Source organism: Microbacterium sp. NPDC057944, from assembly GCF_042887445.1.
Lineage (GTDB): Bacteria > Actinomycetota > Actinomycetes > Actinomycetales > Microbacteriaceae > Microbacterium > Microbacterium natoriense.
On record NZ_JBHVPJ010000001.1, the window covers coordinates 1,404,485 to 1,462,155 of the forward strand.

The 57,671-nt window shown below is 70.3% G+C and carries 38 protein-coding genes (2 of these 38 running past the window's edge); 32 read left to right on the forward strand and 6 right to left on the reverse strand.

Features of this window, described 5'->3' with window-relative positions:
• A protein-coding gene (locus ACFVRO_RS06410; RefSeq protein WP_386950493.1) for an aminoglycoside phosphotransferase family protein crosses the window boundary here: on the reverse strand, positions 1-28 show its 5' end (the start). Its footprint begins 908 nt before the window's first position; only the first 28 of its 936 coding nucleotides appear in the window; the start codon lies at positions 26-28; the stop codon falls past the left edge of the window.
• Positions 29-200: 172 nt separating this feature from the next.
• On the opposite strand from ACFVRO_RS06410, the gene ACFVRO_RS06415 reads away from it, so the two are divergent.
• On the forward strand, positions 201-617 hold the full coding sequence (locus ACFVRO_RS06415; RefSeq protein ID WP_386950496.1) for a VOC family protein: 417 nt from the start codon (positions 201-203) through the stop codon (positions 615-617).
• Between the two features lie 24 nt (positions 618-641).
• Here the strand turns inward: ACFVRO_RS06415 and ACFVRO_RS06420 are convergent, their stop codons facing one another.
• The 3 genes from ACFVRO_RS06420 to ACFVRO_RS06430 all read right to left on the reverse strand — a co-directional run bounded on the left by ACFVRO_RS06420 (position 642) and on the right by ACFVRO_RS06430 (position 7,979).
• Positions 642-1,973 (reverse strand): DUF3892 domain-containing protein, encoded by a 1,332-nt coding sequence (locus tag ACFVRO_RS06420; RefSeq protein ID WP_386950499.1) that lies wholly within the window; start codon positions 1,971-1,973, stop codon positions 642-644.
• A gap of 124 nt (positions 1,974-2,097) precedes the next feature.
• Complete coding sequence (locus ACFVRO_RS06425; RefSeq protein WP_386950502.1) at positions 2,098-5,004, reverse strand: immunoglobulin-like domain-containing protein; 2,907 nt, start codon at positions 5,002-5,004, stop codon at positions 2,098-2,100.
• A 14-nt stretch (positions 5,005-5,018) separates the two neighbouring features.
• Positions 5,019-7,979, reverse strand: a complete 2,961-nt coding sequence (locus ACFVRO_RS06430) for an immunoglobulin-like domain-containing protein (protein WP_386950505.1) — start codon at positions 7,977-7,979, stop codon at positions 5,019-5,021.
• A 358-nt stretch (positions 7,980-8,337) separates the two neighbouring features.
• Between ACFVRO_RS06430 and ACFVRO_RS06435 the strand changes: the two genes are divergently transcribed.
• The 14 genes from ACFVRO_RS06435 (at position 8,338) to ACFVRO_RS06500 (ending at position 29,493) form a co-directional block, all read left to right on the forward strand.
• Positions 8,338-8,967 (forward strand): hypothetical protein, encoded by a 630-nt coding sequence (locus ACFVRO_RS06435; RefSeq protein ID WP_105677078.1) that lies wholly within the window; start codon positions 8,338-8,340, stop codon positions 8,965-8,967.
• Positions 8,968-8,993: 26 nt separating this feature from the next.
• Entirely contained in the window at positions 8,994-10,064 is a 1,071-nt protein-coding gene (locus ACFVRO_RS06440; RefSeq protein ID WP_386950507.1) for a hypothetical protein, read from the forward strand.
• The gene (locus tag ACFVRO_RS06445; RefSeq protein WP_386950510.1) at positions 10,061-10,330 is read left to right on the forward strand and encodes a hypothetical protein; all 270 of its coding nucleotides are present in this window, start codon (positions 10,061-10,063) and stop codon (positions 10,328-10,330) included. The genes ACFVRO_RS06440 and ACFVRO_RS06445 overlap by 4 nt, the downstream gene beginning before the upstream one ends.
• A gap of 72 nt (positions 10,331-10,402) precedes the next feature.
• Entirely contained in the window at positions 10,403-14,737 is a 4,335-nt protein-coding gene (locus ACFVRO_RS06450) for a family 43 glycosylhydrolase (RefSeq protein ID WP_386950513.1), read from the forward strand.
• Positions 14,738-14,856: 119 nt separating this feature from the next.
• Positions 14,857-15,873 (forward strand): LacI family DNA-binding transcriptional regulator, encoded by a 1,017-nt coding sequence (locus ACFVRO_RS06455; protein ID WP_386950516.1) that lies wholly within the window; start codon positions 14,857-14,859, stop codon positions 15,871-15,873.
• Between the two features lie 167 nt (positions 15,874-16,040).
• Entirely contained in the window at positions 16,041-19,625 is a 3,585-nt protein-coding gene (locus ACFVRO_RS06460; protein ID WP_386950519.1) for a glycoside hydrolase, read from the forward strand.
• A 203-nt stretch (positions 19,626-19,828) separates the two neighbouring features.
• The gene (locus tag ACFVRO_RS06465) at positions 19,829-20,836 is read left to right on the forward strand and encodes an ABC transporter substrate-binding protein (RefSeq protein WP_386950522.1); all 1,008 of its coding nucleotides are present in this window, start codon (positions 19,829-19,831) and stop codon (positions 20,834-20,836) included.
• A gap of 77 nt (positions 20,837-20,913) precedes the next feature.
• A complete protein-coding gene (locus tag ACFVRO_RS06470) occupies positions 20,914-22,518 on the forward strand; it encodes a sugar ABC transporter ATP-binding protein (RefSeq protein ID WP_386950524.1) in 1,605 nt (534 codons plus the stop codon).
• A complete protein-coding gene (locus ACFVRO_RS06475) occupies positions 22,515-23,603 on the forward strand; it encodes an ABC transporter permease (protein WP_386950527.1) in 1,089 nt (362 codons plus the stop codon). The genes ACFVRO_RS06470 and ACFVRO_RS06475 overlap by 4 nt, the downstream gene beginning before the upstream one ends.
• Complete coding sequence (locus tag ACFVRO_RS06480) at positions 23,600-24,640, forward strand: ABC transporter permease (RefSeq protein WP_105676811.1); 1,041 nt, start codon at positions 23,600-23,602, stop codon at positions 24,638-24,640. Before ACFVRO_RS06475 ends, ACFVRO_RS06480 begins: the two co-directional genes overlap by 4 nt.
• 3 nt (positions 24,641-24,643) lie before the next feature.
• A complete protein-coding gene (locus tag ACFVRO_RS06485; RefSeq protein WP_341941176.1) occupies positions 24,644-25,351 on the forward strand; it encodes an L-ribulose-5-phosphate 4-epimerase in 708 nt (235 codons plus the stop codon).
• Complete coding sequence (locus tag ACFVRO_RS06490) at positions 25,348-26,943, forward strand: xylulokinase (RefSeq protein ID WP_386950530.1); 1,596 nt, start codon at positions 25,348-25,350, stop codon at positions 26,941-26,943. Before ACFVRO_RS06485 ends, ACFVRO_RS06490 begins: the two co-directional genes overlap by 4 nt.
• A gap of 98 nt (positions 26,944-27,041) precedes the next feature.
• Positions 27,042-28,559 (forward strand): L-arabinose isomerase, encoded by a 1,518-nt coding sequence (araA, locus tag ACFVRO_RS06495; protein ID WP_386950533.1) that lies wholly within the window; start codon positions 27,042-27,044, stop codon positions 28,557-28,559.
• Between the two features lie 13 nt (positions 28,560-28,572).
• Positions 28,573-29,493 carry an aldose 1-epimerase family protein gene (locus ACFVRO_RS06500; RefSeq protein ID WP_386950536.1) on the forward strand — a complete coding sequence of 307 codons (921 nt, stop codon included), beginning with the start codon at positions 28,573-28,575 and terminating at the stop codon, positions 29,491-29,493.
• A 23-nt stretch (positions 29,494-29,516) separates the two neighbouring features.
• Here the strand turns inward: ACFVRO_RS06500 and ACFVRO_RS06505 are convergent, their stop codons facing one another.
• Positions 29,517-30,182, reverse strand: a complete 666-nt coding sequence (locus tag ACFVRO_RS06505) for a type 1 glutamine amidotransferase domain-containing protein (RefSeq protein WP_386950538.1) — start codon at positions 30,180-30,182, stop codon at positions 29,517-29,519.
• Between the two features lie 83 nt (positions 30,183-30,265).
• Here ACFVRO_RS06505 and ACFVRO_RS06510 point away from each other — a divergent pair, with 83 nt between their 5' ends.
• Positions 30,266-31,165, forward strand: a complete 900-nt coding sequence (locus ACFVRO_RS06510; RefSeq protein ID WP_386950540.1) for a LysR family transcriptional regulator — start codon at positions 30,266-30,268, stop codon at positions 31,163-31,165.
• A gap of 3 nt (positions 31,166-31,168) precedes the next feature.
• On the opposite strand, the gene ACFVRO_RS06515 is transcribed toward ACFVRO_RS06510, so the two are convergent.
• Positions 31,169-31,756, reverse strand: a complete 588-nt coding sequence (locus ACFVRO_RS06515; RefSeq protein WP_105676822.1) for an antibiotic biosynthesis monooxygenase — start codon at positions 31,754-31,756, stop codon at positions 31,169-31,171.
• A gap of 437 nt (positions 31,757-32,193) precedes the next feature.
• On the opposite strand from ACFVRO_RS06515, the gene ACFVRO_RS06520 reads away from it, so the two are divergent.
• The 16 genes from ACFVRO_RS06520 to mmsB all read left to right on the forward strand — a co-directional run.
• Positions 32,194-33,138, forward strand: a complete 945-nt coding sequence (locus ACFVRO_RS06520) for a hypothetical protein (RefSeq protein WP_386950543.1) — start codon at positions 32,194-32,196, stop codon at positions 33,136-33,138.
• Between the two features lie 268 nt (positions 33,139-33,406).
• Entirely contained in the window at positions 33,407-34,066 is a 660-nt protein-coding gene (locus ACFVRO_RS06525) for a response regulator (protein ID WP_386950546.1), read from the forward strand.
• Between the two features lie 154 nt (positions 34,067-34,220).
• Positions 34,221-38,579 carry a SpaA isopeptide-forming pilin-related protein gene (locus ACFVRO_RS06530; RefSeq protein ID WP_386950549.1) on the forward strand — a complete coding sequence of 1,453 codons (4,359 nt, stop codon included), beginning with the start codon at positions 34,221-34,223 and terminating at the stop codon, positions 38,577-38,579.
• 89 nt (positions 38,580-38,668) lie between these two features.
• Positions 38,669-40,273 carry a SpaH/EbpB family LPXTG-anchored major pilin gene (locus tag ACFVRO_RS06535; RefSeq protein WP_386950551.1) on the forward strand — a complete coding sequence of 535 codons (1,605 nt, stop codon included), beginning with the start codon at positions 38,669-38,671 and terminating at the stop codon, positions 40,271-40,273.
• A gap of 176 nt (positions 40,274-40,449) precedes the next feature.
• Positions 40,450-41,418 carry a class C sortase gene (locus tag ACFVRO_RS06540; protein WP_386950553.1) on the forward strand — a complete coding sequence of 323 codons (969 nt, stop codon included), beginning with the start codon at positions 40,450-40,452 and terminating at the stop codon, positions 41,416-41,418.
• Between the two features lie 62 nt (positions 41,419-41,480).
• On the forward strand, positions 41,481-42,116 hold the full coding sequence (locus ACFVRO_RS06545; protein WP_386950556.1) for a response regulator: 636 nt from the start codon (positions 41,481-41,483) through the stop codon (positions 42,114-42,116).
• Positions 42,113-44,272, forward strand: coding sequence for a sensor histidine kinase (locus tag ACFVRO_RS06550; RefSeq protein ID WP_386950557.1), 2,160 nt, complete (start codon positions 42,113-42,115; stop codon positions 44,270-44,272). The genes ACFVRO_RS06545 and ACFVRO_RS06550 overlap by 4 nt, the downstream gene beginning before the upstream one ends.
• A gap of 258 nt (positions 44,273-44,530) precedes the next feature.
• Positions 44,531-45,148, forward strand: coding sequence for a DNA-binding response regulator (locus ACFVRO_RS06555; protein WP_386950560.1), 618 nt, complete (start codon positions 44,531-44,533; stop codon positions 45,146-45,148).
• Positions 45,149-45,187: 39 nt separating this feature from the next.
• The gene (locus ACFVRO_RS06560; protein ID WP_386950563.1) at positions 45,188-46,372 is read left to right on the forward strand and encodes a thiolase family protein; all 1,185 of its coding nucleotides are present in this window, start codon (positions 45,188-45,190) and stop codon (positions 46,370-46,372) included.
• Between the two features lie 398 nt (positions 46,373-46,770).
• Positions 46,771-52,782, forward strand: a complete 6,012-nt coding sequence (gene pulA / locus ACFVRO_RS06565) for a pullulanase-type alpha-1,6-glucosidase (RefSeq protein ID WP_386950566.1) — start codon at positions 46,771-46,773, stop codon at positions 52,780-52,782.
• A 217-nt stretch (positions 52,783-52,999) separates the two neighbouring features.
• Positions 53,000-53,446, forward strand: coding sequence for a hypothetical protein (locus ACFVRO_RS06570; RefSeq protein ID WP_386950568.1), 447 nt, complete (start codon positions 53,000-53,002; stop codon positions 53,444-53,446).
• A 31-nt stretch (positions 53,447-53,477) separates the two neighbouring features.
• On the forward strand, positions 53,478-53,765 hold the full coding sequence (locus ACFVRO_RS06575; protein ID WP_386950570.1) for a ribbon-helix-helix protein, CopG family: 288 nt from the start codon (positions 53,478-53,480) through the stop codon (positions 53,763-53,765).
• Positions 53,765-54,028, forward strand: a complete 264-nt coding sequence (locus ACFVRO_RS06580; RefSeq protein ID WP_386950573.1) for a type II toxin-antitoxin system RelE/ParE family toxin — start codon at positions 53,765-53,767, stop codon at positions 54,026-54,028. Before ACFVRO_RS06575 ends, ACFVRO_RS06580 begins: the two co-directional genes overlap by 1 nt.
• Before the next feature lie 87 nt (positions 54,029-54,115).
• Entirely contained in the window at positions 54,116-55,639 is a 1,524-nt protein-coding gene (locus ACFVRO_RS06585; protein ID WP_386950576.1) for a CoA-acylating methylmalonate-semialdehyde dehydrogenase, read from the forward strand.
• Between the two features lie 59 nt (positions 55,640-55,698).
• Complete coding sequence (locus ACFVRO_RS06590) at positions 55,699-56,904, forward strand: acyl-CoA dehydrogenase family protein (RefSeq protein ID WP_386950580.1); 1,206 nt, start codon at positions 55,699-55,701, stop codon at positions 56,902-56,904.
• Positions 56,901-57,671: the 5' portion of a 3-hydroxyisobutyrate dehydrogenase gene (gene mmsB / locus ACFVRO_RS06595; protein ID WP_105675082.1), read on the forward strand. Its footprint extends 117 nt past the window's final position; 771 of the gene's 888 nt are visible here — the first part of the coding sequence; its start codon is at positions 56,901-56,903; its stop codon lies off the right edge, out of view. Before ACFVRO_RS06590 ends, mmsB begins: the two co-directional genes overlap by 4 nt.

The window sequence follows — 57,671 nt, forward strand, 5'->3', positions numbered from 1 at the left end:
TGAGCAGCTCGTCGTCGTGCAGGGGCATGGGGCCATCCTGTCGCATGCCCGAGGTCTCCTCTCGGCCCGCACGGCAGGAAGGACCGTTTCGCGTCATGAATCGCGCGTCGAGGAGTCTCATCTGGTGAAGGCGCAGAAAGATCGCTGCCCTGCACCGCGCCTCGATCCTCGGTGCAGGCGACCCATCATCGGAGAATCACGTGACCACGCTCAACCCCTACATCTCCTTCCACCAGAACGCCCGCGAGGCGATGACCTTCTACCAGAGCGCTCTCGGCGGAGAGCTGCGCATCGACACGTTCGAGAACTACGACATGGGCCTGCCCCCGAACGAGAAGCACCTCGTCATGCACGCTCAGCTGGAGACGCCCGACGGCCTCACCCTGATGGGCGCCGACACCCCCAGCCACATGCCGTACGCCGCCCCGGCGGGCATCTCGGTGTCGGTCAGCGGCGATGACGAAGCGCGCCTGGAGAGCATCTGGAACGCGCTCGCCGCGACCGGCACGATCACGGTGCCGTTCGAGACGCCGCCGTGGGGCGGCCGTTTCGGCATGCTCACCGACGCGTTCGGCATCGGCTGGATGGTCGCGCTGAACGCGACCGCCACGGCGTAGCGAGAGCGGCGGGGCGGCTTCCGCTCAGGTGACCGCCCAGTCCAGGGTCGCCCCGTCGTCATCTCCGTCGAACTGCCTGGTCGGGCTGGCGTACACGCAGTCCACATCGGTCGGGTCGCCCGTGGAGCAGTACGGCATCTGCGGATCGATCGCTGCCACGGTGAAGAGATGGCCCTCCTCGAAGGAGACGGTCTCCGTCGCCTCGTAGTCGACGGTCGTCTCGTGCGACCACGCCCCGGTGGAATGGTCGAACAGCCAGATGTCGAGCGCCGCCTGCCGGTTGGACCGGTTCTCGATGCGCAGCTCCTTCACCCCCGTCGGCGCGGTGATCCGCTGCGTGGTCAGCACGACCCCGCTGCTGCGCCTGACCCTGCTCCCCGCCGCCGGGGACTGGGACTCGACCTGCAGATTCGTGTTCACGTCGACGGGCCCGATCAGCGTGACCTGCAGGGGCACGGCCCACAGCGCGGTGAGCGCGGCATCCAGGCGCTGTCCGATCACGCCGGGCACCGTCACCTGGTCGCTCGGCGGCTGCACAGGAGGAGACGTGGGCTCCACGAGCGTGAAGCCCACCGCCTGACCGCCCGTCTGCGTCCTCCCGCCCATCAGGCAGTTCACGTTGATCGACGTCGCCGTGACCGCGCACCCGTAGCGGCGCTTGCGCCATTCGGAGCGGGTGGGGCGCACGTGCATCCGTGCCTCCGTCATGCGGCTCGGCTTGGTCGGATCCGGTGTCCCGTCCGGATGCGTCAGCACGTAGTCGATCGAGCACCACCCCCGGCCCGCCTCCTCGATCGAACGCCGGGGCTCCGGCGCATCCGTCGTCACCACGGGGAGCACCACGGGATCGACCGCGCCGATCTGGGCGGGGAAAGGCACCAGCACGTCCAGACGGAACGTCGGCGGATTCCCGTCGTGGAACCCCTGCGGCACCGGGATCATGAGCGAGGAGCCCACGGCGTGATCGCCCGTGAACAGCGTCTCCCACCGCCGGTTGCGCAGCACCTGGATCGAGCGGACGCGGGTCTGCGCCATGGCAGACGCGCCGGGCAGGCTCAGCGGGAACCCGGGCATCAGACCCGCCAGCGGGGCGGGGTTCACGGGCAGCGAGTCGAGGTTGTTCGGCGTCCAGCTGTCGGGGATCGTCGTCAGGTGCCGCTGACCGCCGCTCCCGCGCACGACGACCATCGCGTACCGGTCTCCGACGTGGGTGAAGAAGTCCCAGAGGCGGGAGTCGATCGCGGCCACCGCCTCCCCGACCGTCAGCCCCCACGGCATCCCCGTCGCGGTCGCACCGCCGATGTGGGTGATGTGACCGTCGCGGTCCTTTCCGACCCAGAGCACGGGAACGCACATGATGACCTCCTCCGAGAGACTGTGTAGAGGAGGAGCCGCGACGCGCTGATCTGATACACGTCGGGCCGATGCGGAGCAGCTCCGCATCGGCCCGACGAGGCTCACGCCCGCGAGTGCGACGGCGTCAGCAGGTGCGCCCGGCGAACGAGGCGGATGCCGCAGCGATGCCGTCGACCGAGGCCTGCACCTGACCGGCCGCGATCGAGGCCGCCCTGGTCGTGTAGGTCACGGTCGTGCTCTTGCCTCCGGCGACGTCCACGATGCGCTCGCCGTAGGGCGAGGCCAGGGCGACCTCGGCGGCGGAGGCCGCCGCGTTCGACACCTTCGCGGTCACGACGACCTTGCCGGCGACGCAGCGGGACGACACGTCGAGACCGACGCCCGGCGTGACCGTGACGGTGGCCGTGACCGGCATCCGCGAATCGTCCTGCGCGATGCCGCGCACCGTGAAGGCGCCGGGGGACGCGTAGTCGGCCGGGTCCACTCCCGCCCAGGCGACGTCGACCGTGGAGGTCGCGCCGCTCGCGGTCGTCAGCACGGCCTTCGGCAGCGAGGGTGCGCGACCGGCGGTGGTGGATGCCGTGATCGGGGCGACCTCGGTCACCGCGATCTCCGGCGCGAAGCCCTCGAGCACCGTCTGGTACTCGGCGCGGGTGACCGGGATCACCGTGCCGTGGCGCGGCTTTCCTCCGTCGCTGTTCTGCGGCAGGTTCGCGCGCAGGATGGACCCGAGCGGCTGCCACGACGATCCGTTCGCGATGTCGTCCGACCCGAACGGGATGTAGTGGTTCGGCCCGCCGTGGTAGTTCGGCTGATCGATGAACAGGTACCACTCGAAGCCGTTCACGTCTCCCGGGTTGGAGGGGAAGATGCTCGGTCCCTCGCCGCTGGAGTACGTGCCTCCCGGCTCGCCGTTCGGCAGTCCGGTCGCGATCTGCTCCTTGACCAGCGTCCACTGGTCGGCGGCGCCGGAGGTTCCGGGCAGCGCACCGGAGATGGTCGCGAGGAGGTCGGTCGACTTCTCCTCGCGGAGGGTCATCGACGCCTCGTCCTTCGTGAAGCGGTAGTACACGCCGTCCTCCTTCGCGACCGTGGAGTCGATCAGGCCCTTGCCCGTGCCGCGCGGCACGTCCGACCACACCTGCGGCTCCGAGAAGGTCACGAAGTCGTCGGTGGTCGCGTACATCATGCGGTTGTAGGTCACCGCGGTGCGGCTCGCGGCGTCGGTCGTCGGGTACAGGTTCGACGCCCAGAAGACCACGTAGCGGCCGAGCTCGTCGTCCCAGTACGCCTCGGGCGCCCAGGTGTTGCCGGCGTAGGCGGAGGACACCTGCACGTGGCGCTGCGCCGACCAGTTCACGAGGTCGGTGGACTCCCACACCTCGATGAACAGCGACCCGGAGATCTGCGCGGTCGTGAAGCCGCCGGCGAGGCCGTCGATCTTCAGGTCGGTGGCGAGCATGTAGAACTTGTCGCCCTCGTGCGAGCGGATGATGAACGGATCGCGCAGGCCCTGCGTGCCCTGCGAGGACGCGAAGATCGGCTCCCCGTCGTTCAGGGTGTTCCAGCGCAGCGCGTCGTCGCCCTTCGAGGCGGCGAGGCTGACGCGCTCGGCGCCCGCCCCCTCACCCGTGAAGAACGCCCACACGTACGCCTCGGGGTCTCCCGCGTCCGCCGGCTGCGGGCGCACGGTCAGCGTGAACTGGCGGCTCGCGGTGGCTGCTCCGCTCGTCGCCGTCGCGGACAGCACGACGGTCGCGGCGGCGGCATCGACCGCGGGGCGCGTGATCGACACGGTCGCGACGCCGGCCTTGACGCCCTCGCGGAGGGTCGCCGCGGCGCCACCGGAGACGACGGTCCAGTTCAGGGTCGAGCCGTGGGCCCCGCTCGTCGGAACCGAGAACGACGTGCGGACGTCGTCCTGAGCGGCGATCGAGATGGCGGCGATGTCGGCATCCGCCTTCGCCTGCGCCGACAGCTCGGCCGGGATCGTCACGGAGAACGTCCGGGTCGTCGTGGCCCCACCCAGCGTGAAGGTCGCGGTGAGGGTGACGACGGCATCGGCGGAGCCGGGAGCCGGTCGCGTCACGGTGGCGGCTCCGCCCGACACCTGCACGGCGGCGGCGTCGGACGCCCACGAGATCGCCACACCGCTGCTGCTGGTCGGCAGGGTGAAGGACGCGGTCGCCGAGCCAGGCACCGAGACCGCTGCGACGGCCCGGTCGAGCGCCTGGTCGGAGAAGACCTGCTGCACCTGCGCCGCGCTGAGAGCGGTGGAGTAGACGGCGAAGTCGTCGACGTCGCCCGCCCATCCGTTGTCGTTGTAGGTCGAGCGGCCGAGGTACGACACGAGCGACGAGCCGAACGACGCCACGGAGCGCGCGATCGGCACGGACGAGATCTGCGCGCCGTTGACGTACGTCGTGAGCGTGCCGGCGACGCCGTCGATCACGGTCGTGTACAGCGCAGGGCCCGAGGGTGTGCGGATGCCGCTGCTCGCCGCGTTCGTGGCGCCGGCTCCGACCTCGGTGCCCCAGGGCGCCGAGGCGTTCGTCGCGTTCGTCACGACCGACTTCACGTAGCCGTTCGGATTCGTCGGGTTCAACAGCCAGTATCCGCTGGAGTAGTTCGCACCGGAGGCGACGGGGGCGCCGATGAAGGCGGCCGCCGTGTTGGCGGCCCCCGACCTGCCGGTGAGCCAGGTCGACACGGTCAGCTGCTGCGCCCCGACGAGCCCGGCCGTCGGGATCTCGAGGTAGCCCGCGGTGGCCTTGGCACCTCCGGGCAGCGTGAGCTGCCCGTTCTGCACGGTGGCGCCGGTCTGCTTGATCACGCCGTCGTAGCCGTTGCCCGATGCGTCGCCGACGGTGCCGCCGGCGGCGGAGTCGAACGTGTAGTGGATGAGCGGTGCGGGGCCGCTCGCGGCGACCGAGGCGGTGTGCGTGGACACCGCTCCGATCGCCACGATGGTCGCCGTGGCGGCGACGATGGCCGCCGTCTTCCTGATGCTCCTGGAGAGCAGGGTCGTCATGTTCTCTTCTCCGATCAGCCGCAGGCGCCGGCGGGGATGGGGGTGGTGGCTCCGTAGGTCTGCCCGTCCGCGCCCGTGGCGGTCACGGCGACCGTTCCGGCGGGGACCGTGGCCAGGCGGCTCGCGAACGACGCCGACGTCGAGGCGCCAGCCGCGAGCGAGACCGTCTTCGAGCCGTACGGGGTCGCGACGGTCACGTCGGCGCGGACCGCCGAGGCGTTGTGCACGGCGACGACGACCTGCGCCTTGCCGGCGACGCAGCGGAGCGTGGCGTTCGCGGTGATCGTCAGGCCGTCCACGGGGGCGGCGGCCGAGGCGGAGGTCGAGACGAGTCCGTCGCGGTAGCCGTCGTACGTCGCGGTGACGCTGGTCACCCCGGCGGGCACGGTGACCGTCGCCGTACCGGCGCTCAGCGCGACCGTGGTGCTCCAGGAGCCGCCGGCGAAGGTCACGGTGCCGGCGACGTCTCCGCCGTCTGCGGCGGAGACGGATGCCGTCGCCTGCCGACCGTTCACCGTGAGAGCCGTCGCCGAGGAGACGGCCGCGATCGACGTCCAGTCGTGCATCGCGGTGAGCACGGTCTGCGGGACGCTGACGAACGCGCCGTGCCGCGGGCTCGCGGGGAGTCCGCCCTGGGGTCGCACGTTCCAGGTGGAGCGCTGCGAGAGGCGGTTCGACTGGCTGCTCGAGGCGATCTCGTCGCCCGTGGTCACGAACGCGCGGTAGCCGCCGGCGCCGTAGTTGTCGACGAGGAAGACGTAGCCGTCGCCGCTCGTGTTGTTCGGGTCGCCCTCGTTGAGCTTGATGATCTCGGGACCCTCTCCGGCCTGCCCGGTCTCGAGGCTCGTCATGCGGGTGTCGGTGAGCTGCCAGGTCTGGGTCGGGTCGGCGCTCCAGTTCGACGAGGTGGTCGGCGCGGTGAGGACCTTCGAGCGCTCGAGGAAGATGTCCTTGCCCGCCTCGAGGGTGCCGGCGGCGCCGGACTCCTCGTTCTTCGTGAAGCGGTAGTAGTAGTCGCCGATCTTCGTGACGGTCGAGTCGATGCGCGCGTAGCCGGTGTCCTGCCAGCTCGCGGGCGGCGAGGTGAACGTCTGGAAGTCGCGGGTGAGCACGGCGAACATGCGGGCGTAGAGCTTGTCCGTGTTCGTGTGGGAGGCGTCGGAGTACAGGCGCGAGGCGAAGAACACGACGTAGGACTGCAGCTCGTCGTCCCAGTACGCCTCGGGGGCCCAGGTCATGCCGGCCTCGGGCTGGTTGATCGTGATGCCGGTGTTCTCGCCGTTGGTGCGGTCCCAGTGCACGAGGTCGGTCGATTCCCAGACCTCGACCTTGAGGCTGCCCTGCGACTGCGCGGGGCCCCAGCCGGTGCCGCAGCCGATGCAGAGGTCGGTGGCGATCATGTAGTACTTGTCGCCGTCGTGCGAGCGCAGGATGTACGGGTCGCGCAGACCCTTGGTGTCTGCGGTCGAGGCGATCACGGGGTTGCCGCCGTTGACGGGGGAGAACGTGAAGAAGTCGTTGCCGCTGGTCGCCGCCTGGTAGATCTTCTCGTCGCTGTCGGACTTGAAGTAGGCGCTGGCGTAGCCGGCATCCGGGGCGGTGCGGCCGTGCTCGGCGACCGTCACGGCGAACTCGCGGTGCACGGTCGTGCCGTTCAGTGTCGCGTGCGCGGTGAGGGTGACCTCGCGGTCGCCGGCGCCGTATGCGGGGCGCTCGACGAGGCCGCCGCCGCGGTACGGGTCGGCCATGCCGACGGCGGGTGCCACGTAGGCGGGGTCGGTGGGGGTGACCAGGGCGGCGTCGGACGAGGTCCACGTGATGGTCGATCCGTCGACGGCGCCCTTCGTGACGAGCGGGAGGTTCTCGGTGGTGCGCGGGGCGATCGAGAGCGCATCGAGGTCGGCGGAAGCGGATGCCGCGGCGACGGTCACGAAGAACGTGATCGGCGAGCCCTGGGCGGGGGTCGCGGTGAGGGTCACGGCGGTGTCGGAGGTGACGGAGCGGGACACCACACCGGTGTTCGAGATCACCGAGGGGGCCGAGGACGACCAGGTGAGCGCGACGCCGTTGGAGGAGACGGGGAGCACGAGGTTGCTGCGCACGGCGTCGAGGGAGCTGTTCGCGCCGACGATGATCGGCAGCAGATCGGAGCGGAGCAGGCCCTGGGTGGTGGCGGCCTTCTGGCCGGACGTGGGCATGCTCGCCGCGACCTGCGCGGCCGTGAGCGAGGTGTCCCAGAACTTCACGTCGGTGACGTCGGCCTGCAGCAGCGCGTCGCCCGTGTAGAGCGAGCGTCCGAGGTAGCCGAGCGTGCTGCCTGTGGGGACGATCGAGCTGAGGTTGTACGCGTGCGTGGCGGTCGAGATGACCTGGCCGTCGCGGTACAGGGTGAGCGTGCTGCCGCTGCCGACCATGGTGAGGGTGGTGAAGCCGGGGTTCAGGCCGCCGCCCGCGGGCAGGCGCACCTCGCCGTTGCTGCTTCCCGACTTCACGCGGATGCCGGAGAGCACCTGGTTCGCGTAGGAGCCCTCCGCGGAGCGGGGGTTCACGAACACGTGGTTGCCGAGCTGGGTGGTGTTCCACGCGCCGACGCCGTCGCCGATGACCCATCCGAACTGGTTGGTCGCGGTCTGCGTCGCCACGGTGTACTCGACGGTGAAGTCGTTGTCGGCGCCGGTGACGAGTCCCTGGGGGAGGCTCGCGTACCCGTCCTTCTTGAACCTCAGCACGGCGTCGCCCGACGCGTCGACGAACGACGCGTCGGTGAATCCGGTGAGCGCGGCGTTGCGGCCGTTGCCCGACACGTCGATCAGCGCCTGACCGGAGTGCGACATGTCGTAGTGCGCGGCCGGTGCCGGCACGTCGGCCGCGAACGCCGCCGAGGGGGCGAACGCGCAGACGGATGCCGCCAGCGAGCCGATCACGCCGGCGGCGAGCATCCGGCGGCGTCGAGGTGGTCGGGTGGGTGCGCTCATGGGCGGTACTCCTTGTCGTCGTTGACGGGCGTGCGGCAGGGCTCCGGCTGCGCCTGGTGAGCCCTCGGGTGGGCTTCCTCGGGGAATGTTAGCGGACACAACACCGAAAAGACAGGGGTCGACGAAACGGTCTCGATCGTGGATCCCGATGCTGGCGTGCACGCGCGGCCGTATGCTACAGTCGGCCCGTTACCGGTAACAGACAGTGATCGGTAGACGCCACGCCCACTGCTGGGAGTGGAAGCGGCAAGGACGCCCATGCAGTTCCTGCCCGAATCCGAGGAGCGCACCCGACAGCTCCTCGGCTGATCGTCGATTCGGTGCGGCATCCGCCGGCCGAGGAACTGGAGAAACGAAGATGATGAAGAAGGGCACCGCAGCACGCTGCGCAGCCGGAATCCTGGGCGGGCTGCTGCTCGTCGGCGTCGGCTCGGCCGCCTTCGCCGAGTTCCCCGACGCCGAGGACACCGACGGCGTCGACGTCAAGGTCGACATCGCCCCCACCGCGAACGGCGCGCTCAGCCTCACCGTCGCGAACACCGAGACCACGCTCACCGAGAGCGGGACGACGGCATCCTTCCGGCAGTTCACCGGCGCCCTGCCGAACGTGACCGTCACCGACACCCGCACCGACGTCCCCGCCGGCGTCGCCTGGTACGTCGTCGGTCAGGCGGGGGACTTCGTCGGCACCGCCGGCCAGCCGAACATCACCCCCGACCACCTCGGCTGGGCTCCGGCCGTCGTCACGGCCAACGACGGCGAGGTCGCACCCGGCGACGTCGTCGACACCTCGCTCGACTCCGGTCAGAACGCGGTCGGCCTCGCCGGTCAGGAGCTGCTCTACCTGGCTCTCGACTCCGCCGACGCCAAGGCCGTCTCCGGGCAGTGGACCGCGAACGCCAACCTCGTGCTGAAGACCCCGGTCACCGTGGCGCCCGGGTCGTACACCTCGCTGCTCACGCTGTCCCTCTTCGAAGACGCGTACTGATCCCCCCATCGTCTGCCGGTGACGCCATGACCTCTCCCACCCCCACCCCGCTCGCACTGTGCGCCGCCGTCCTCGTGGCCGCGTTCGGCGTGCTCGGAGTCTCCTCGGTCGCCCAGGCCGAGGAGGCGCCGAGCGACGCGGTCTCGTGGTCGGTGTCACCGGCGGACGAATCGGGTCCTGACGGCCGCACCTCGGTCGAGCACGAGCTCGACCCCGGCGAGAGCGTCGACGACCACATCGTCGTGCGCAACCTCGGCTCGGCCGACGTCGTCTTCCACCTCGCTGCGGCAGACGGCTACTACACGCCCGCCGGCCGGTTCGACATGCTGCCCTCCGACCAGGAGTCCGTGGCCGCAGGCACCTGGATCACGCTCCCCGACGAGGTCTCCGTCCCCGCGGGCGGTGCCGTCGTGGTGCCGTTCACGGTCGCGGTGCCCGACAACGCCGAACCCGGCGACCACGCGGCGGGAGTCGCGGCATCCGTGCTGTCGATCCAGAAGGACGACGCCGGCGGCACCGGGGTCGGTGTCGAGAGCCGCGTCGGGATCAAGGTGATGACCCGCGTCACCGGCGAGATCGCTCCTGCGTTCGCGGTCCGCAACCTCAGCGCCGACTACGAGATGACCTGGAATCCGTTCAGAGCGGGGTCGGCCACCGTGTCGTTCGACGTGGCCAACACCGGCAACACCCGACTGGATGCCGCGGGCGAGCTCAGCATCGCCGGACAGACCATCGCGTTCCCCGCCGAAGGGGAGCGCCGCCAGGAGATCCTTCCCGGCGAGAGCCGCACCTTCACGATCGCGGTGCCGGACGTGTGGCCGCTCGTCGCCGTCGGCGGAGACCTGCGGATCACCCCGTCGTCGTCGACGCTCGACGGCGACCCCCTCGCGGTCGACGCCTCGACCACGCCCGTCACGGTCTGGGCGATGCCGTGGCCGCAGCTCGGCCTCGTGGCCGGCGCGGCCCTCCTGATCATCGCGCTCCTCTGGAACCGCATCCGCTCCCGGCGCCGCATGGAGGCGCTCCTCCGCACCGCGCGGGAGCGCGGACGCGAAGAGGCGCTCGACGAGGCCCGCCGAGAGGAGGCCGTGCGGTGATCGCATCGATCCTCGCCGGGGCCGCGGGCGCCGCAGCGGCCGTCGATGCCGAGGGCGACTCCGCAGCCGACGGCGTGCGCGGCGTGCAGATCCACGTCGACATCTCTCCGCTCGACTGCGTCGGCGCCTGCGTCGGCGGTCAGCTCCCCGGCACCGGCGCCGACGTGCCCGTCACGATCCTGCTCGTCGGCGCGCTGCTCGTCGGGATCGGCATCGCCCTTCTCGTCACTCGACTCCTCATCCGCCGTCGCCGCCACGGCGACTGACCTCCCAGAGGGCGGCCGACGCCGACCGCTCCGCAGACCATGGCCGACGACGGCCGCACAGAAGGAGATGCAATGACGCAACGCTTCGCCGCCAGGGCCGTCGCAGGCCTGGCGACCCTCGTGCTCGGCATCGGCGGCGCCGTGGTCGCCGTCTCGCCGGCATCCGCGGCCGACACCCTCGTCGCCTACTACCCGCTCAGCGAGACGACGGGAACCGTCGCGGCCGATGCCTCCGGCTCCGGACGGAACGCGACCTACGTCGGCGCGCCGACGCTCGCGGGTGGAGAGGGCGTCCGCCTCGACGGGGTCGACGACCATGTGAAGCTCCCCGACAACCTCCTCGCCGGACTCACCTCGATCACGGTGAGCGCGGAGGTCCTGGTGCGGCAGGCGCAGGCGACCCCGTACTTCATCTACGGCTTCGGCAACACCGACGCCTCCGGGGTCGGCAACGGCTACCTCTACTCCACGGGCAACCCGTACAAGGCCTCCATCGCGAGCGGCAACTGGTCGACGGAGCAGACGGTCGGCGGTTCCGGCGCGAACCTCCCGCGCGACGTCTGGAAGACCCTGACCTACACGCTCGACGACGCCACCGACACCGCCCGCATCTACCTCGACGGGGTGCAGGTGGCGCAGAACACCGCGGTGACGCTGACCCCCGCGGCGATCGGGGGCGGCGTGACGACCGCGAACTACCTCGGTCGATCGGTGTACAACGCCGACAGGACCCTCGCGGGCAGCCTCCGCGACGTGCGCATCTACAGCAGCGCGCTGAGCGCAGGCGATGTCGCCGCGCTCGTCCCCACCGACGCGATCAGGATGCAGCGGGATGCCGCGGGGCTCTCCCTCGGCGACCTCTCGCAGGTCGCAGCCGACCTGGCTCTTCCGAGCGCGGGGGCGAACGGGTCGACGATCTCGTGGGCGTCGAGCGACACCGCGCGCATCAGCGCGAGCGGCGTCGTCACCCGCCCGGCGGCCGGCAGCGCGTCGGCGCACGTCGTCCTCACCGCGACGGTGGTCCGCGGGGCCTCCGCCACGACGCGCACGTTCGACGCCACGGTGCTCCCCCTGCCCGGCGGCGACGCCCTCGCCCAGGCGGACCTCGACGGCATCACGATCCCGAACGCCGACGACATCCGCGGCAACATCACCCTCCCCGCGACGGGCGCGGTCAACGGCAGCAGCATCGTGTGGTCCGCGTCGCCTCAGGGCGTCATCTCCACGACCGCGCAGGACGGCAGGGCGCCGGGCGTCGTGACCAGGGGGAGCGCCGACGCCGCGGTCACCCTCACCGCGACAGTACCGGGGACGACGGCGCAGCGCTCGCTCGCGGTGACCGTCGCCGCGGCCCCCGCAGGGCTCGATCGGGACTACACTGCGGGCTATCTGTGGACGCACTTCGCGACGGAGGGCGGCTACGAGAAGATCTTCTTCGGTCACAGCGACGACGGCCTGCACTGGTCGAAGCTGAACGACGACAAGTCGATCCTCGCGAACCTCGCGGGTGACCTCGGCGTGCGCGATCCGCACCTGGTGCGGGCCCCCGAGGGCGACAAGTACTGGATCATCGGCACCGATCTCCATGCCGAGGGCGGCGGTGCGGGCGGCTCGGGCTGGAACCAGCTCACCGCGAGCCAGAACATCGTCGTCTGGGAGTCGACCGACCTCGTCACCTGGAGCGATCAGCGCATCGTCTTCGCCGGGTTCGACAAGGCCGGGTGCGTCTGGGCGCCCGAGGCGATCTACAACGAGGCCACGGGCGAGTACTACGTGTACTGGTCTGCCCGCGATCAGCGCGACGACGGCACGAACGACTGGGCCCTGCGCGTCTACCTCACCAAGACCCGGGACTTCGTGACCTTCACCGAGCCCGAGATCTGGGCCTCCCTGAACGACCGCGGCGACGGTGCGACAGGACCGAACATCATCGACTCCACGATCGCCAAGGAGGGCGACACCTACTACCGGTTCTCCACCTCGGACTGGAACACCGTGGTCGACACGGCCACGAGCCTCGACGGCCCGTGGACCACCGTGATCGCCTCGGGGCAGGCGGCGTCCCACGGCCTGCGGGCGTCGATGGAGGGGCTCACGGTCTATCAGCTGCCCGACGGGCGCTGGTCGGTCATGGGCGACCAGAACGCGTACTACGGCCACACCGCCGACACGCTCGCGAGCCTGCAGTTCACCCAGCTGAGCAGCGGCGCCGGCGCGAACCAGTACTCCTTCGACCAGAAGTTCCGTCACGGCTCCGTCATCCGACTCTCACAGGCCGAGGAGGAGAGGCTGCTCGCGGCCTACGGCCCCGATCGCGTCGAGCCGGAGGAGCCGCAGGAGCAGCCTATCGCGGAGTACACCTTCGACGACGGCACCCTGAAGGACTCCGCCGGGACGGCGGACCTCACCGCCTTCGGCACCGCGGCGGTGGCGACGGATGCCGTCAAGGGCAAGGCGCTCCGCCTGGACGGCAGCTCCGGCGGATACGCCGCCTTCCCCACGGGCTTCTTCGACGGTCGCAGCACCATGACGGTGTCGATGGACGTGAAGTCGGAGAAGACCAGCGGCAACTTCTTCACCTTCGCGATGGGTGCGGACACCACCAGGTACCACTTCCTCCGCGTCCGCGGGGGAGACGTCCGCAGCGCCATCACCCAGAGCTCCTGGCAGAACGAGTCGGCCGTCACCGGAACGGTCTCGGCCGGGCAGTGGCACCGGATCGACGTGGTCTTCGACGGAACGACGATGAAGGTGTACTCCGACGGGGTCAAGCTGGGTGAGAACTCGACGCTCGGGGCGACCGTGCAGCAGCTCGGCTCGAACCTCTCCGGCTACCTCGGCAGATCCTTCTACGGGGCCGACGAGTACTTCAAGGGATGGTTCGACGACGTGCGCATCTACAACCGCGCGCTGAGCGACACCGAGATCCTCGGGAACGCGGGGGTCACCGATCAGCTCATCAACCTGTCCCTCGCCGACCCCGCCGCCCTCAAGGTCGCGCCGCTGGTCGACGGAACCGCTCACACCGCGACCCTTCCTGTGGTCAAGGGGACGGACCTCGCCGCCCTCGCCCCGACGTTCGGCACGGCGGCCGGGGTGACGGTGTCTCCGGCATCCGGCACGGTCGTCGACCTGCGCACGCCGAAGACGTACACGCTCACCGCGCCAGGGGGCGCGACCACGACGTGGACGATCACGGCGACCGTCGTGAACAGCCCGGTGCTGCCGGGGCTGTACGCCGACCCGAACATCGCGGTGTTCGGCGACACGTACTTCATCTACGCGACCTCCGACGGCTACGCCGGCTGGGGCGGCAAGGAGTTCTACGTCTGGAGCTCGAAGAACCTGGTCGACTGGACACGCTCCGACGAGCCGTTCCTCACTCTCGACGGAGCGAACGGCGACGTGCCGTGGGCCACGGGCAACGCGTGGGCTCCGACGATCATCGAGCGGGACGGGAAGTACTACTTCTACTTCAGCGGCCACAACGCGGCCCTGAACCGCAAGACGATCGGCGTCGCCGTCGCCGACAGCCCGTACGGGCCGTTCGTCGCGCAGCCGCAGGCGATGATCCTCAACAACGAGGCCGTCACCTCGGGGCAGGCGATCGACCCCGCGGCGTTCCACGACCCCGTGACGGGGAAGTGGTACCTCGGATGGGGCAACGGCTCCCCGGTGCTCGCCGAGCTGAACGACGACATGATCTCCATCAAGGCCGGCACCTATCAGCGGATCAGCGGACTGACGGACTTCCGCGAAGGCGTCTTCTTCAACTACCGCAACGGTCTGTACCACCTGACGTACGCGATCGACGACACCGGCTCGGAGAACTACCGCGTCGGCTACGCGACGGCGACGAGCATGACCGGACCGTGGACGTACCGCGGGGTGATCCTGCAGAAGGACCTCTCCCTCGGCATCAAGGGCCCTGGCCACAGCTCGATCATCAACGTGCCGGGGACCGACGACTGGTACATCGCCTATCACCGCTTCGCGATCCCCGGCGGCAACGGCAACAACCGCGAGACCACGATCGACAGGGTGGAGTTCGGAGCCGACGGCCTGATCAAAGCGGTGGTGCCGACGCTGGAGAGCGTCGCTCCGCAGCTGATCGAACCGCAGGCGCCGATGCCGGAGGTGTCGGTGGTGGCGACCACGCGGTGCACCGCAGGCAAGGTGACGCTCGTCGTGCAGGTGAAGAACACGGGGGAGACCCCCGTCGCCCTCGAACTCGCCACGGCCTACGGCACACGGGCGGTCGAATCCGTGGCCGTCGACGCGTCGACCTCGCAGACGCTGTCGACCCGTCTCGCCGGCATCCCCGCCGGGTCGGTGTCGGTGACCGCGACCGTCGACGGGCGCTCGGTCGTGGCGACCGCCGGGTACGTCGCGCGCAGCTGCGGCTGACACCGGCAGAACCGACGGAGTCTCCGCCCGCGGGGTGACCCGCGGGCGGAAACTCCGTGTTTCTGTGCCCCGCGCAGTAATGTCGTGTTTGTTGCCGGTCACATGGTCAGGGGGAAAGCGTGAGCACAGACGGAGGCGGGCCGCGCAAGCCGAGCATCTACGATGTGGCGGATCGCGCCGGAGTGTCGCACATGACCGTCTCGCGCGTGCTCAACGGGCACCCGAACATCCGCGCATCCACGCGGGAGAAGGTGATGAACGCGATCGCCGAGATGAGCTACACGCGCAGCTCGATCGCCAGGGCCCTCGCCACCAACCGCACGATGCGCATCGGCGCCCTGATCGACAACCCCGGCTACTTCGGACCCAGCAGCACCCTGCGCGCGATCGAGGTCGCCGCGCGCGAGTACGGCTACGCCGTGAGTTCGTTCTCCGTGGGCGACGGGGAGGACCGCCGTGTCGACGCCGGGGTCATGGAGCTCATCACCCAGGGGGTCGACGCCCTGTGCGTCATCGCCCCCCGCGCCTCGTCCCTCGACCTGCTGCGACGTCAGTCGATCGGCGTGCCGACGCTGGTCGTCAAGGAGGAGCCCGACGAGGAGATGCACACGGCATCCGTCGATCAGCGCGCGGGCGCGACGGCGGCGGTGCGCCACCTGATCGATCTCGGACACCGCTCGATCCTGCACGTCGCCGGTCCGCCGGACTGGTTCGACGCCAAGGCGCGGACCGAGGCCTGGCGCGCGGTGCTCGAGGAGGCCGGTCTTCCCGTGGCCGAGCCGATGATCGGCGACTGGTCGTCGGATTCGGGGTACGCGTTCGGCACGAGCGTCGAGCTCGGCGACGCCACGGCCGTCTTCGTCGCGAACGACCAGATGGCCCTCGGGCTCATGCACGGCCTCGCCGAGCGCGGCATCCGGGTGCCAGACGACGTGAGCGTCGTCGGTTTCGACGATGTGCCGGATGCTCGGCACTACCTGCCCCCGCTCACGACGGTCCGCCAGGACTTCGCGCTGCTCGGCAGGCTCGTCATCGGGGAGCTGCTCTCGGCGATCGAGGGTGGCGAGACGGAGGAGCGCGAGCTGATCCAGCCCGAGCTCAAGCTGCGCGCGTCGACCGCCGCTCCGCGGAGCTGAGCCGACTCCTCTCGCGCTCATCGAGGCGCCGGATCGCGGCACGCCCATTCGGCGACGGCCCCGGGGTGTCCCCTGAGGCGACGCGCCTGTTGACGTGAGAGCGGGGTGTCCCTATGCTCACTGTTACCGCTCACTGTTGACGTCAACACATACTCTGAGGACAGACGATGAAGTCGAAGAGAACCATTGCCGCGCTCGGGATCTGCGCCCTCGGCGCCGGTGCGCTCGCGACCGGCGCCCCCGCGGCGCAGGCGGCTGCGATCCCGCTCACCATCACCCCCAACCCCGGCTACGCGTCATCCCCGTTCGAGGGATGGGGGACCAGCCTCGTCTGGTTCGCGAACGCGACGGGTGGCTACCCCGACGACGTCCGGCAGGATCTGCTCGACAAGGTCTTCGGCGAGGACGGGCTCAACCTCAACATCGCCCGGTACAACATCGGCGGAGGCAACGCGACCGACGTGCCGGGGTATCTGCGCCCCGGCGGCGCCGTGGAGGGCTGGTGGAACCCCGATCTCGCGAGCTCGACGTACGCCGACCGCGCGGAGTACCGTGCGGCCTGGGACGGCGACGACCCGGCGAGCTACGACTTCGACGCCGATGAGACCCAGCGCTGGTGGATCGACGCCCTGAAGGACCGCGTCACGCACTGGGAGGCGTTCAGCAACTCGCCGCCCTACTTCCTCACCCAGAGCGGCTACGTCTCGGGCGGCATCGGCAACGGCAACGCGGAGCAGCTGTCCGCCGCCGACATGGACGCGTACGCGGACTACCTCGTGACGGTCGTCGAGCGCCTCGAGCAGGAGCACGGCATCGACTTCGCCAGCCTCGATCCGTTCAACGAGCCCAACACGAACTACTGGTCCACCACTCTCGGACCCGACGGCTGGCCCACCTCGGCGAGCCGGCAGGAGGGCGCACACATCGGACCGGCCGCCCAGGACGCGATGATCAAGGTCCTCGCCGACCGCCTGGCGGAGCCCGGCACCGCCACCGACGTGCCGATCTCGGCGATGGACGAGACGAACCCGTCGATCTTCGCGACCAACTGGAACGCGTGGAGCGACGAGTCCAAGGCCGAGGTCGACCAGTTGAACGTGCACACCTACGGCACCTCAGGGCGCCTCGTGGTGAGGGACATCGCGAAGAGCGCCGACAAGCCGCTGTGGATGAGCGAGGTCGAGGGCGACTGGGACGGCACCGGCTACAACCTCACCAACATCGAGAACGGCCTCGGGATGGCCGGTCGCATCGTCGACGACCTGCGCGAGCTGGAGCCGAGCGCCTGGGTGTTCTGGCAGCCGGTCGAAGACACCTACAACATGCAGAAGGTCGAGAACAAGAACTGGGGATCGGTGTTCGTCGACTTCGACTGCAACGCCGACGGCGACTCCGTGCGGCGCATCGCCGACGGCGAGGCCGACCCGAGCTGCCGCGTCCAGACCAACGCGAAGTTCAACACCGTGCGCAACTTCACGCACTACATCCGTCCGGGAGACGCCCTCATCCCGTCGGGCGACGCGCAGACCACCGCGGCCGTCTCGGCCTCCGGCGACGCCGCGACCCTCGTGCACGTGAACACGGAGTCCTCGGCGCGTGAGCTCACGCTCGACCTCTCGCGCTTCGGCGCCGTGGCGGCAGGGGCGACCGTGACGCCGATCGTGACCACGCAGTCGACGGCCGCGAACCCCACGAGCAACGCGCTCGTGGCGGGAGCGCCCGTCGCGGTCGACGCGGCCACCCGCACCGCGAAGGTCACCGTCCCCGCGAAGTCGGTGACGACGCTCCTGATCTCCGGGGTCTCCGGCGTCGCCGACGAGGCCGCCTCGCTGCGCGACGGCCACAGCTACCAGCTGTTCGGCGTACAGAGCGGCAAGGCGCTCGCCGCGAACGGCACGGCGGCGGTCATCCGCACCCCCGCCACCACCTCGGATGCCGCGACCGCCCAGACCTGGACCGTGCGGACCCTGTCGGGGGAGGGCGCCGATCGGCACCGCTTCGCCCTGCAGTCGGGTGACGGCAGGTTCCTCGCCGAGTCCGGCGGAGGGGTGACCGTGGTCTCCGCCACGCCGGAGCAGGCGGCATCCGATCCCGCCCTGCAGTGGATCTCGTCCACCGCCGACGGCTCGACGTTCTCGCTGCTCAGCGTCTCGGGCGAGCGCGTGCTCGACGTGAACGGGCAGAGCTCCGCCGATGGCGCGAGCGTGGGGCTGTGGACCTCGAACGACGGGGCGAACCAGCGTTGGACGCTCGCCGACACCGAACTGGTCGAGGTGCAGAAGGTCACGACGGGTGCGGTGCAGGGCACGGCCCCGACGCTCCCGCCCACGGTGGCGCTGACCTATCGGGGTGGTGTCGAGCGCACCGCCGCCGTCACGTGGGACACGGCGGGGGCCGACTGGTCGACGCCCGGTACCAGGACGATCGGCGGGACGGGCGTCGACCTCTTCGGCGCCGCCTTCACGGCCACGGCGATCGTCGAGGTCGGGTCCGTGGCGATCACCGATCCGGTGTCCGTCACGACGTACGCGGGTGCACCGCTGTCCTCGGTGCGAGCCTCGGCGCCGGCGACGGCGCCCGCCGTGATCGGCGCCACCGACCAGCGGCTGCCCGTCGACGTCACCTGGGACTGGAGCGGCGTCGCCGACTCCTCGTTCGCCACTCCCGGCGTCGTCACCGTGCCGGGGTCGGCACGCGCGCCGGGCGGCGGAGCGCTCACGGCGACCCTGTCGGTGATCGTGACCGTTCCGTCGACGCGGAACGTCGCCCCGGCGAGCACGGCATCCGCGACCTTCACCGAGAGCTCCACCTACGGCGCTGACCGCACGAAGAACGGCCTCACCACGGACAAGGGATGGTCGAACTGGAGGTCGGGCACGAAGAACACGCAGGACACGCTGACCTACGCGCTGACCCGCACCGAGACGATGCAGAGCGCGAGGATCTTCTTCTACAAGGACGGCTCGTCGAACAGCTGGCCGCAGTCGCTCTCCGTGCAGTACCGCCTCGGCGCCGGCCCCTGGACGACGATCGGATCCCTCGTCGACGTCCCCGTCCCGGCGGACGGCTCCGCTCCTGTGGTCGACGTGCCGCTGGGCTCCGTGCAGGCCGATGCCGTGAGGGTGGTCATGAACGCCCGCGCCGCCACTCACATGATCGTGTCGGAGGTCGAGCTGCAGGCATCCGCCCCCGGCGTCTCCTCGGTGGACACGCTCGCCGCGATCACCCTGGACGGCGCGCCGCTGCAGGGCTTCGCATCGGCGACGACCGCGTACGAGGTGCCGTGGCCCGCGGGCGAGCAGCGTCCGGTGCTGCGCGCGGTCGCGACCGACGGAGCGGCTGCCGTCGCGGTCACGCAGGCCGGTGACTCCGGGGTCGCCTCGGTGCTCGTCACGGCGCCCTCCGGCGCGTCCAAGACCTACGACGTCGCCTTCGTCGACAGGGTCGGCCCCACGCTCGATGCGACGCTGCTCGGCAGCGTGCGCTGCGTGGCGGGCAAGGCGCAGCTCGTCCTCACGGTGACCAACACCGGAGACATCGCGACCGACGTGACCGTCACGACGCCGTACGGCTCGAGGGCGTTCTCGGAGCTCTCCCCGCAGGCGAGCGCGTCCGCAGCGCAGTCGACGAGGCTCGCCGTCGTCCCGGCGGGGAGCGCGCAGATCGTGCTGAGGGCGGATGTCGACGGGGTGCACCATGAGCGCACCCTGCCGTTCGCCCTCCCGGCAGGCGGGTGCGGCGCGGCGCGCTGACCCATCGCCGACGGAGGGGCGTCGAGGCCGGGAGACCGTCCTCGGCGCCCCTCTCGTCACGACGGCGTAACGACGGGGAATCCGGACTTGCGCAAAGTTTTGTTACCGCGCACAATTGGGTGAGCACAGCACCACATACGTCGTCCACGGCGGACGCGTCACCCGACGGCGAACCGCCGGAGGCACTCAAGGAGGAGACAAAAATGGCTACATCCAAGCGACTGCTCGGAATGATCGGACTCGGCGTCGCCGGCGCTCTCGCGCTCGGCCTGACGGGCTGCAGCGGCGGCGGAGACGACAAGGGCGGATCCGACGCGGGCTCCGGCTCCGGCGACCTCATCACGGTCGGCTTCGTCGCCGTCGGCCCCGAGGGCGGTTGGCGTCAGGCCAACGAGAAGAACATCCAGGACACCTTCACCGAGGATGCCGGCTACGACCTGAAGTACGCGCCGGCCGCGAACCTCGACCAGAAGTCGCAGATCGACAACTTCACGTCGTTCGTCGACGAGGGCGTCGACGTCATCCTGCTCTCGGCCACCGAGGCCACCGGCTGGGAGGACTCGCTCAAGCGCGCACAGGAGGCGGAGATCCCCGTCATCCTCCTCGACCGCGGCATCGAGCCCGACGACACCAGCCTCTACGTCACCCGCATCGCGCCCGACAACGTCGAGGTCGCGAAGGAGGTCGGCACCTGGGCTGCGGCGGAGTTCCCCGACGGCGGCAACTACATCGTCCTCGAGGGCCCGGCCGGCGTCGGCGTCGTGAACGAGCGCAACAAGGGCTTCGAAGAGGGCCTCGGCGACTCCTCGCTGGTCAAGGTCGCGGCGCAGACCGCGAACTGGTCCACCGAAGAGGGCAAGAGCGTCACCGAGACCCTGCTCAAGTCGAACAACAACGACATCCAGTTCATCTTCGCCCAGAACGACGAGATGGGCCTCGGCGCATCCCAGGCGGTCGAAGAGGCCGGTCTGACCGTCGGCACCGACGTCAAGATCGCGACGATCGACGGCACCAAGAACGCCATCCAGGCGCTCGCCGACGGCAAGCTCAGCTACGTCCACGAGTACAACCCGCTCTTCGGCGAGACCGCTCTCGACGTCGTCAAGAAGGCGCTCGCCGGCGACAAGGTCGACTCGTACATCATCGTGCCGAGCGAGGCGTTCGACTCCGCCGAGGCCGCCAAGGCCGCTCTGCCCGACCGCAAGTACTGAACCACCCGCCCGGGCGGCGCGCCGAGCGCCGCCCGGGCACCCTCCGCAGAGAGACACAGAGACCGGAAGTCAGAGCAATGAACGAAGAACTGCCCATCGTCCAGATGCGGGGGATCTCGATCGAGTTCCCCGGCGTGAAGGCGCTCGACGGCGTGGACTTCCGGCTCTTCCAGGGCGAGGTGCACGCGCTGATGGGCGAGAACGGCGCCGGCAAGTCGACCCTCATCAAGGCCCTCACCGGCGTCTACGGCATCGACTCCGGCTCGATCGTCGTCGCCGGCCAGGAGCGCAGCTTCCGCGGGACGAGCGACGCGCAGGCCGCGGGCATCTCGACCGTGTACCAGGAGGTCAACCTGGTCACGAACCTCTCCATCGGCGAGAACGTCATGCTGGGGCACGAGGTGCGCGGCCCCTTCGGCATCAACTGGCGCGCCACCCACCGTGCGGCCACCGAGGCCCTCACCCGTCTCGGCCTGGAGGACCTCGACACCCATCAGCCGCTGTCGAGCCTGTCGATCGCCATGCAGCAGCTCGTCGCGATCAGCCGGGCGATGGCCATCAAGGCCAAGGTGCTCATCCTCGACGAGCCCACCTCGAGCCTCGACGCCGCCGAGGTCGACGGCCTCTTCCGCGTCATGCGGACCCTTCGCGACCAGGGCGTCGCGATCCTCTTCGTCTCGCACTTCCTCGACCAGATCTACGCGATCAGCGACCGTCTCACGGTGCTGCGCAACGGGCAGTACGTCGGCGAGTACCTCACGCGCGACCTCGACCGCCACGCCCTCATCTCGAAGATGATCGGCAAGGACCTCGACGCGCTCTCGGCGCTCGGCGGCAATCGCCGCACCGACGCCCGCACCGCCGACGAGGCCCCCGTCGTGTCCGCCCGCGGACTCGGACGCCGCGGATCTGTGCAGCCCACCGACCTCGACATCCGCCGCGGAGAGGTCGTCGGCTTCGCCGGCCTCCTGGGCTCAGGGCGCACCGAGCTCGCCCGCCTGCTCTACGGCGCCGATCGCGCCGACGAGGGCACGGTCGAGCTGAACGGCGTCGTCGGCGACATCAGGTCCCCGGCCGACGCCCTCGCGAAGCGCATCGCGTTCTCGACCGAGAACCGTCGCGACGAGGGCATCATCGCCGACCTCACGGTGCGCGAGAACATGATCCTCGCCCTCCAGGCGGAGCGCGGCTGGGCGCGCCCGATCCCCAAGAAGGAGCAGGACGAGATCGTCGACAGGTACATCGCCGAGCTCAACGTCCGCCCCGCCGACCCGAACCGCCCGATCAAGAACCTCTCCGGAGGCAACCAGCAGAAGGTCCTCCTCGGCCGCTGGCTCGCCACCAAGCCCGAGCTGCTGATCCTCGACGAGCCCACCCGTGGCATCGACGTCGGAGCCAAGGCCGACATCCAGGAGGCCGTGGCGCAGCTCGCCGAAGAGGGGATGTCGGTGGTGTTCATCTCCTCCGAGCTGGAGGAGGTCGTCCGCCTGTCCGAGCGCATTGTCGTGCTCAAGGACCACCAGAAGATCGGCGAGATCCAGAACGGCCCCGACGTCACCGCCCAGTCGGTCGTCGACGTGATCGCCGCCCACGGCGTGGAGAGCGCCGCGGAGAGCCTCGACGAGGCGCCGGGCGGAGAAGCCCGGCCCGTCGACGCAGACGCAGAAGAGGAGACGCGATGAGCGCCGCAGCATCCCGCCCCACCGCCTGGCTGAGGGAGGTGATCCGCAAGCCGTGGTTCTGGGGGATCGTCGCCCTCGTGGCCCTGCTCGCGCTCAACGTGCTCAAGGACCCCACGTACCTCGCCATCTCGGTCAACCCGAACAACGGCAACCTCGTCGGCAACCTGATCGACATCCTCAAGGCCGCGGCCCCCGTCATGATGATCGCGCTCGGCATGTCTCTCGTCATCGCCACCGCGGGCATCGACCTCTCCGTCGGATCGCTCATGGCGGTCGGCGGCGCCGTGTCGATGGAGTTCCTGAAGGCGGCGGGAGACTCCACCTCCGTCGGCGTCGCACTGGCTGCGATCGGGCTCACGCTGCTGATCACCGGCGTCCTCGGCGCCGTCAACGGCATCCTCGTCGCCTACGTCGGACTCCAGCCGTTCATCGCCACCCTCGTGCTCATGCTCGCGGGCCGCGGCATCGCGAAGGTCATCACGGGCGGCCAGAACACCGCCGCGTCCAGCGACCCGTACCGCTGGATCGCGAACGGATACGTCGTCGGCATCCCCGTGGTCTTCCTGTTCGCCGTGCTGATCGTGCTCGTCGTCGCCGCCGTCGTGCGGCGCAGCGCGCTCGGGCTCATGATCGAGGCGATCGGCATCAACCCCAAGGCCAGCCGGATGGCCGGCATCAAGCCGCGCGGCCTCCTGCTGACCACGTACATCCTCAGCGGTCTGCTCGCCGGGGTCGCCGGCATCATGTCCGTCGGCACCGTCATGACGGTCGACATCTCGCGCACCGGATACCAGCTGGAGCTCGACGCGATCCTCGCGGTCGTGATCGGCGGGGCCTCGCTCGCCGGCGGCAAGTTCTCGCTCAGCGGCGCCTTCGTCGGCGCCCTGCTCATCGCGACGCTCGACAAGACCGTCGTGTTCCTCGGCATCTCCTCGTCGGCCACCCCCGCCTTCAAGGCGATCGTGATCGTCGTCCTGTGCCTGCTGCAGTCCGACCGCGTGCGCGGCTGGTTCACCCGCCGCCCGAAGGCCGTGTTCCCGACCGCGCCGAGAGCCGAAGCCCGCAAAGAGGAGGTGACGGCATGACCGTCCTGACCGAGGCTCCGGCCCGCACGGATGCCGCGACCGGCGTCATGACCCGCATCCGCCGGCTCGTGTCGACCAACCCGTCGACCCTGCCCACCGTCGCCGCCGTCGCCATCCTGATCGCGATGGTCGTCTACGGGGAGATCGCGTACGGCCGCATCGTGCAGGCCAACACGCTGTCGAACCTGCTCATCAACAACACGCACCTCATCGTGCTCGCCGTGGCGCTGACCTTCGTCATCCTCACCGGCGGGATCGACCTGTCGGTGGGGTCGATCATCGCGTTCTCCTCGGTCGCCGGCGTCATGCTGTCGAACGCGGGGTGGCATCCGCTCGCCGTGCTCGTGGTGATGATCGGCTCCGGCTCCCTGTTCGGCCTGGTCTCCGGCATCCTGATCCGGTACTTCAACGTGCAGCCGTTCATCGCGACGCTGGCGATGATGTTCCTGGGTCGCGGTCTCGCGTCGCTGCTCAGCACGGTCCCCGAGCGGCTCGGCGAGGACTCCCCGCTACGCTGGATCGGCACGCAGATCAAGGTCGTCGACGGGCCGAAGGTCAACGACCTCGTCATCACCCCGGCCGTGATCGTGGCGCTGCTCGTCGTGGTCGTCGCGTTCTTCGTCCTGCACCGCACGCGCACCGGCCGCACCGTGTACGCGATCGGCGGCTCCGAGAACTCGGCGGCGCTCATGGGCCTCTCGGTGCCGCGCACCAAGGTGCTCGTGTACGTGATCAGCGGCACGCTCGCCGGCATCGCCGCCGTGCTCTACACGGGGCGTCTCGGCACCGCGCAGAACATCACCGGCATCGGCTGGGAGCTCGACGCGATCGCGGCGGCCGTGATCGGCGGCACCGTGCTCACCGGCGCCTACGGCTACGTGCTCGGCTCGGTGGTCGGCGCGCTCGTGCTCGGCCTCATGAACGTGCTCATCACCCGCGACGGCAAGATCCCGCCCGAGATGACGACGATCATCACCGGCGCGATCCTCCTCGTCTTCGTGCTCCTGCAGCGCGCCGTCACCCGCAAGAAGGAATAGCCGATGACCGCATTCACCCCCGAGGTCGAGGCGTCCATCCGCGCCGTCCGCGCGGACGTCGCCCGCCTGCACGCCGAACTCGTGCGCTACGACCTGATCGTCTGGACCGGCGGCAACGTGTCGGGCAGGGTCCCGGGCGCCGACCTGTTCGTGATCAAGCCGTCCGGCGTCTCCTACGACGACCTGACACCCGAGAACATGATCCTCTGCGACCTCGACGGCACGGTCGTGCCCGGCACCCCCGGCAGCGACCGGAGCCCCTCCAGCGACACGGCGGCGCACGCCTACGTGTACCGGAACATGCCGGAGATCGGCGGCGTGGTGCACACCCACTCGACGTTCGCTGTCGCCTGGGCCGCGCGCGGCGAGGAGATCCCCTGCGTGATCACGGCGATGGCCGACGAGTTCGGCGGGCCGATCCCGGTCGGCCCCTTCGCGATCATCGGCGACGACTCCATCGGCCGCGGCATCGTGGAGACCCTCCGCGGTCACCGCAGCCGTGCCGTGCTCATGCAGAACCACGGCCCGTTCACGATCGGCGTCGATGCGAAGGATGCCGTGAAGGCCGCCGTCATGGTCGAGGACGTCGCCCGCACGGTGCACCACGCCAGGGAGGCGGGTCCGCTGATCCCGCTGCCGCAGGAGGCCATCGACCGGCTCTACGACCGGTACCAGAACGTGTACGGCCAGAGCGCGGACGCCCGCCGATGAGCGGTCGCGACGACATCGCCCACGGACGCACGAGCCTCGGCATCGAGTTCGGCTCCACCCGCATCAAGGCGTGTCTGATCGGCGCCGACGCCTCCGAGGTGCTCGCCACCGGCTCGTTCTCCTGGGAGAACCGGCTCGAGGACGGACTGTGGACGTACGGGCTCGACGAGGTGTGGGCGGGGCTCCAAGCGGCGTTCGCCGACCTCGTGGCCGATGCCCACGACCGCTACGGAGTGCGACCGGCGACCTTCGGCGCGATCGGCGTCTCGGCGATGATGCACGGCTACCTCGCCTTCGATGAGGACGGCGAGCTGCTGGTGCCGTTCCGCACGTGGCGCAACACGAACACCGGTGCGGCGGCGGCCGAGCTGACCGCGCTGCTCGGGGTCAACATCCCGCTGCGCTGGTCGATCGCGCACCTGCACCAGGCGGTCGTCGACGGCGAACCCCACGTGCCGGGCATCGGCTTCGTCACGACCCTCGCCGGCTACGTGCACTGGCGGCTCACGGGCGCCCGCGTGCTGGGCGTCGGCGACGCCTCGGGCATGTTCCCCATCGACTCGGCGACCGGCAGCTACGACGAGAGGATGCTGCAGGCCTACGACGCGCTCGCGGGCGACCGCCTCCCCTCGTCGCTCGGCGCGCTGCTCCCGGCCGTGCTCCCCGCGGGGGCCCCGGCCGGATCACTCACCGCAGAGGGTGCGCTGCTGCTCGACCCCACGGGCGCGACGCCCGCCGGCATCCCGCTCTGCCCGCCGGAGGGCGATGCGGGCACGGGGATGGTCGCCACGAACTCGGTGTCGCCGCGCACGGGCAACGTCAGCGCGGGTACGAGCATCTTCGCGATGGTCGTCCTCGAGCGCCCGCTCGCCGAGGTGCACCACGAGCTCGACCTCGTGACCACCCCGGTCGGAGACGCCGTCGCGATGGTGCATTGCAACAACGGCGCCAGCGAGCTCGCGGCCTGGGCGGGGCTCTTCATCCGCTTCGCCGCATCCGCCGGCCACCCCGTCGGAGACGATGCGGCGTTCGACGCGCTCTTCCGCGAGGCGCTCGGAGGGGAGGCGGATGCCGGCGGCGTCCTCGCCTACAACCATCTGGCGGGTGAGCCGCTGGCGGGGCTCACCGCAGGCCGACCGCTCGTCGTGCGCACCCCGGACAGCGCCTTCACGCTCGCGAACTTCATGCGCGCGCAGCTGTACGGCGTGTTCGGAACCCTGGCGCTGGGCATGCAGGTGCTCGCCGCCGAGGGCGTCGGGCTCGACCGGATGTTCGCGCACGGCGGCATGTTCCGCACCGCGGGCGTCGCGCAGCGATTCCTCGCCGGCGCGCTCGGCGCCCCGGTCGCCGTGGGCGATCTCGCCTCCGAGGGCGGGGCGTGGGGCATCGCGGTGCTCGCGTCGTACCTCGCTCACGCCGACGACCTCGCCCTCGACGCGTATCTCGACGAGAGCGTGTTCGCCACGGCATCCCTCCGCACCGTCGCTCCTGATCCGGAGGACGTCGCGGGCTTCGCCGCCTACCTCGACCGTTACCGCGCCGGCCTCGCCATCGAGTCCGCCGCCATCACCGCACTCCCTCCCGTTCGTTGAGCGAGCGGAGCGAGACGAAACGCAGCTTCCCGTCGGACACCGCGTTTCGTCTCGTCGCTTCGCTCCTCGCTCAACGAACGGAAACAGAAAGGCCAGAAATGCCCACGCTCACCACCTCCCTCGACGGCTACGAGGTCTGGTTCCTCACCGGCAGCCAGCACCTCTACGGCCCCGAGACTCTCGCGCAGGTCGCGGAGCAGTCGCAGGAGATCGCCCGCATCCTCGACGAGGCGGGCGAGGTTCCGGTGAAGATCGTCTGGAAGCCGGTCCTCACCGACGCGGCCTCCATCAAGAGGACCGCCCTCAAGGCGAACGCCGACGACAGGGTGATCGGACTGATCGCATGGATGCACACGTTCAGCCCCGCGAAGATGTGGATCGCCGGTCTCGATGCGCTGCAGAAGCCGCTCGCGCACCTGCACACCCAGGCCAACGTCGAGCTCCCGTGGGCCGACATCGACTTCGACTTCATGAACCTCAACCAGGCCGCGCATGGCGACCGCGAGTTCGGCTACATCCAGACCAGGCTCGGCGTGCCGCGCAAGACGATCGTCGGCCACGCGAGCGACCCGCGCGTGCGCCGCGAGCTCGGCACGTGGCAGCGCGCCGCCGCCGGTCTCGCCGCCGCGCGGTCTCTCAAGCTGGCGCGCTTCGGCGACAACATGCGCTTCGTCGCGGTCACCGAGGGGGACAAGACCGAGGCCGAGCTGCGGTTCGGCGTGCAGGTCAACACGTGGGGCGTCAACGAGCTGGCGGACGCAGTGGCCGCGGCATCCGCGTCCGACATCGACGCGCTGGTCGCCGAGTACGAGGAGCTGTACGAGGTCGCCCCCGAGCTGCGCCGCGGCGGCGACCGGCACTCCTCGCTGCGCGACGGCGCCGCGATCGAGATCGGCCTGCGCTCATTCCTGGAGGAGGGCGGCTTCGGCGCCTTCACGACCTCGTTCGAGGACCTGGGCGCGCTGACGCAGCTCCCCGGCCTCGCCGTGCAGCGTCTGATGGCCGAGGGCTACGGCTTCGGCGCGGAGGGCGACTGGAAGACGGCCGTGCTCGTGCGCATCGCGAACGTGATGGGATCGGGCCTGCCCGGAGGCGCGAGCCTCATGGAGGACTACACCTACGACATGACCCCCGGCGACGAGCTGATCCTCGGCGCGCACATGCTGGAGGTCTCGCCCTCGCTGACCACCGCGAAGCCCACGCTCGAGATCCACCCCCTCGGCATCGGCGGCAAGGACGACCCGGTGCGCCTGGTCTTCACCGCCGACCCCGGACCCGCCGTCGTGGTGGCGCTCAGCGACATGCGCGACCGGTTCCGCCTCACCGCGAACGTCGTCGAGAACGTGCCGCCGCGGGCGTCGCTGCCGAAGCTGCCGGTGGGTCGCGCGGTGTGGAAGCCCGCGCCCGACTTCACGACCTCCGCGGCCGCGTGGCTCACCGCCGGCGCCGCGCACCACACGGTGATGTCGACGGCGGTCGGGATCGAGGCGTTCCGCGACTTCGCCGAGATGGCCGAGGTCGAACTGCTCGTGATCGACGAGGAGACCACGCTTCCCGAGTTCCAGAAGCAGGTGCGCTGGAACCAGGCGTACTACCGCCTCGCGCAGGGCCTGTGAAGATAGAGGCGTGATGAGCATTCCGAGGTCGGGCAGGCAGCTGCGCATCGCGAGCGGCGGATACGAGGCCGTGATCGCGAGCGTCGGCGCATCCCTGCGGACGCTGCAGAAGGACGGGCGCGACCTCGTGGTGCCCTTCGAGGCCGACGAGGTGCGCCCCGGCTACCGCGGCGCGACCCTCGCCCCCTGGCCCAACCGCATCGTCGACGGACGCTACGTCTTCGCCGGCGTCGAGCACCAGCTCCCGCTGACGGAGCCGTCGCGAGGGCAGGCGCTGCACGGGCTGCTGTGCTGGACCGAGTTCGCCGACCGGCTCGTGCTCGACGACCGCATCGTGCTCGCCGCCGTGATCGAACCGCAGTCCGGCTACCCGTTCCGCGTCGAGGTCGAGGTCGAGTACCGGCTCGACGCCGACGGTCTCGCCCAGACGGTCACCGCCCGCAACCTCGGGACGGATGCCGCCCCCTGGGGCGCCGGTCCGCACCCGTACCTCGTGGCCGGCCCTGAGCGGAGCGTCGACGAATGGACCCTGACGCTTCCCGCGTCCGAGGTGCTCACGGTCACGCCCGATCGGCTGAGCCCCGTGGCCGTGGAACCCGTGTCCGGGCACCCCGAGTGGGACTTCCGGGCCCCGCGGCCCATCGGCGACGTGTTCATCGACCACGCGTTCACCGGCCTCACCCGGGGAAACGGCGTGGCCGAGGTGCGTCTGACGGCGCCGGGCGGCACGGGCGTCGCGATGACCTGGGACGAGCGCTGCCCGTGGGTGCAGGTGCACACCGCAGACAACCCCGGCGTCGACGGCATCCATCGCATCGGCCTCGCGGTCGAGCCGATGACGTGCCCGCCCGACGCCTTCACCTCTGGTGTCGATCTCGTCGTGCTCGCGCCGGGCGCGGAGCATGCGGCATCCTGGCGGATCCGCGCGCTGTGACGCACCCGGCGCGAATGCGCCGGTCAGGACAGCGCTGAGACCAGGGCCTCGGCGGCGGATGCCGATGACTGCGGGTTCTGCCCGGTGATCAGGAGCCCGTCGACCACGGTGTGATCGCTCCAGGGCTGGGCGACGTCGACATCGGCTCCGAGCTCCCGCAGCGAGGTCTCCAGCAGGAAGGGCGCGCGATCGGCGAGACCGCCGAGGCGCTCCTCCTCGTCGGAGAACCCCGTGATGCGGCGGCCGGCCACGATCGGCCGACCCTCGGCGGTGCGTGCGGGGAGCAGAGCCGCGAGCCCGTGGCACACCGCCGCGAGCGGGCGTCCGCCCGCCACCGTGGCCGTGATCAGCGCGGCGGAGGCGGCATCGGTCGCGAGGTCCTGCATCGGCCCGTGCCCTCCTGGGTAGTAGACGGCGTCGTAGGCCGCGGGCTCGACATCGGCGAGCACCAGCGGGGACGAGAGGCCGGGGATCACGGCGAGAGCGTCGACATCGCCTTCTCCGAGGCTCGCCAGGTCGGCGACCGGCGTCACGCCGCCGGGGGTCGCGAACGCGACGGAGTGACCGGCCGCGGTGAGCAGGCGGTAGGGCGTCAGCAGCTCTTCGGCCCAGAAGCCGGTGGGGTGAGCGGTGCCGTCGGCGAGGGTCCAGGTGCGGGCGCCGGTGACGACGAAGAGGACGGTGGACATGGTGTCTCCAATGGGGTCGAAGTGATCGGGGTGCATCAGGGGGAACGGATGCTGATGGTGCGTGATTCCGATACATTCTCGATATGAGCGATCGAAATATCGATGGTCTACGCGACCTCCCGCTGTGGCGCACGTTCCTCGCCGCCTACCGGGCCGGTTCGGTCTCCGCCGCGGCGCGCACGCTCGGACTCGCGCAGTCGACGGTGACCGCCCAGCTCCAGGCCCTCGAGAGGAGCACCGGCGAGCCCCTGTTCGAGCGCTTCGCACGCGGCATCCGCCCGACCCCTCGCGCCGACGAGCTCGCCGCGCGGCTCGCGGCCCCGCTTGACGCGCTCGCCGCAGCGGTGGGGCAGGACTCGACCGCCGCGGCGCCCGTGCTGCGGCTCGGCGGGGCGGCCGAGTTCCTCGCCAGGGTGGCGCTCCCCGCGCTCGCGCCCGCCGTCGCCGCGGGTCTCCGTCTCTCCGTCACCGCGGGCCTGGCCGACGACCTCCTCGACGCCGTGCGCACGGGCTCCCTCGACCTCGTCGTCTCCGCCGTGCGCCCTCGCGGGAGGTCGGTGGCGGCGTCAGCGCTGTGCGACGAGGAGTTCGTCCTCGTCGCGTCGCCGTCGCGGGGGATCGCTCCCTCCGTCGAGCTGTCGGCCGCCGAGCTCGCAGACATCCCGCTGCTCGCCTACGCGCACGACCTGCCGATCCTGCGACGGTACTGGCGGCATGTGTTCGGCATCCGACTGGAGCGCGAACCGGCGCTGGTCGCACCCGATCTGCGGGCGCTCGCAGCCGCCGCCGTCGGGGGAGCGGGCGTGACGGTGCTGCCGAGCTATCTGATCGCCGCCGAGCTCGCGGACGGGCGGCTGATCGTGCTCCGGCCGACCGACGATCCGCCCATCAACACCCTGTTCCTGGTGCGTCGCCCCGGCGCGCTGTCCCCGCACGCGGTCACGGTCGAGGCAGCTCTGCGCGTCGCCGTCTCCGGCTTCTGAGCCTCAGCGGGCGAGCCAGCCCCGCAGCGTCCTCGTCACCCACGGCAGCACCCAGTACGTCATGATCGGCGTGAGCACGACGGTCGTGCACAGCACCCGCAGCCAGATCGGCAACTCGTTCCACCCCGGCACCGGGCTGAGCGCGTAGGCGAAGGCGACGTTCGCGGGGAAGAACCCGAGCCAGATCGACACGGCCTGCTTCCACCGTGGCGGCGTGCGCACCACCGAGACGGTCGCCGTGGTGCCGTCGGCGCGGGGGATGGTGATGGTGTCGGTGCTCGGATCGTCGAACCAGCCCTCGATGCCGGTGCGCCGCTTCGCGCGCTCGCTGCGCACGAAGCCCTCCCCGGCCGAGCGCCACCACTCGCGTTCCCCCGAGCGCTCCCACGCGACGAGGGTCTCCTCGTCGGCGAAGCGGTAGAGCATGTGCCAGACGTTCGAGTCCTCGCCGTCGCGCACCCAGCCGGACCCGAGGAACCCCGGATATCTGTGCGCGAGGTTCACGCCGGTCTGCGCCCAGGCCGTCGCCTCGGCGACGTGGTCGGGGTCGACCTCGCGGCGGATGGACACGGTGATGGGTTCGCTGGACATGGTGGGTCCTCGGAGGGGTGCGCGGCCCGGATCGCGGGCACGTCGGAAGGGGGATGCGCCAGGGTGGCGGCGCCTCGTCGATTCTATTTCGGATGCCGAGGCGAGGCGTCGCGCGGGCGTCCGCTGCCGGAGAACGCAGAGCCGCAGCCGGTTCCCGCAGATCCCGGCGCGGCCGCCGCCCCGCCTGGTGTGATGGATGAAGCACCCGATCTCCCGCGGTTCTCGCGGGGAGTCGGGATCCGCGCCCCCAGCGCGGAAGGGCCGGCCCCCTCCGGCCCTGGCGGCGGTCCCCACCCGTCGCCGGTCGGCAGGACCCGGAGCCCCATCCGGGTTCTGCCGGCGTTACTGTGTGACGTGAGATCGCACGGCGCCCCGGTCTCCTCCGGTCGGCGTCGCCGGCGATGCGCGGCCCGCAGCGACGGGGAAGGATCACACGGATGCCCGGCACCAGCACGAGCGCAGCCCGCAGCGGCAACACCTCCGTGCGCCGCGTGCACTTCCCGGTTCCGAGCATCCGGTCACTCGAAGGGTGCGAGGTCACGGGGGAGTACCTCCGCCGCGTGGACACCAGGGTGATCGGGGTCGACGACGGCGCCCCGCTGAGGGCGCGGGTCGCCCGTGTCGGCGACATCCGGTTCTGGCATGTCGCCTCCCCGGAGATCGAGATGCAGTGGCCGTCTCCCGCTCCGACGACCCGGCTCCTCTTCGTGATGTGCGTCTCAGGGCGGATGACGGTCGAGCCCGTGTTCCCTGCGGGGCGGAGCAGCACGCGCGTCGTCGTGATCCCCGCCACCACGGCGGAGTCGCGGATCCGCTTCTCGGCCCCCCGCAACGAGTTCTTCGCGATGTCGGTGCCCGACCCGGGGATGCTGACGACGGCGGGCGCGCGGCCGGCGGCTCCCGCGATCAGCCTGGATGCGCTGCGCCCGTTCATTGGCTTCATCGACGGGGTGACCGCGGTCGACGACGCCGAGCACCTCGACGCGTCGCCGCTGCACGCGGCGGCACGGAGCGTCGCTCGGAGCATGATCGAGCTGGTCGGCGGCAGCCTGACCGATCGACGCTGCATCGTGACGAGGGCGACGGACATCATGCTCGCGGAGTCGGACGATCCGACGTTGACGACGGCATCCCTCGCCGACCGGCTGGACGTGTCGCCGCGCACCCTGCAGGCGGCGTTCGCCAAGGAGGAGCTCACCGTCAGGGGGATGCTGCGCGACATCCGCGCGCGCTCGGCCAGGGCGCTGCGTCGTGCGCAGCCCGATGCGAGGTCCTCCACGCTGGTGAGGGCCACCGGCTTCGGCTCGGAGTCCGCGATGTTCCGCGCGCTCAGAGAGCTGGAGAGCAGGGATGCCGCGGCCGTGGTCGCGGACATCGGCTGAGACCAGCCTGCCGCACGCACCGTCAGTTGTGACGGTTTCGCGGGGAACCGAGTGATGAGGGGCGTCTGACGCCGTCTTGCTCTGTGAGGGCCGGACAGTCGTCCGTGTCCTCACGCGCCCGGGTGAGGCGAGGCTGCCGCACTCGGGTCGCGCGTTCTGGAACGGCGTATGGGGATGCCCGACTGGAGGGAGAGCGCGCAGAGGTGTCGGGGAGCGCACGGGGCGCGCTCTCCGACACCGAGACCCAGGTCGAACGGAGGGACGCACGATGGGAGCGGGAATCGACGAACACGGCAGCGTGATCAGGATCGGCGTCGTCGACGATCACCGGTCGATCCTGGTGGGGATCGCGGTGATGCTGAACGCGAGGGAGGGCGTCCACGTCGTGGCCGTCGGACGCACGGTCGCCGAGCTGCTGAGCGTGTCGCAGCGCATCGACGTCGTGCTGCTCGATCTGCTCCTGTCTGACGGCTCCCCGTCCGCACGGAACATCGCCGCTCTCGCCGCGACGGGAGCGCGAGTGCTCGTCTTCACGGATCGGTCGTCTGCGGGGGCGCATCGCGAGGCGATGCGAGCGGGCGCGGTCGGGACGATCAGGAAGACGGACGATGTGACTCAGATCGTCTCCCGACTGCGTGCAGCGGCGCGAGGACGGTCCAAGGCGGCATCCGACGCGGCATCCGACGTCCGTCGCACCTCTGGGGTGATCGTCGCTCTCTCCGCCCGGGAGACCGAGGTGCTCGCGCTCTACGCCGCAGGGGCGACGGCGGAGAGCGCGGCGAACCAGCTCTTCGTGACGAGGGAGACGGTGCTCGACCACATCCGCCGCATCCGCGCGAAGTACGCGAACGCCGGCAGACCCGCCGTGACCAAGGTCGACCTGTTCCGTCGTGCCGTGGAGGACGGCATCCTCGAGCCCGGGGACTGAGCGGCGGTGCGCGGTTCGGGTGAGCGAGGGGTGTTCCGGTCCTATCCCCCAGAACAGGGGGATTCGCGGCGGACCGCGTGATCCCGCGACCGGAATACCGTCTGCTTGATTGAGGCGTCTCCTGTGCGCCACGACGTCAGAGAGATGAGAGACAGTGAAGCCGACATCCGAGCGCCTCGGCGCGCGCGCCGACCGCCGCGATCGCCCGCGAGGAGTGCGCCGCGCATTCCTCGCGGTTCTCGCGATCCTCGCCCTGGGAGCTGGTCTGCTCGCTCCCACGACGGCGGTCGCCGACCCGAGCTCGCAGCCGACGCTGGGCATCACCGCCCTCACACCGGCGTCTCAGAAGTCCGGCACTGCGTTCGCGTACTCGCTGACGTACGCGTGCAGCAACGTCAACGCCGATCCCTGCGCGACGGACCCGGTCATCCGCATCCCCCTCGGGGCGGCGGCAGGCATGCCGGTGCAGGTCGGCGCCAACCCCCTCATCCGCACCTGGAACGTCGTTGGCGGAGAGCTCGTGATCGAGCTCGATGACCTCGTGCAGGGCACGTCGGGCACCATCGGCGTCACGATCACGCCGCCGAACCACACCACTCCGAACGGCACCACGTGGACGCTGGCGCCCACGATGACCTTCAGCGACGGCACGCCGACCGTCACGGCTCCCGGAGTCACCTCGACCGCGACCGCGAGCCCCTCGATCGACGTGCGCAAGACGGTCGACGTCGCCTATCACGTCCCCGGTGACTCCGTGGTGTTCACCATGTGGTGGGACTGCCCGCTCGCCGCCACCACGATCGGCGTCGAGGACCTCACCCAGCTCATCCTGGTGGACACCCTCCCCGCGGGACTCACCTACGCATCCAGCAGTCCCGCGGGGGCGGTCGTCACGGGGCAGACGGTCACCCTCACCCTCACGGCTGCTCAGCTCGGCGAGAGGTGCGCGCTCGGCTCGGGGCAGGCCGTGCCGGTCACGGTGACGGCGACCGTGAACGCCGGGGTGCCGGATGGCACGGCGCTGGTCAACCGCGTCACCGCGACGGGGCGTTCGCTCAGCGGCTCGACCGTGACCGACAGCGACTCGGCGGGCCTCACCGTGGTCGACCGTCTCCCCGGAGCCGTCACGGCCAAGCTCGGCTACGGCCCGCTCCTCAACACGCTCGGCGACGGGCAGTGGGACCTGAACCTCAACGGGTATCGGTCGGCGACCTATCCCGGATCCTGGCTCGGCCGCGGTCTGGCGGCTGCACCATCCTCCACGGCGCATGTCTTCCCCGGATCAGTCGACAGCTTCCAGATCGAGTCGGTGTACTGGCTGCGCATCGATCAGGCGCAGCCCAATACGGAGTTCGCTCTCGTCGACCCGATGCCGTGTGCGACGAACGCGACCGGTGTGTCCTATGCCAGCTATCCGGCGGGCGGCACGCTCTGCACCGACCCCGCCTTCCACCCGACGATCGTCACGATCGACACCCGTGCATCCGCGAACGCCGTCGGCGTCCCTGACGCGGTCGTCGTGCAGGCACGGTTGACCGACGGATCGATCGTCGCATTGACGCCTCAGTCAGCGAGCGCCGCGACCTATCCGAACGGTCCGCAATACCGCACGTATCGGGTGCCGGACAGCGCTGTAGGGCGCGTGGCGGAGCTCCTCATCCCCCGCGCGACGGGAATGACCAATATCCGCACCGACGTCTACGTGGGCGGCTACGTCGATGCCGATCGTGGGGCCGGCGATCTCATTCGCAACCGCGGATCCGTCGATTCCTTCCTCGTCGGCTCGACCGACGCGTACGCCACCACAGAGACCTCGATCGGAACGATCTTCATCAAGGACGGACCGCAGATCGGGGCGAGCAAGTTCTACTCGACCTCGGGGAAGAACTTCCAGTTCACGAGCGAGGTGTTCCTGCCCGGACCCACGACCGGCGATCTCACCTTCACCGACACGCTCCCCGCAGGCTGGACCGTCACAGGTCAGGTGACCGGCCGAGCCTGGAGGTACGGAGTCTCGCAGTGGGCGATGGGGCTCGGCATCACCTCGACGACGGCGGTCGACCCCGCGACGGGGAGGACCTCGCTGACGGTCACGGTACCGCGCGACGTCGTCAACTCGCTGCTGCGCCCCGGCATGGGAGATCGGCTGCGCGTCGAGATCCTCGTTCCCGCGGTGGCGCCGTTCCCTGGCAACTTCACCAACACCGTCGCAGTGAACCTCTCCGACCCGGAGACTCAGGCGCTCTGCACGCAGGGAGCACCCGTCGCCGGGACGACGGGCGCGGGCTTCACCTGCACCGGTTCGACCACGTTCACCATCAACCCCGACCCGTCGTCGGATGCCGTCCGGGTGACCAAGGCCGTGAGGGGGAGCCTCGACACTGCCTTCAAGACGTTCCCGGCCATCGGCTACGTCGACGAGGCCGGCGGAAGTGCGACGTTCCGGCTCGGCTGGACGAACAAGAGCTTCGCCGCCATGAACGGCGTGGTCGCCTACGACCTGCTCCCGCGCGTCGGCGACACGGGAACGGTGCAGGGCACGCTGCAGCAGCAGCGCGGAAGCACCTTCCGGCCCACGCTCACCAGCATCGCGGCGCTGCCCGCGGGCGTGACGGCGTACTACTCCACGTCGACCAACCCGTGCCGGCCCGAGGTGCTGCCGAACGCGCAGAACCCCGGTTGTGCCGACGACTGGGCGGCCTTGCCCGCGAGCCCCGGAGCGGCATTGTTCGACAGCGTGCGCGCGCTGAAGTTCACGTCGTCAGCGACGTATGCCTTCGACCAGGGCTTCACGATCGACATCGGGATGACGACTCCCGCCCTGTCCGACACCGCGGACGTGGCATGGAACACGTTCGCCACCGCCCAGACGAACACGGTCTCCGGGCAGGCGCTGCCTCCCGTCGAGTCGGCGCGTGTCGGGATCGCCCGCGAGGACTTCAGCCACATCACGATCGACAAGGTCGTGGACAAGACGGTGGCGAACGTGGGCGACCTGCTCACGTACACCGTCAGCGCGGTCAACGACGGTGGTCGTGACCTCTCCGACATCACCCTGCGGGACACGCTCCCGGCCGGCGTGACGTTCGTCTCCGCGAGCGGGGGAGGAGTCCACGCCGGGGGCGAGGTCACCTGGAACCTCGCGAGCATGCCCCTCGGGCAGCAGTTCACGTACACCGTCACGGTGCGCGTGGCCCAGGAGGGCGCGGCGCTCGTGAACCGCTTCGGAGTCGACGGGACGACCCCGGTGACGCCGTTGCATCCGTGTGCGGAGCCGAACGACGACGATGAATCCTGCGCGACGACGACGGTGCCCGCGGTGGCGCTCACGTACGCCAAGACCTCCGACCCGGCACCGGGGACGATGGTCAAGGCGGGAGACACGGTGTCGTACACCGTGACCGTGTCGAACGCCACGGGCTCTCCGTCCACGAGCGGCATCGCGACGGATGACATGTCGGAGGTGCTCGACAAGGCGACCCTGGCGTCGCCGCCGGTCCTGACGTGTGCGCCGGTCGGCGCCTCGTGCGGGCAGGTCGCGTACACCGCGGGCGACACGGAGCTCGTCTGGAGGTCGACGGCGGGGGCGCCGCTCGCGGCGCACACGACGGCGACGATCACGTACACGGTGACGCTCGACGACGATGCGAGCGGAACGCTGCGCAACCTCCTCGTCGAGCCCGGCATCGTCGTCGAGCATCCGATCCTCAGCGTCGACAAGACGGTCGACAAGGGCGCCGGGTCGCTCGTGAACCCCGGCGATGACGTGAAGTACACGCTGTCGATCACGAACAGCGGCGCCATCGGCAGCGGTCCGTTCTCCGTGTTCGACGACCTGAGCGACGTCGTGGGCAACGCGACGCTCGACGAGGCGTCCATCGCGGTCGACCCCGCCGTCGGAGCGGCGGCCTACGACGCCGGCACGCACCATCTCACCTGGACGGGTGCGCTCGCCGCGGGGCAGACGGTGCAGGTCTCCTACACCGTCACCGTGAACGACGACGCGTTCGGAGAGCTGCGCAACGTCTTCCTCGACAAGACCGTGGTGAACCCGATCTCAGGAACGCTGCAGTGGACGAAGATCGACGAGTCGCCTCAGCAGCGCCTCCTGGCGGGCTCCGAGTGGACGCTCCAGGCGCTCGATGAGAACGGCGCGCCGACCGGCATGGTGCTGACGGTCGAGGACTGCACGGAGCTGCCGTGCTCCGGGCCCGAGAAGGACCCGGCCGGCGGAGCCCTCCGCGTGCCGAACCTCACCCCCGGCGACTACCAGCTCGTCGAGACCAAGGCCCCGGCCGGCTACGTGCTCGACACGACCGTGCGCACCGTCACCGTGCTCGGCACCGTGCAGGTGACCGTGCTCGACGGGATCGTCAACCAGCAGCAGGGAGTTCCGGTCCTGCCGTTCACCGGCGGTCTGGGCACGGACCACCTGCTGCTGATCGGGGGCGTGCTGCTTCTGCTCACCTCCGGACTCGTCGTCTGGCAGATCCGCCGCAGGCGCAGGGCATGACCGCGCCGCGTCTCACCGACCCGCCCGCTCCGCACCAGCGGAGAACCACTCATCCCGCCCACCCAGGGGCGGACTTGAAAGGACATCACATGACCGCACTCACGCACCCGCGAGGGCGCCGGATCCTCGCCATCGGCGCAGCGCTGACGCTCGGCGCGCTCGGCATCCTCGCCACGGGCTCGGCCGCGAGCGCCGCCGAGATCGACCCCGACCAGACCGGCTCGATCACCATCCACAAGTTCGCGAACCCCGGAGGCGGCACCGCGAACCCCGACGGCACCGGCACGCAGCCCGACACGGAGCCGATCGCCGACGTCGTGTTCGAGGTGTGCGCGATCGACGGCATCGACCTCGTCGACGGCACGAACACGGGATGGGATGCGCTCAACGCGATCACCCAGGCCGAGAAGCTCGCCGCCGGCGCCCAGGGCACCGCGACGCTCGGCGCCTACGCGCTGAGCGGCTGCGAGGAGGTCACGACCGGCGCAGACGGCACCGTGTCCACCGGCGCGCTGCCCGTCGGTCCGTACTTCGTGCGCGAGATCGACGCCCCCGCCGGGGTGATCGCGCCCGCGATCCCCTTCATCGTCACGGTGCCCACCCCCGCGGTGAACACCGGCATCGCCGGAGCACCGCTCGACGGCGAGTGGGTGTACGACGTCAACGTCTACCCGAAGAACACGCTCGCCGAGAGCCCGCGCAAGAACGTCGTCCGCCAGGACGACAACGGCGCCGCTCTCGGGGCGCCGGTCACGTACCAGGTGACGACGAAGATCCCCGCGCTCGCGGCCGGCGAGACGTACGACGTGTTCGCCATCACCGACACGCTCGACCCCGCCCTCACCCCGAACACCGACCTCTCGACCCTGTCGGTGGCCGTCGGCGGAGGAGCCGCGTTCGTGCAGGGCGCCGACTACACGGCGACCTGGGCGGGGCAGACGCTCACCGTCTCCTTCACCGCCGCCGGGCTCGCGAAGCTCGAGGCCGGGCAGAACGTCGTGCTCACCTTCGACGCGGCAGCGAACGCGGTCGGCGAGATCCAGAACCAGGCCTTCGTGAACCTGAACGGCTTCCAGCTCACCCCCGGTGTCCCGAACGGACCCGGCGGGTCGCCGACCGATGTCGTCGAGACACGATGGGGCAGCCTCACCGTCAAGAAGGTGAACGCCGCTGACGCGCAGCATGGCCTCGCCGGCGCCCGGTTCGAGATCTACATGGGCACCACGGATGCCGCAGGCTGCATCGCCGACATCGACACTCTCGACGCCGTCACCGCACCCGGCACGACCTCGCCGCTCGTCGTCTCCTCCGGTGCGGACGGCTCCGTCGTCTTCCCCGGACTCTGGATCGGCGACACGGAGAAGACGGTCGCCGCCGACGGCACCGTCAGCGACGTCGCGGCCCCCGGCCACGACTACGCGCAGCGCTGCTACGTGCTGAAGGAGATCGCCGCCCCGGCGGGCTTCATCCTCCCGGCCGGTGCGGCAGCGCTGACCGAGGTCGTCGTCGCCGCGGGCGACAACGGCACCGTCGCGCTGATCGACATCCCGAACACCCAGCAGGGACTGCCGACCCTGCCGTTCACCGGAGCCGACGGACAGCTCGCCCTCATGATCGCGGGAGCCGCACTGGCGGTCATCGCCGTCGGCGGAGTGCTCGTCTCACGGCGGCGCAAGGCGGCTGAGGACGCCTGATCGCGGAGACGTGATCGCAGAGACCCCGGGGCGGGGCTGGAGTGTCACCGCCCCGGGCCCGCGCGCCCGCTGATGCAGGGGTGCATGGCAGCGGGCGCATGAGGCGGCGGGGACGCAGGGCGTCCCCGCCGCCGACGCGCTCACGAGAGAATGCGGACGAGAGAGGAGAAGGACACGTGAACGATGACGTCACCGCAGAGACGCCGCAGACGCGAGCGCGTCCTCCTCGGAGCGACGCCGACGCGCGGCGTCGGCCTCGCTGGCGCCCGTCGGTCCTGCTGCTCGTCACGCTGGCCGCAGCGGTCACGGGAGCGACCGTGTTCGCCTACGCGCCGGCCGCGCAATGGCTCGCCGACTACAACCAGGCGCTGATCGTCGACGGCTACCCGCAGAGCGTGGCCGCCGCCGTGCCAGGGCCCGCAGACCAGCGCGCGGAGGCCCACCGGTACAACGAGGCCCTCTCCGCCGGTGCGATCCTCGCCGCCGATGCGAACGTCCCCACCAGCTCCGCGCGCACCGGGCAGGAGTTCGACTACTCGAGCATGCTGCGCACGGACTCGGGCGTCATGTCGCGCATCCAGATCCCGTCGATCGGCGTGGATCTCCCGATCTATCACGGCACGGACGAGGCCACGCTGCGGAAGGGTGCCGGTCATCTCGAAGGGACGTCCCTGCCCGTCGGCGGCACGAGCACGCACGCCGTGATCACCGCCCATCGGGGGCTGCCGGAGGCGGCGATGTTCACCGACCTCGATCGGGTGAAGAAGGGCGACCTGTTCACGCTGACGACCTTCGGCGAAGTGCTGACCTATCGTGTGATCGATGCGCGGGTCGTCGACCCCGCCGACACGGAGACCCTCCGCCAGGAGGAAGGGCGCGACCTCGTCACGCTCGTCACCTGCACCCCACTGGGCATCAACTCGCACCGCATCCTCGTCACGGGCGAGCGCGAGACGCCGAATCCGCCGCAGTCGGTCGTCGCCGCCGGCGGGCTCGCGGCGGGCGCCGGATTCCCGTGGTGGGCGGTGGCCTACCTCGCCGCCCTCGTGGTGATCGGGGTGTACGGCTGGTGGGCTGGTCGCTCGACCGCCGCGCGGTCTCCGCAGGCGGATCGCGACGCGCCAGACGCCGCTCCGATGGAGTGACCGGAATACTGCGCGAGCGCTATGCTCAGCTGTGGGGAGAGCCCACCCGAGGGAGATTCTTCATGCCCATTCTCGTCGGAATCGTCGAGGATCACCCGGCCACGGTGCTCGGCACCGTGGCGATACTCCGGAAGCACGCTGACATCGTCGTCGCCGCGACGGGACCGCGCGCTCCGGACCTCCTCTCCAAGGCGTCGAAGCTCGACGTCGTCATGCTCGACCTGGCGCTCTCCGACGGCTCTTCTCCGACGGAGAACATCCGCACCCTGGCACCGCTGGGAGCGCAGATCATCGCCTACACCTCTGGTGAGCAGTCGCGTCTCGTCCGCGAGGCCGCGCGCGCCGGCGCCTCAGGGATGATCCGCAAGTCCGAGCGCATGGAGGTGATCGTCGAGTCGGTGCGTCGCGCAGCCCGGGGCGAGGTCATCGCGTCCCCCGACTGGGCGGCGGCGCTCGACGCGGACCGGGAGTTCGTGTCGGCGAGGCTGAGCCCGCGGGAGTCGGAGGTGCTCTCCCTCTATGCGTCGGGAGAGACCGCCGACCGCGTGGCGCAGTCCCTGTTCCTGTCGCGGGAGACGGTGCTCGATCACATCCGTCGGATCCGCGCGAAGTACGCGGCCGTCGACCGCGCCGCTCCCACGAAGGTCGACCTGTTCCGTCGCGCCATCGAGGACGGGCTCGTCGCGCCGGATCGATGACCGCGCTGCGCGACGAGCTGACGCTCGTCGACCGACGCCTGGGCCGGATCATCGCGTGGTGCGGCATCCTGAGCACCGTCGCCGCATGGTCCCGCATCCTTCCGCAGACGCCCGAGTTCGCCCCCTGGTGGACGCTCCTCGCCGCCGTGCCCGTGCTCGGGATCGTGGTCCTCGCGGTCGCGGGAGCCACGCTCTCGGCGATCGCGTGCCGCGTGCTCTGGACGACGACGATCCTCTCGGTCACGGCCGCTCAGGTGACGGTCTTCCTCGGCTACCGCGGCGATGACGCCGACGGACTGCGTCCGTGGATCGGGGTGCTCGGCCCGATCGCCGTGTGCCTGATGCCACTGCTCGTGCGCTCCGCCGTCGCGACCGTCGCGCTCGCGGCCGTCATCCCGTTCGCGATGGCGCTGTCGGGGCTGATTTTCCTCGGAGCCGTGCCCGCGACGGCCCTCGCGATGACCCCGATCCATGTCGGCAACATCGCCGTGCTCGCGGCCGTGATGGGCGCGCGGGCGCGACTGCTCCGCCTGGAGCGCGCCGAGGAGTCGATCCGGCGTCTCGAGTCGCGGCGCGACAGGGCGCAGGAGCGGCTGAGGAGCCAGCGCGCGGTGGCCAGGATCGTCCACGACGAGGTGCTGTCGGTGCTGACCGCGGCGATGCGGCTTCCCGGGCCGGCGCTCCCGGAGGTGCGGCAGGCGGCGTCGGCCGGGCTGGACGCGCTCCGCACCGCCATGCGCATGCACCCGGGAGCCCAGATCGACGTCGAGCGCGAGATGGAGGTCGAGGATGCCGGACAGGCTCTGGCCAGAGTGGCGCACGGCATCGCCGCCGACGCGGATCTGAGCATCGCGATGAGGGCGGGCACGGTCCCCGCCGCGGTGCTGGAGCGCTCGTCGCTCGCGCTGGGGGAGGCCCTCCGCAACAGCGTCCTCCACGCCCGGAACGGAGGCCCGGCCGTCTCGGTCGAGGTCGGGGGAGACGAGCTCACGCTCGTGGTCTCCGACCGAGGACCGGGCTTCGATCCGGATGACGTGGCTCCCGAGCGGATGGGGCTGCGCAACAGCATCCTCGAACGCATGCGCGACCTCCCCGGCGGCACGGCGGACGTGACCTCGGGCGCGGGCGGCACACGCGTCGAGCTGGGATGGCGGCGCGCTGCGGCGAGGGTGATCGACTCCGGCCTGTCCACTCGGATCGCACGGGTCGCGGTCGCCACGCTCTGGGTGACGGGGATCGTGCAGAGCCTGCTGGTCGGGCAGTTCCCCGTGCCGAACCCCGCCGTCGGCATCGGATGCTATCTGGTGGCCCTTCTCGGCGCCCTGATGGTCACGGCGCAGCACCCCGGAAGGCTGCGCGGCGCGGAGGCGGCGGCGGTCATCGGGTGCGCGGTCGTCGTCGCGCTGTGCGTGCTCGCCTACGCCGACATCTTCGACGCTCCCGCCGGCGAGGTGTGGCTGCTGACCTTCGCCTCCTACCTCGTCGCTCTCGTGGCGGCGCGCGGCAATCCGGCCGCAGGCTGCGTCGGCGCCGTTCTGCTCGTCGGGCTCGTCGCCGCGTGGGGATCCGCGACCGGCCAACCCGCCATCGGGGTCGTGGCCATGGCGACGCCGACCGTGGTCTCCCTGCTGGTCGGCGTGACGTGGTTCATCGGCGTCAGCAGGATCTCCGTGCGCGAGTACGGCGTCCGCTCCGCCGCCGTCGAGGCCGCATCGGCGACCGTCTTCGCCGCGGCCGAGCGGTGGTCGTCACGACGGGAGCTGTCCGGCATCCGCAGGACCGCCCAGCCCCTGCTCACCGCGCTCGCCTCGGGCGCCGACATCGATGACGCGCTCATCGGGGAGCTCGCTGCGGCTGAGGGGAGCATCCGCGACCGCATCCGCGCTCCCGGCCTGCACCACCCGGCGCTGGTCGCGGCGGTGGACGCCGCCCGTCGGAGAGGCGTGCATGTGCTGCTGCTCGGCGAGGAGACGGCGACGAGGCACCGTCTTCCCGGAGAGCTCGCCACGTCGATCGCGCGACTGGTCGCGGAGGAGGGGTCGGTCGCGGTCACCGTGAGGGAGGTGCATCGCGGGGGCGGCTCCGTGGTGACGGTGGTGCGGGAGCGGGGGGACGGCAGCGTGCAGCGAGAGGAGTTCTCGCGTGCCGGCGCATGACGCGTCCCCCACTTACGGGGGAAAGCCGTCCCGTTCCTTGTGAGCGGAGGGAGTACCGGCAACCCTAGAGAGGCGGTTCGTCCGCCACGAGGTGACTCTCCTCCCCAGGGTCCCTCTCTAGCTGCGGGGGCGACGTCACCCCCGCAGCTGTCTTGCAGCGTGAAACGGGGTGTCGGCGCATCTACTGGGGACTCGCGCCGAGGAAAGTGGTGTGAATTAGTGGGGACCGGAGTGAACTCGATCGTTCGCGTGGGGATTGTGGACGATCATCGGGTCATGCAGCTCGGAACGACGGCGATCATCAACGGGCATCCGGGCCTGCACGTGGTCGCGGTGGGGACGACCGTGGCCGAGCTGCTGGCGCTCCAGCAGCGCATGGACGTGATCCTGCTCGACCTCACGCTGTCAGACGGGTCGACGCCGTCGCAGAACATGACGGCGCTGTCGCGCACGGGGGCGCGGATCCTCGCTTTCGTCGCCGAGGAGCCGCCGCCGATGCTGAGACAGGCGGCGCGTGCGGGCGCCGTCGGACTGATCAGGAAGTCGGCCGACGCCCCGCAGATCATCGCCACGATCCGCGCGGCCGCCCGCGGGCAGGTCGTCGCAGGGGCCGAGTGGTTGGCGGAGATGAGCCGCGCGGTGCCCGAGGTGGCCGACGCCGGTCTCTCCGTGCGAGAGGCCGAGGTGCTCGCGCTCTACGCGGCGGGCAACACGGCGGAGAGCGTCGCCCAGGGTCTGTACGTCTCGCGCGCCACCGTGCTCGACCACATCCGGCGGATCCGTGCGAAGTACGCGGCGGCAGGGCGCCCCGCGCCGACGAAGGTCGACCTCTTCCGCCGCGCGGTCGAAGACGGGCTCGTCCAGTCCGAGTCCTGACCCGCGCCGTGGCGGCCATCGCGGGGAGAGAATGGAGCCATGAGCACGCGCAGTGAAGCCGTCCTGATCGATGTCGTCCGCACTCCCGTCGGCCGGGGCAAGCCAGGGGGAGCGCTCTCGGGCGTGCACCCGGTCGACCTCGCCGCCGGCGTCCTCTCCGCGCTCCTGGAGCGCACCGGCCTGGAGTCCGCGCAGATCGACGATGTGCTGCTCGGCTGCGTGAGCCAGGTCGGAGATCAGTCGTCGAACATCGCGCGCCAGGCTCTCCTCGCCGCCGGATTCGATGAGTCGGTACCAGGGGCCACCATCGATCGGCAGTGCGGATCCAGTCAGCAGGCGGTGCACTTCGCGGCGCAGGGCGTGATGGCGGGGGCCTACGACGCCGTGATCGTCGGCGGGGTCGAGTCGATGAGCCGAGTGCCGCTCGGCACCGCACTCGCCGGAGGATCGCCGATGTCGCCGCGGTTGCGCGCACGCTACCCGGAGGGCCTGGTCAACCAGGGAGTGAGCGCCGAGATCATCGCACAGCGCTGGGGCCTCGACCGCGACACGCTCGACGCCTATGCCGCGGAGTCGCATCGGCGGGCGGCATCCGCCTGGTCGGAGGGCTTCTTCGACAGGACGATCGTCGCGGTCGACGAGGCGCCGGATGCGGTGACCGATGAGACCGTCCGGCCGGGGACGACGGCCGAGGGGCTGGCCGGGCTGAATCCGGCGTTCCGCACGGACGCGCTCGCCGCGCGCTTCCCCGAGCTCGGGTGGCGGATCACACCGGGCAACTCGTCCCCCCTGACCGACGGCGCCTCCGCCGCGCTGATCATGAGCGCCGACCGCGCCGCCGCGCTCGGGCTGACGCCGCGCGCCCGGTTCCATGCGTTCGCCGCTGTCGGCGACGACCCGCTCCTCATGCTCACCGGGCCCATCCCGGCCACCCGTCGCATCCTCGAACGGTCGGGCCTCGGCATCGACGATCTCGACGCCTACGAGGTCAACGAAGCATTCGCCTCGGTGCCGCTCGCCTGGGCCGCCGAGGTCGGGGCGGATGCCACCAGGCTCAACCCGCGCGGCGGTGCGATCGCCCTCGGTCACGCGCTCGGCTCGTCCGGCACGAGGCTGCTCGGCACCCTCGTCGATCATCTCGACGCCGTCGGCGGGCGCTACGGACTGCAGACGATGTGCGAGGGCGGCGGCATGGCCAACGCCACGATCATCGAGAGGCTGTAGCCGCGGCGACCCGTTCCGGAGCGCGCCGCAGAACGGAGAAGACCCCCGCCGACCCGATTCGGCGGGGGTCTTTCGCGGTGTGGGCACCGCGACGGGAGCAGACGCTCACCGTTGGCGCGGAAGCTGTGACTACCCGATCCGGTCTGAGTCTCTGTCCGCGCATCTGCAGTTGTAGCCGGTGGAGGTGACCGGACGGTGAACGAGGGGAGAACTCGCGGATCGAGGGAGGAGCGTCTCCTGAAAGCGCTTGCGTTATCGGCTTCTTCTGCCGGACGAGTCTGGAATATTACGCGACAGATGTACTGGAAGCGCTTGCAGTTTCTCCCAGCGGACTGATAGCTTCGCACGCACAGCATCCGGGCACGCTGTCGTGTCCTCTCCATCCCCAGGGAGCATCCGTGTCGAAGACGACCACCGCACGCCGTACCGCACTCCTCGCCGTCACCGCGCTCATCACCGCGGGGCTCGCGGCCGTGGCCACACCCGCGGCATCCGCCGCAGAGCGCACCGCGGCGCTCGTGGGTGACCTGCAGTCCGAGCTCGGCTGCGCCGCCGACTGGGCGCCCGACTGCGCCGCAACCGAGCTCGCCCCCACGGGTGCACCGGGCATCTACAGCGCCGAGTTCGAGGTGCCCGCCGGCAGCTACGAGTACAAGGTCGCTCTCGACGACGGGTGGGACGAGGCGTACGGACTCGACGGCGGAGGCGACAACATCCCGCTGACGGTCGCGGGCCCGGCGACCCTCCGGTTCACCTACGACGACACCCGCCACCGCGTCGGCGTCGAGGTCGAAGACCTCCGCGGCGGCTACACGAGCGACGACGATGCGCTCATCGCGGCACCGGTGCGGCAGCCCGGCGCGGGGGAGCAGTTCTACTTCGTGATGACCGACCGCTTCGCGAACGGCGATCCGTCGAACGACAGGGGCGGTCTGGACGGCGACCGGCTCACGACCGGATTCGACCCCACCGACAAGGGCTTCTACCAGGGCGGCGACATCGCCGGCATCCGGAACGAGCTCGACTACATCGAGGGACTGGGGACCACCGCGATCTGGCTCACCCCCAGCTTCGCGAACAAGCCCGTGCAGGGCGAGGGGGCGAACGCGAGCGCCGGCTATCACGGCTACTGGGTCACCGACTTCACCCGCATCGACCCGCATCTCGGCACGAACGAGGAGCTGCAGGCGCTGATCGCCGAGGCGCACGACCGCGGCATCAAGGTCTACTTCGACATCATCACCAACCACACCGCCGACGTCATCGACTACACGCAGCAGAAGTACGACTACATCGACCAGGCGACGAGCCCGTACCGGGACGCCGACGGAAAGGCGTTCGACCCCGGCGACTATGCCGGCACCGGCGACTTCCCCGCCCTGGACCCCGAGACGAGCTTCCCGTACACGCCCGTGGTGGCGGATGCCGAGAAGGACGTGAAGGTCCCGTCCTGGCTCAACGACCCCACGCTGTACCACAACCGCGGAGACTCGACCTGGTCGGGGGAGTCCGTGACCTACGGGGACTTCAGCGGCCTCGACGACCTCATGACCGAGCATCCGACCGTCGTCAACGGCTTCGTTCAGGTCTACGACAAGTGGATCGACCTCGGCATCGACGGATTCCGCATCGACACCGTCAAGCACGTGAACTTCGAGTTCTGGCAGCAGTTCACGACGGACGTGCTCGACTACGCCCACGCGAAGGGCAAGAAGGACTTCTTCATGTTCGGCGAGGTCTACGACGCCGATCCGGTGAAGCTCGCCCCCTACGTGCGCGACACCGACATGAACTCGATCCTCGACTTCACATTCCAGTCCTCGGCCGTCAGCTACGCCTCGGGCAACTCCGCGAAGGGGCTGCAGTCGCTGTTCGCTGGCGATGACCGCTACACGACCTCCGACTCCTCGGCCACGGCGCTGCCGACCTTCCTCGGCAACCACGACATGGGCCGGGTGGGGAGCTTCCTGCGGAACACGGACTCCGCGGTGCAGCGCGACGAGCTCGCGCACGAGCTGATGTTCCTCACCCGCGGGCAGCCCGTCGTCTACTACGGCGACGAGCAGGGCTTCGCCGGCACCGGCGGCGACAAGGACGCACGCCAGTCGCTCTTCGCCACGCAGGTGGCGGAGTACGCGAACCAGAACCTCATCACGGGAGAGCAGGTCGGCTCCACGGACCGCTACGGCACCGACGGCGAGCTGTACCGCAGCATCGCGGCGCTGTCCGACCTCCGCGAGGCCCACCCCGCGCTCGTCGACGGCGCGCAGATCGAGCGGTACACGGCATCCGGTGCGGGCGTGTACGCGTTCTCCCGGGTGGATGCCGACGACAGGGTCGAATACCTCGTCGCCGTCAACAACGCCTCCTCGGCGCAGACCGTCGACCTGAAGACGCTCACCGCCGACGCCGGCTACAGCGCCGTCTACGGCGACGGCGCGGCGCTGACGACGGATGCCGGTGCGGCGACGAGCATCACTGTGCCCGCACTGTCCGCGGTGGTGTGGAAGGCGGATCGCAAGGTCACCGCCCCCGCCGAGGCTGCGCCGGTCACCCTGAGCGTTCCCGCCGCGGGCGCCGGCCTCGCGGGGCAGTCCGCCGTGCAGGCGACCATCGCCGACCAGTGGGCGCAGACGAGCTTCGCGTACCGCGTCGTCGGCTCCGACGAGTGGCACGCGCTCGGCACGGCGGAGGACACCGATCCCCGCGTCTTCCACGACATCCGGGGCCTGGCGAAGGGAACGCTGGTCGAGTACCGGGCGGTGACGACGGATGCCGCAGGCCACCACTCCGCGGCATCCACCTACGCCTCGGTCGGCAACGCCGTGACGCTCGAGCAGGCCGAGGAGCCGGAGTCCCCGATCGACATGGTGACCGTGCCCGGCAGCCTCAACTCCGAGATGGGATGCGCGGGCGACTGGGATCCGGCGTGTGAGAAGGCCGCGCTCACGCTCCGTGCAGACGGGGTGTGGGCCGGCACGTTCGACGTCCCCGCCGGCGACTACGAGTACAAGGCGGCGATCAACGGCAGCTGGGCGATCAACTACGGCGTCAACGGCGCACCCGACGGCTCGAACATCGCCGTGCATCACGCGGGCGGACCGATCACGTTCTACTTCGATCCGCGCACGAACATCGTGCAGTCCACGTCGGAGGGCCCCATCGTCACGCTCCCCGGCTCGCAGCAGTCGGAGCTCGGCTGTGCGGCCGACTGGTCACCCGACTGCCTCGCGACCCTCATGGCCGATGGCGACCGCGACGGCGTCTACGAGTTCGCGACGGACAAGCTGCCGACCGGCGCCTATGAGCTGAAGGTCGCGCACGGCCTGAGCTGGACGGAGAACTACGGAGCGGACGGAGCGCCGGGAGGGGCGAACATCTCGTTCAGCGCCACCGAGGGCAAGGTCACGACCTTCCGCTACACGATCGCCACGCACATCCTCGAGGTCGTGAGCGTCGACCCGCCGCTCCCCGGCACGGGCGAACTGCGTGCGCACTGGATCGACGCCACGACCATCGCGTGGCCCGCGACGCTCGGGAAGCCCGACAGGGCCGCGTACCAGCTGTACTCGGCATCCGATGCCGCGCTCGCCGTGGCCGACGGCGACGTCTCGGGCGCGGATCCGATCGCCCTGACCGTGATCGACGGCGGTCTCACCGACGCTCAGCTCGCGCGCTTCCCCGCTCTCCAGGGCTACCTCGCGCTGAGGGTGAAGGATGCGGATGCCGCGGCGCTCGTGCGCACGCAGCTCGCCGTCGCCCAGCGCGACACGGCAGGCGCCCTCACCGCGTTCACCGGCGTGCAGATCCCCGGGGTGCTCGACGACCTCTACGCCGCAGCACTCGACGAGGTCGACCTCGGTGTCACCTTCAGCGGCAAGAAGCCGACCTTCCGGCTGTGGGCGCCGACGGCGCAGAGCGCGGCCCTCCTGACCTGGAACGCCGGGGCGAGCGGCGATCCCGTGCGCCACGACGCGGCATGGGACGCGGCATCCGGCACCTGGACCGTGAAGGGCGGCAAGGAACTCAAGGGCGACGAGTTCCTGTGGGAGGTGAAGGTCTACGCGCCGACCACGGGGAAGATCGAGACCAATCTGGTCACTGATCCGTACTCGACGGCCCTCACGCTGAACTCGGAGCGCTCCGTCGCGATCGACCTCGACGACAAGGCGTGGCAGCCCAAGATCTGGCAGAAGACGACATCCCCCGTCGTGGAGAAGTCGGTCGATCGCGCGATCTACGAGCTGCACATCCGCGACTTCTCGATCAGCGACGAGACCGTGCCCGCGGAGGAACGGGGCACCTACCTCGCCTTCGATGAGAAGAGCGCGGGCACCGATCAGCTCCGCCAGCTCGCGGATGCCGGCATCAACACCGTGCACCTGCTGCCGTCGTTCGATCTCGCGACGATCGAGGAGGACCGCGCGGTCCAGGCCGTGCCGGACTGCGACCTCGCATCGTTCGGCCCCGCGTCCGATCAGCAGCAGGCGTGCGTGCAGGCCGTGGCCGACGCGGACGGCTTCAACTGGGGCTACGACCCGTACCACTTCTCGACGCCCGAGGGCTCGTACGCGGTCGACGCGAACGGCGGGGCGCGCGTGGGTGAATTCCGCACCATGGTCGGCTCGCTGCACGACATGGGGCTGCAGGTCGTGCTCGACCAGGTGTTCAACCACACCGCGGCATCCGGTCAGGCGGGCACGTCGGTGCTCGATCAGGTCGTGCCCGGCTACTACCAGCGGCTGAACGCGGCAGGCGCGGTCGAGACCTCGACCTGCTGCCAGAACGTCGCGACAGAGCACCTCGCCGCGCAGAAGCTCATGGTCGACTCGACCGTGACGTGGGCGCGCGACTACAGGGTCGACGGCTTCCGGTTCGACCTGATGGGGCACCACTCCACGACGAACATGCAGGCGATCCGCGACGCGCTCGACGCGCTGACCCTCAAGAAGGACGGTGTCGACGGCGCGGCGATCTACCTGTACGGCGAGGGCTGGAACTTCGGCGAGGTCGCGAACAACGCGCTGTTCGAGCAGGCCACGCAGGGCCAGCTCGGCGGCACCGGCATCGGCACGTTCAACGACAGGCTGCGGGATGCCGTGCACGGCGGCAGCCCGGTCGACGGCTCCTCGACGTTCCGTCAGGGCTTCGGCACCGGTCTCGGCACGGACCCGAACGGGAACCCGATCAACGGCACGACCGAGCAGGCGCTCGCCGACCTCGGCCATGAGACGGATCTCGTCAAGCTGGGGCTCGCGGGCAACCTGCGCGACTTCACGTTCGTGACGAGCGACGGGAAGGTCACCGCCGGTTCCGGCATCGACTACCGCGGCTCGGCCGCAGGCTATGCCCAGGAGCCGGACGAGGTCATCAACTACGTCGATGCCCACGACAACGAGACGCTGTACGACCTGTCGGTGTTCAAGCTGCCGGTGGGCACGTCGATGGCCGACCGGGTGCGCATGAACACGCTCGAATTGGCGACCGTGACGCTCTCGCAGTCGCCGTCGTTCTGGCACGCGGGCACCGAGCTGCTGCGCTCGAAGTCGCTCGACCGCAACAGCTACAACTCGGGCGACTGGTTCAACCGCATCGACTGGACCGGCCAGGAGTCGACCTTCGGCTCCGGCCTGCCGACCGCCGCGGACAACCAGGAGAAGTGGCCGATCATGGCGCCGCTGCTGGAGAACCCGGCGCTCAAGCCCGGAGCCTCCGACATGGCGTCGGCCGAGGCATCGGCCCTCGACCTGCTGCGGGTGCGCGACGAGGTCGACCTGCTGCGGCTCGGCTCGGCGGATCTCATCGAGCAGAAAGTGACGTTCCCGAACAGCGGAGCGGAGGCCGCCCCCGGCGTGATCCTCATGCAGATCGACGATCTGGTGGGGGCCGACGTCGACCCCGAGCTCGACGGAGCCCTGGTGGTGTTCAACGCGTCGCCCGCACCCGTCACGCAGACGGTGGCGGGGCTCGCCGGTCGCTCGTTCGCTCTGACGCCGGCGCAGGCGAACGGAGCGGATGCGGTGGTCAAGGGCACGACGTGGGATGCCGCGAGCGGCACGGTGACGGTGCCAGCGCGGTCGGTCGCCGTGCTGGTCGACGACCAGGTGCAGCCGATCGACACGTCCGTGCGGCTGAGCTCGTCCGACGTCGTCGTGAAGGCGGGCCGGAACGCGATCGTGAAGGTCACGGTCACCGCAGACGACCGCAGCGCCGCCGTCGGAACCGTCACGGTGCGCGACAACGGCAAGGTCGTCGCGACGCTCGAGCTGACCGCCGCCGATCGGGGCAAGGTCACGGTGACCGTGCCCAAGGTGACCCGCGGCATCCACTTGATCACGGCGCGGTTCGAGGGAACAGAGCCGTACACGGACTCGCGTTCCTGGCTCCCGCTCCCCGTGATCGCCTACTGAGTCCTGGCGGCCCGCCCCGCCGCCGAGTGCACGGGTTGTCGCCGAGTGCACGGGTCATCCACGTCGACGACCCGTGCACTCGGCGCGATGCCGTGTACTCGGCGGCCGGCCCACTGTTCGTCCCCAGGGGGTGGTGGGGGAGAAGTTGTCCACGGTGCCGCGGAAATCTGGGGGATGCCGCTGAACGAGGAGTGGCGATCGCGCCAGCATCAGGGGCATGACCGATCAGAACACCCCCAAGAACGACCGCCCGCTGCGCGATGACGACGACCTCCGCGCCCTCCTCGAAAGAATGCTCGAACGCGCCAGTCGGCGCCAGGTGTGGCTCATGTTCATCGATGCGCGCGGATGCCTCGGTGAGCCCCTCATCCCGATGGAGGGGTATCCCGAAGATCCGAACGCGCTGACGCGCACGGATGATCTCGGCGAGCTCACCGAGGCCCAGCTGCTCGTGCAGCGCGCGGACCTCCTGCGCGAGGTGACCTCCAGCGAGTCCGTCGTGATCGTCTGGGAGCGCATCGGCCCGCCGGCCGTGGGCGTCGACGACCGCGAGTGGGCAAGGGCGATGCGCGATGCGGCGTTCGCGCTCAGGGTGCCGCTGCGTGCGCAGTTCATCCTGCACGACCGGGGAGTGCGTCTGCTCCACCTCGACGACATCCTGTGACAGGCGCCTGATCATGTGGAACGATGTATACATGTCTACAGGTGTGCTGAGCGTCCGCCTTCCGGAAGAGCTGAAAGCTCGTCTCGACGCGCTTGCAGCCTCGACCGGGCGCTCTGCGGCCTACTACGTTCGGGAGGCGGTGTCGCAGCATCTCGCCGACCTCGAGTACGCCTACGCGGTGCGGGCGGAGGCGGAGGCCGTGCGTCGCGGCGAGGTGCCATCACGCTCGCTCGACGATCTTTCACGCGACCTCGGCTTCGATCCGATAGAGCTCCGCCGAACGGCGCACGACGGCGCCGCAACGCCTGCGCCCGCCTGATGCTCTACCGGCTCACGCCGGCACCCCGATTCGAGAAGCAACTGCGCAAGCTCGACCGCAGCACCTCGCGGCGCATCCTCGTCGCGCTGTACGAGCTGGCCGAGTTGGAGGATCCCGCCGTCAGGCTCAAGCCGTTGCGACGCGAACTCGCGGGGCTCTGGAGGCTGCAGGTCGGCGACCATCGGGTCGTCCTCGACGTGAGGACGGATGAGGTGGTCATCGTGGTGATCGATGTCGGGCACAGGCGGAGCATCTATCGATGACGCAGATACAAGGACGTCCTAGTAAATATCCGGAGACCCGAGTAACATCGACAATGTGCCAACGAAGGCGCGAAGGGATGTCACACAATGACTCGTACCATTCCGCATTTTGTAGGCGGATCGCTTCTCACCCCTGAAGACGGGCGCTTCGCCGACGTGTTCGATCCGAGCACGGGAGCAGTGCAGGCCAGAGTGCCGCTCGCCTCCGCCGACGAGGTGCGCAACGTGATCGCCGATGCTGAGGCTGCTCAGGTCGGATGGGCGGCGACGAATCCGCAGAAGCGTGCCCGCGTGCTGCTGCGCTTCCTCGACCTCGTGCAGCGCGAGATGCAGTCGCTCGCCGAGCTGCTCGCCAGCGAGCACGGCAAGACGGTCGACGACGCGAAGGGCGACATCCAGCGCGGACTCGAGGTCATCGAGTTCGCCGCCGGGGCGCCGCACCTCCTGAAGGGCGAGTACTCCACGGGCGCCGGCGCGGGGATCGACGTGTACTCGATGCGCCAGCCCCTCGGCGTCGTGGCCGCGATCACTCCGTTCAACTTCCCCGCGATGATCCCGCTGTGGAAGGCGGGTCCCGCCCTCGCCGCAGGCAACTCCGTCGTCCTCAAGCCCAGCGAGCGCGACCCATCCGTGCCGGTGCGCCTCGCCGAGCTGTTCCTGGAGGCGGGTCTCCCCGCCGGAGTCCTCAACGTCGTCCACGGCGACAAGGAGGCGGTCGACACGCTGCTGACCGATGACCGCATCCGTGCCGTCGGCTTCGTCGGCTCGACGCCGATCGCCGAGTACATCTACGCGACGGCCGCCGCCCACGGCAAGAGGGCCCAGTGCTTCGGCGGAGCGAAGAACCACATGATCGTGATGCCGGATGCCGACCTCGATCAGGCCGTCGACGCGCTGATCGGCGCAGGATACGGCTCCGCGGGCGAGCGCTGCATGGCGATCTCCGTCGCGGTGCCCGTGGGGCAGGAGACGGCGGATGCTCTCGCCGCGAAGCTCACCGAACGCGTCGCACAGCTCCGCATCGGCCCCTCCCTCGCCGCCGACGTCGACTACGGCCCGCTCGTCACGCGGGCCGCGGTCGAGCGGGTCGAGGGCTACATCCAGCAGGGCGTCGACGAGGGCGCCATGCTCCTCGCCGACGGTCGTGGCTTCACGGTCCCCGGCCACGAGGAGGGCTTCTACCTCGGTCCGACCCTGTTCGACCACGTCACGACCGACATGGCGATCTACCGCGAGGAGATCTTCGGCCCCGTGCTCGTGATCGCCCGTGCGGCGGACTATGAGGAGGCGCTCCGCATGGCGAACGAGCACGAGTACGGCAACGGCGTCGCGATCTTCACGCGCGACGGCGATTCCGCGCGTGACTTCGCGGCGCGAGTCGACGTCGGCATGGTCGGCGTCAACGTGCCGATCCCCGTGCCGATCGCCTACTTCACGTTCGGCGGCTGGAAGCGCAGCGGCTTCGGAGACCTCAACCAGCACGGCGCCGATGCGTTCCGCTTCTACACGAAGACCAAGACGGTGACGAGCCGCTGGCCCAGCGGGATCCGCCAGTCGGGCGCCGAACAACCAGCAGAGGGTGCGAGCTTCGTCATCCCCACCATGCACTGAGCAGCGACAGCCCCACCATGCACTGAGCAGCGACTGCCCCCATCCCACAAGGAATCCCCATGACACTCACCACCGTCACCACCACCGCCGAGGAGCGCGAGGCGATCCTCGACGCCGTCCGCGAGTTCGCCGACACCGAGCTGGCCCCATACGCCCTCGAGCGGGACGAGAAGCACCTGTTCCCGCGTGAGAGCCTCGGCCGCGCCGGCGAGCTCGGACTCGGCGGCATCTACGTGCGCGAGGAGTTCGGCGGCACGGGGCTCAGCCGCACCGACACCGTCGCGATCTTCGAGGAGCTCGCGAAGGCCGATCCCGCGGTCGCGGCCTACATCTCGATCCACAACATGGTCGTCTGGATGATCGACACCTACGGCGACGACGCCCAGAGAGGCGAGTGGCTTCCCGCGCTCACCGCGATGGAGCAGTTCGGCGGGTACTGCCTCACCGAGCCAGGAGCGGGGTCGGATGCCGCGAACATCGCCACCAGCGCGGTCCTCGACGGCGACGACTACGTGCTCACCGGCGTCAAGCAGTTCATCTCCGGAGCAGGCGAGGCGGGCGTGTATGTCGTCATGGCCCGCACCGGCGAGCCCGGGGCCCGCGGCATCAGCGCCTTCCTCGTGGCGGGCGACGCCGAAAGACTGAGCTTCGGGGCACCCGAGAAGAAGATGGGCTGGCACGCGCAGCCCACGCGCCAGGTCATCTTCGACGGGGTGCGGGTGCCGGCCTCGGCCATGCTGGGCGACGAGGGCAAGGGGTTCGCGATCGCGATGTCCGCCCTCAACGGAGGTCGGCTGAACATCGCCGCCTGTTCACTCGGCGGAGCGCAATGGGCGCTCGACCGGGCTGTGCAGTACGTGCACGAGCGTGTGGCGTTCGGCGAGCCGCTCGCCGAGAAGCAGTCGATCCTCTTCGCCATCGCCGACATGCGCACCGACCTGCAGGCCGCGCGGCTCATGGTCCGCGACGGAGCTCAGGCCGTCGACGAGCATGCCCCCGACGCCACGATGCGCTGCGCCATGGCCAAGCGCTTCGCCACCGACGCCGGCTTCGACGTCGCCAACAGGGCCCTTCAGCTGCACGGCGGGTACGGGTACCTTCAGGATTACGGGATCGAGAAGGTCGTCCGTGATCTGCGGGTGCACCAGATCCTGGAAGGGACGAACGAGATCATGAGACTCATCGTCGGGCGGGAGATGCTGCGCCCCGCAGGGTCAGCCTCCCTCCAGCGCAGCGGCGGAAGCCAGACGCGGAGCGCGTCATGAGCAGGGTCGCCTTCCTCGGGCTGGGGCACATGGGACTCCCGATGGCCGTCAACCTCGTGAAGGCCGGGCACGAGGTGCACGGCTTCGATCTGGTGCCTGCGGCCATCGACGCCGCGCGGGCCGCCGGCATCCCGGTCGCCGCGAGCGGATCGGATGCCGTCGCCGATGCGGATGTCGTCATCACGATGTTCCCCGCCGGGCGCCACGTGATCGCCGCCTACCAGGACGAGCTGCTGGCCGCGGCGCGCCCCGGCACACTGTTCATCGAGTCCTCGACGATCGCCGTCGACGAGGCCCGCACGGCCCACGAGCTCGCGATCGCCGCTGGACACCGCAACGTCGACGCGCCCGTGTCGGGCGGAGTGGTCGGCGCGGAGAACGGCACCCTCGCCTTCATGGTGGGAGGGGCCGACGAGGACTTCGCTGCGGCGCTCCCTCTGCTCGAGGCGATGGGCAGGCGGATCGTGCACTGCGGTGGTCCCGGCCTCGGCCAGGCCGCGAAGGTGTGCAACAACATGGTCCTCGCGGTCTCGCAGATCGCAGTGGCGGAGGCCTTCGTGCTGGGCGAGCGACTGGGCCTCGAGCATCAGGCCCTGTTCGACGTGGTCTCCCAGGCCTCCGGCCAATGCTGGTCGATCACGACCAACTGCCCCGTGCCGGGCCCGGTTCCGACGAGCCCCGCCAACCGCGACTATCAGCCGGGGTTCGCCGGGGCGCTCATGGCCAAGGACCTCGGGCTCGCGCTGCAGGCCATCGAGCAGACGTCC

What these genes read in the sequence shown, in the direction of transcription:
- ACFVRO_RS06420 (WP_386950499.1), bottom strand. Translation starts at nt 1,973, where the DNA reads ATGTGCGTTCCCGTGCTCTGGGTCGGAAAGGACCGCGACGGTCACATC.
- ACFVRO_RS06425 (WP_386950502.1), bottom strand. Translation starts at nt 5,004, where the DNA reads ATGACGACCCTGCTCTCCAGGAGCATCAGGAAGACGGCGGCCATCGTC.
- ACFVRO_RS06430 (WP_386950505.1), bottom strand. Translation starts at nt 7,979, where the DNA reads ATGAGCGCACCCACCCGACCACCTCGACGCCGCCGGATGCTCGCCGCC.
- ACFVRO_RS06435 (WP_105677078.1), top strand. Translation starts at nt 8,338, where the DNA reads ATGATGAAGAAGGGCACCGCAGCACGCTGCGCAGCCGGAATCCTGGGC.
- ACFVRO_RS06440 (WP_386950507.1), top strand. Translation starts at nt 8,994, where the DNA reads ATGACCTCTCCCACCCCCACCCCGCTCGCACTGTGCGCCGCCGTCCTC.
- ACFVRO_RS06450 (WP_386950513.1), top strand. Translation starts at nt 10,403, where the DNA reads ATGACGCAACGCTTCGCCGCCAGGGCCGTCGCAGGCCTGGCGACCCTC.
- ACFVRO_RS06460 (WP_386950519.1), top strand. Translation starts at nt 16,041, where the DNA reads ATGAAGTCGAAGAGAACCATTGCCGCGCTCGGGATCTGCGCCCTCGGC.
- ACFVRO_RS06465 (WP_386950522.1), top strand. Translation starts at nt 19,829, where the DNA reads ATGGCTACATCCAAGCGACTGCTCGGAATGATCGGACTCGGCGTCGCC.
- ACFVRO_RS06470 (WP_386950524.1), top strand. Translation starts at nt 20,914, where the DNA reads ATGAACGAAGAACTGCCCATCGTCCAGATGCGGGGGATCTCGATCGAG.
- ACFVRO_RS06475 (WP_386950527.1), top strand. Translation starts at nt 22,515, where the DNA reads ATGAGCGCCGCAGCATCCCGCCCCACCGCCTGGCTGAGGGAGGTGATC.
- ACFVRO_RS06480 (WP_105676811.1), top strand. Translation starts at nt 23,600, where the DNA reads ATGACCGTCCTGACCGAGGCTCCGGCCCGCACGGATGCCGCGACCGGC.
- ACFVRO_RS06485 (WP_341941176.1), top strand. Translation starts at nt 24,644, where the DNA reads ATGACCGCATTCACCCCCGAGGTCGAGGCGTCCATCCGCGCCGTCCGC.
- ACFVRO_RS06490 (WP_386950530.1), top strand. Translation starts at nt 25,348, where the DNA reads ATGAGCGGTCGCGACGACATCGCCCACGGACGCACGAGCCTCGGCATC.
- araA (WP_386950533.1), top strand. Translation starts at nt 27,042, where the DNA reads ATGCCCACGCTCACCACCTCCCTCGACGGCTACGAGGTCTGGTTCCTC.
- ACFVRO_RS06500 (WP_386950536.1), top strand. Translation starts at nt 28,573, where the DNA reads ATGAGCATTCCGAGGTCGGGCAGGCAGCTGCGCATCGCGAGCGGCGGA.
- ACFVRO_RS06505 (WP_386950538.1), bottom strand. Translation starts at nt 30,182, where the DNA reads ATGTCCACCGTCCTCTTCGTCGTCACCGGCGCCCGCACCTGGACCCTC.
- ACFVRO_RS06510 (WP_386950540.1), top strand. Translation starts at nt 30,266, where the DNA reads ATGAGCGATCGAAATATCGATGGTCTACGCGACCTCCCGCTGTGGCGC.
- ACFVRO_RS06515 (WP_105676822.1), bottom strand. Translation starts at nt 31,756, where the DNA reads ATGTCCAGCGAACCCATCACCGTGTCCATCCGCCGCGAGGTCGACCCC.
- ACFVRO_RS06520 (WP_386950543.1), top strand. Translation starts at nt 32,194, where the DNA reads ATGCCCGGCACCAGCACGAGCGCAGCCCGCAGCGGCAACACCTCCGTG.
- ACFVRO_RS06525 (WP_386950546.1), top strand. Translation starts at nt 33,407, where the DNA reads ATGGGAGCGGGAATCGACGAACACGGCAGCGTGATCAGGATCGGCGTC.
- ACFVRO_RS06535 (WP_386950551.1), top strand. Translation starts at nt 38,669, where the DNA reads ATGACCGCACTCACGCACCCGCGAGGGCGCCGGATCCTCGCCATCGGC.
- ACFVRO_RS06545 (WP_386950556.1), top strand. Translation starts at nt 41,481, where the DNA reads ATGCCCATTCTCGTCGGAATCGTCGAGGATCACCCGGCCACGGTGCTC.
- ACFVRO_RS06550 (WP_386950557.1), top strand. Translation starts at nt 42,113, where the DNA reads ATGACCGCGCTGCGCGACGAGCTGACGCTCGTCGACCGACGCCTGGGC.
- ACFVRO_RS06560 (WP_386950563.1), top strand. Translation starts at nt 45,188, where the DNA reads ATGAGCACGCGCAGTGAAGCCGTCCTGATCGATGTCGTCCGCACTCCC.
- ACFVRO_RS06570 (WP_386950568.1), top strand. Translation starts at nt 53,000, where the DNA reads ATGACCGATCAGAACACCCCCAAGAACGACCGCCCGCTGCGCGATGAC.
- ACFVRO_RS06575 (WP_386950570.1), top strand. Translation starts at nt 53,478, where the DNA reads ATGTCTACAGGTGTGCTGAGCGTCCGCCTTCCGGAAGAGCTGAAAGCT.
- ACFVRO_RS06580 (WP_386950573.1), top strand. Translation starts at nt 53,765, where the DNA reads ATGCTCTACCGGCTCACGCCGGCACCCCGATTCGAGAAGCAACTGCGC.
- ACFVRO_RS06585 (WP_386950576.1), top strand. Translation starts at nt 54,116, where the DNA reads ATGACTCGTACCATTCCGCATTTTGTAGGCGGATCGCTTCTCACCCCT.
- ACFVRO_RS06590 (WP_386950580.1), top strand. Translation starts at nt 55,699, where the DNA reads ATGACACTCACCACCGTCACCACCACCGCCGAGGAGCGCGAGGCGATC.